Source organism: Pseudomonas sp. GYB4201, assembly GCF_056312595.1.
Genome location: NZ_JBWGIG010000038.1, coordinates 1 through 54123, shown reverse-complemented (window position 1 = coordinate 54123; position 54123 = coordinate 1). Strand labels below are relative to the sequence as shown.

Here is a 54123-nt window from a genome sequence, read left to right as displayed (position 1 = left end):
GGCGCAGACCGCGTTGGCATGGACGATCTGGCTGCCGAAATGAAAGGCGGCGACCTGAACTATGACGTAGTCATCGCATCGCCTGATGCCATGCGCGTTGTAGGTCAACTGGGTCAGATCCTGGGTCCACGTGGCCTGATGCCTAACCCGAAAGTCGGTACCGTGACTCCAGACGTAGCCACCGCGGTTAAAAACGCCAAGGCTGGTCAGGTTCGCTACCGCACCGACAAAAACGGCATCATCCACACCTCCGTTGGCAAGGTTGGCTTCGAAGCCACCAAGCTGAAGGAAAACGTTGAAGCCCTGATCGCTGATCTGAAGCGTATCAAGCCAGCTTCCTCGAAAGGTATCTACGTCAAGCGCGTTACCCTGAGCACCACCATGGGCCCAGGTCTGGTCATCGACCAGGGTTCCCTGACCGCTTAAGACGTAAAGCAGGGGTGAGCGATCACCCCTGTTGAAAAAATTGGGGTCCCTGCTTTGCGGGGGCTATCCAAGACCGTAGGCGACGCAAGTCTTAAACCACAAGCCTACGCAGATGGTGCTCCCGGTTCCTTTTTGGAACTAGACACCAAAACGACATCCGGCCCAGGCCAGATGAAACGGTAACAAGCAGGAGTTAAACCCGTGGCAATTAAACTCGAAGACAAGAAGGCCATCGTCGCTGAAGTCAACGAGGCTGCCAAAGGTGCCCTGTCCGCTGTCGTGGCTGATGCCCGTGGTGTGACTGTAGGCGCTATGACCGGACTCCGTAAAGAGGCCCGCGAAGCTGGCGTATACGTACGTGTCGTACGTAACACCCTGCTCAAGCGCGCTGTTGAAGGCACCGATTACTCGATCCTCAACGACGTGTTCAAAGGCCCGACCTTGATCGCTTTCTCCAAAGAACATCCGGGCGCTGCTGCTCGTATCTTCAAAGAGTTCGCTAAAGGTCAGGACAAGTTCGAGATCAAGGCAGCTGCGTTCGAGGGCAAGTTCCTCGCAGCTAATCAGATCGACGTGCTGGCAACGCTGCCGACCCGTGACGAAGCCATTTCCCAGCTGATGAGCGTGATTCAAGGCGCTACCAGCAAACTGGCTCGTACTCTGGCGGCACTGCGCGACCAGAAAGAAGCCGCTGCAGCCTAAGGGCCGCTCGCTTCTCGCGTTTTTTGTTTATTTCGATGGTCGCGTAGGCCGTCCCCCAATTCAGGAAAAGAGTCATGTCCGTTACTCAAGAGCAAATCCTCGAAGCCGTTGGCGCAATGTCCGTAATGGAAGTTGTTGAGCTGATCAAAGCTTTCGAAGAAAAATTCGGTGTTACCGCTGCTGCTGCTTCGGCTGGTCCAGCTGCTGCTGCCGCTGTTGTTGAAGAGCAAACCGAGTTCAACGTTGTTCTGGTTGAAGCTGGCGAGAAGAAGGTCAACGTGATCAAGGCAGTTCGTGAACTGACCGGTCTGGGCCTGAAAGAAGCCAAAGAGAAAGTTGACACCGCTCCTCAGGTCGTTGCTGAAGGCGTTTCGAAAGAAGCCGCTGAAGACGCCAAGAAGAAGCTGGAAGAAGCAGGCGCCAAAGTCGAAGTCAAGTAATTTCGACCTTGCGTCTCCAGCCCGAGCGTCAAGCGAACGGCTGATGGCTGGTGGCTCATGCCACCGGCCTTTTTCCGTTATTGGCTGCTGATCAGGTCAGCGCCTCTAACGTGCTTCAACCACCGATGACGGTGGCGCAAACCAAGGGGTTTGCACGATTTTCTGGCCGCTCCCGTCGGGGGAGGCCAAACAAGCAGGTGACCAAGCTGGGGAACGCTGATGGCTTACTCATACACTGAGAAAAAACGTATCCGCAAGGACTTTAGCAAGTTGCCGGACGTCATGGACGTACCGTACCTCTTGGCTATCCAGCTGGATTCGTATCGCGAATTCTTGCAGGCGGGCGCGACCAAGGACCAGTTCCGTGACGTCGGTCTGCATGCGGCCTTCAAATCCGTTTTCCCGATCATCAGCTACTCCGGCAACGCTGCTCTGGAGTACGTTGGTTATCGCCTGGGCGAACCGGCCTTTGATGTCAAAGAATGCGTATTGCGTGGCGTAACGTACGCCGTACCTTTGCGGGTAAAAGTACGCCTGATCATTTTCGACAAAGAATCGTCGAACAAAGCGATCAAGGACATCAAGGAGCAGGAAGTCTACATGGGGGAAATCCCCCTGATGACCGAAAACGGTACCTTCGTAATCAACGGTACCGAGCGCGTTATCGTCTCCCAGTTGCACCGTTCGCCAGGTGTGTTCTTCGACCACGACCGTGGCAAGACTCACAGCTCCGGCAAACTGTTGTACTCGGCCCGCATCATTCCTTACCGCGGCTCGTGGCTGGACTTCGAATTCGACCCGAAAGACTGTGTATTCGTCCGGATCGACCGTCGTCGCAAGCTGCCTGCGTCGGTACTGCTGCGCGCACTGGGCTACAGCACCGAGGAAGTCCTCGATGCCTTCTACACCACCAACGTATTCCACGTGCAGGGCGAAAAGCTCAGCCTGGAACTGGTGCCTCAGCGCCTGCGTGGTGAAATCGCTGTCCTGGACATCCTCGATGGTACCGGCAAGGTCATCGTCGAACAGGGCCGTCGTATCACTGCCCGTCACATCAACCAGTTGGAAAAGGCCGGCATCAAAGAGCTGGAAGTTCCGCTGGACTACGTGCTGGGTCGCACTACCGCCAAGGCCATCGTTCACCCGGCAACCGGTGAAATCCTTTGCGAGTGCAACACTGAACTGAGCACCGAGCTGCTGGTGAAGATCGCCAAGGCCCAGGTCGTCCGTATCGAGACGTTGTACACCAACGACATCGACTGCGGTCCGTTCATCTCCGACACGCTGAAGATCGACTCCACCGCCAACCAACTGGAAGCGCTGGTCGAGATCTACCGCATGATGCGTCCTGGCGAGCCGCCAACCAAGGATGCTGCCGAGACCCTGTTCAACAACCTGTTCTTCAGCCCAGAGCGCTACGACCTGTCTGCTGTAGGTCGCATGAAGTTCAACCGTCGTATCGGTCGTACCGAGATCGAAGGTTCGGGCGTGCTGAGCAAGGAAGACATCGTTGCCGTACTGAAGACCCTGGTCGACATCCGTAACGGCAAGGGCATCGTCGACGACATCGACCACCTGGGTAACCGTCGTGTTCGCTGCGTAGGCGAAATGGCCGAGAACCAGTTCCGTGTTGGCCTGGTGCGCGTTGAGCGTGCGGTCAAGGAACGCCTGTCGATGGCCGAAAGCGAAGGCCTGATGCCTCAGGACCTGATCAACGCCAAGCCGGTAGCGGCCGCGGTGAAAGAGTTCTTCGGTTCCAGCCAGCTGTCGCAGTTCATGGACCAGAACAACCCGCTGTCGGAAATTACCCACAAGCGTCGTGTCTCCGCACTCGGCCCAGGTGGTCTGACCCGTGAGCGCGCAGGCTTCGAAGTCCGTGACGTACACCCGACTCACTACGGTCGCGTGTGCCCGATCGAGACCCCTGAAGGTCCGAACATCGGCCTGATCAACTCCCTGGCTGCATACGCTCGCACCAACCAGTACGGCTTCCTGGAAAGCCCGTACCGCGTTGTTAAAGAGGGTGTGGTCACCGACGAGATCGTGTTCCTGTCCGCCATCGAAGAAGCCGATCACGTGATCGCGCAGGCTTCGGCGACCATGAACGAGAACAAGGTCCTGATCGACGAACTGGTAGCCGTACGTCACCTGAACGAATTCACCGTGAAGGCGCCTGAAGACGTTACCCTGATGGACGTTTCGCCCAAGCAGGTAGTCTCGGTCGCAGCCTCGCTGATTCCGTTCCTGGAGCACGACGACGCCAACCGTGCGTTGATGGGTTCCAACATGCAGCGTCAGGCTGTACCGACCCTGCGCGCCGACAAGCCGCTGGTAGGTACCGGCATGGAGCGCAACGTTGCCCGTGACTCCGGCGTTTGCGTCGTGGCCCGTCGTGGCGGCGTGATCGACTCCGTCGATGCCAGCCGTATCGTTGTTCGCGTGGCAGACGATGAAGTCGAGCCAGGCGAAGCCGGTGTAGACATCTACAACCTGACCAAATACACCCGTTCGAACCAGAACACCTGCATCAACCAGCGTCCGCTGGTGAGCAAGGGTGACCGCGTTCAGCGCAGCGACATCATGGCCGACGGCCCGTCCACCGACATGGGTGAACTGGCACTGGGTCAGAACATGCGCATCGCGTTCATGGCCTGGAACGGTTTCAACTTCGAAGACTCCATCTGTCTGTCGGAGCGTGTGGTTCAGGAAGACCGCTTCACCACGATCCACATCCAGGAACTGACCTGTGTGGCCCGTGACACCAAGCTTGGCCCAGAGGAAATCACCGCTGACATCCCGAACGTGGGTGAAGCAGCGCTGAACAAGCTGGACGAAGCCGGTATCGTCTACGTGGGTGCCGAAGTCGGCGCCGGCGACATCCTGGTCGGCAAGGTCACTCCGAAAGGCGAGACCCAACTGACTCCGGAAGAAAAACTGCTGCGCGCCATCTTCGGTGAGAAAGCCAGCGACGTTAAGGACACCTCCCTGCGCGTGCCTACCGGCACCAAGGGTACTGTCATCGACGTACAGGTCTTCACCCGTGACGGCGTTGAGCGTGACGCTCGTGCGCTGTCGATCGAGAAGAGCCAGCTGGACGAGATCCGCAAGGACCTCAACGAAGAGTTCCGTATCGTCGAAGGCGCAACCTTCGAGCGTCTGCGTCAGGCCCTGGTTGGCCAGATCGTCGATGGTGGTGCCGGCCTGAAGAAAGGTCTGGAAATCACCAACGAAGTCCTGGACGGTCTGGAGCACGGCCAGTGGTTCAAACTGCGCATGGCCGAAGACGCCCTCAACGAGCAGCTGGAGCGTGCCCAGCAGTACATCGTTGATCGCCGTCGCCTGCTGGACGACAAGTTCGAAGACAAGAAGCGCAAACTGCAGCAAGGCGATGACCTGGCTCCAGGCGTGCTGAAAATCGTCAAGGTTTACCTGGCAATCCGTCGCCGCATCCAGCCGGGCGACAAGATGGCCGGTCGTCACGGTAACAAAGGTGTGGTCTCCGTGATCATGCCGGTTGAAGACATGCCGCACGATGCCAACGGCACGCCTGTGGACGTGGTCCTCAACCCGCTGGGCGTACCTTCGCGTATGAACGTCGGTCAGATCCTGGAAACCCACCTGGGCCTCGCGGCCAAGGGCCTGGGCGAAAAGATCAACCGCATGCTCGAAGAGCAGCGTAAAGTCATCGAACTGCGCAAGTTCCTCACCGAGATCTACAACGAGATCGGTGGCCGCCAAGAGAACCTGGAAAGCTTCAGCGACCAGGAAATCCTGGACCTGGCGAAGAACCTGCGTGGCGGCGTGCCTATGGCCACCCCGGTATTCGACGGTGCCAAGGAAAGCGAAATCAAGGCCATGCTGAAACTGGCAGACCTGCCAGAAAGCGGCCAGATGCAGCTGTTCGACGGCCGTACCGGCAACAAGTTCGAGCGTCACGTTACTGTTGGCTACATGTACATGCTGAAACTGAACCACTTGGTGGACGACAAGATGCACGCGCGTTCCACTGGTTCCTACAGCCTGGTTACCCAGCAGCCGCTGGGTGGTAAGGCTCAGTTCGGTGGTCAGCGTTTCGGGGAGATGGAGGTCTGGGCACTGGAAGCTTACGGTGCTGCCTACACCCTGCAAGAAATGCTCACAGTGAAGTCGGACGATGTGAACGGTCGTACCAAGATGTACAAGAACATCGTGGACGGCGATCACCGTATGGAGCCGGGCATGCCCGAGTCCTTCAACGTGTTGATCAAAGAGATTCGTTCCCTCGGTATCGATATCGATCTGGAAACCGAATAACACGCGACGCGAATCGGGAGCAGGCCCCTAAAGCCTGCTCCCTGCTCCGCCAGGAGGAAAGGCCTTGAAAGACCTACTGAATTTGCTGAAAAACCAGGGTCAAGTCGAAGAGTTTGACGCAATCCGTATCGGGTTGGCGTCGCCTGAGATGATCCGTTCGTGGTCGTTCGGTGAAGTTAAAAAGCCGGAAACCATCAACTACCGTACGTTCAAACCTGAGCGTGACGGCCTGTTCTGCGCCAAGATCTTTGGCCCAGTCAAGGACTACGAGTGCCTGTGCGGTAAGTACAAGCGCCTGAAACACCGTGGTGTGATCTGCGAGAAGTGCGGCGTTGAAGTCGCGCTGGCCAAGGTTCGTCGTGAGCGCATGGCGCACATCGAACTGGCCTCGCCAGTTGCCCACATCTGGTTCCTGAAGTCGCTGCCGTCGCGTATCGGCCTGCTGATGGACATGACCCTGCGTGATATCGAACGCGTGCTCTACTTCGAGAGCTACGTCGTTATCGACCCGGGCATGACTACCCTGGAGAAGGGTCAGCTGCTGAACGACGAGCAATACTTCGAAGCCCTCGAAGAGTTCGGTGACGACTTCGACGCCCGCATGGGTGCCGAGGCTGTCCGCGAGCTGCTGCACGCCATTGACCTGGAACACGAGATCGGCCGCCTGCGCGAAGAGATTCCGCAGACCAACTCGGAAACCAAGATCAAGAAGCTGTCCAAGCGCCTGAAGTTGATGGAAGCCTTCCAGGGTTCCGGCAACCTGCCTGAGTGGATGGTGTTGACCGTTCTGCCGGTTCTGCCGCCAGACCTGCGTCCACTGGTTCCACTGGATGGCGGTCGCTTCGCGACTTCCGACCTCAACGACCTGTATCGTCGAGTGATCAACCGTAACAACCGTCTGAAGCGCCTGCTGGACCTGTCGGCTCCTGACATCATCGTGCGCAACGAAAAGCGCATGCTGCAGGAAGCGGTCGATGCCCTGCTGGACAACGGTCGTCGCGGTCGCGCCATCACCGGTTCGAACAAGCGTCCTCTGAAATCCCTGGCTGACATGATCAAGGGTAAGCAGGGTCGTTTCCGTCAGAACTTGCTCGGTAAGCGCGTTGACTACTCGGGTCGTTCGGTAATTACCGTAGGCCCGACCCTGCGCCTGCACCAGTGCGGTCTTCCAAAGAAGATGGCCCTGGAGCTGTTCAAGCCGTTCATCTTCGGCAAGCTGGAAATGCGTGGTCTGGCGACCACCATCAAGGCCGCCAAGAAGATGGTCGAGCGCGAGCTGCCAGAGGTGTGGGACGTGCTCGCCGAAGTGATTCGCGAACACCCCGTGCTGCTCAACCGTGCACCGACCCTTCACCGTCTGGGTATCCAGGCGTTTGAACCAGTACTGATCGAAGGTAAGGCTATCCAGCTGCACCCTCTGGTCTGTGCCGCGTACAACGCCGACTTCGACGGCGACCAGATGGCGGTCCACGTACCGCTGACCCTGGAAGCCCAGCTCGAAGCCCGTGCGCTGATGATGTCGACCAACAACATCCTGTCGCCAGCCAACGGTGAGCCAATCATCGTTCCTTCGCAGGACGTTGTACTGGGTCTGTACTACATGACCCGTGAAGCGATCAACGCCAAGGGCGAAGGCCGCGTGTTTGCCGACCTGCAGGAAGTCGACCGCGTATTCCGCGCCGGCGAAGCAGCTCTGCACGCAAAAATCAAAGTGCGCATCAACGAGACTGTAAACGATCGTGATGGCGGCAGCGTCAAGAACACCCGTATCGTCGACACCACCGTCGGCCGTGCGCTGCTGTTCCAGGTCGTTCCACCAGGCCTGTCGTTCGACGTCGTCAACACGCCGATGAAGAAGAAGGCGATCTCCAAGCTGATCAACCAGTGCTACCGCGTGGTTGGTCTGAAAGAGACCGTTATCTTCGCTGACCAGTTGATGTACACCGGTTTCGCCTACTCGACGATTTCGGGTGTTTCCATCGGTGTTAACGACTTCGTTATCCCGGATGAGAAAGCTCGCATCATCGGTACCGCGACCGACGAAGTGAAAGAGATCGAAAGCCAATACGCTTCCGGCCTGGTAACCCAGGGCGAGAAGTACAACAAGGTGATCGACCTCTGGTCCAAGGCCAACGACGAAGTTTCCAAGGCGATGATGTCCAACCTCTCGAAAGAGAAGGTCATCGACCGTCACGGCAACGAAGTTGACCAGGAATCCTTCAACTCGATGTACATGATGGCTGACTCCGGTGCCCGGGGTTCGGCAGCTCAGATTCGTCAGCTGGCTGGTATGCGTGGCCTGATGGCCAAGCCGGACGGCTCGATCATCGAGACGCCAATTACCGCGAACTTCCGTGAAGGTCTGAGCGTACTCCAGTACTTCATCTCGACTCACGGTGCTCGTAAGGGTCTGGCGGATACCGCGTTGAAAACCGCTAACTCCGGTTACCTGACTCGTCGTCTGGTAGACGTGGCGCAAGACTTGGTGGTTACCGAGATCGACTGCGGCACCGAGCAGGGTCTGCTGATGACCCCGCACATTGAAGGCGGCGACGTTGTAGAGCCGCTGGGTGAACGTGTACTGGGTCGTGTTATCGCCCGTGACGTGTTCAAGCCAGGCACCGACGAAGTCATCGTCCCTGCCGGCACCCTGGTAGACGAGAAGTGGGTAGAGTTCATCGAACTCAACAGCATCGACGAAGTGATCGTTCGCTCGCCGATCAGCTGTGAAACCCGCTACGGCATCTGCGCCAAGTGCTACGGTCGTGACCTGGCTCGTGGTCACCAGGTGAACATCGGTGAAGCGGTCGGCGTTATCGCTGCCCAGTCCATCGGTGAGCCGGGTACCCAGCTGACCATGCGTACGTTCCACATCGGTGGTGCTGCAAGCCGTACTTCGGCTGCCGACAGCGTCCAGGTGAAGAACGGTGGTGTGGTTCGTCTGCACAACCTGAAACACGTAGAGCGTGCCGACGGCAACCTGGTTGCTGTGTCGCGTTCCGGTGAGCTGGCTATCGCCGACGACTTCGGTCGTGAGCGCGAGCGCTACAAGCTGCCGTACGGTGCCGTGATCTCGGTGAAGGAAGGCGACAAGGTCGACGCTGGTGCCATCGTGGCCAAGTGGGACCCGCACACTCACCCGATCGTTACCGAAATGAAAGGTACCGTGACCTTCGTGGGCATGGAAGAAGGTATTACGATCAAGCGCCAGACCGACGAACTGACCGGTCTGACCAACATCGAAGTACTGGACGTCAAAGACCGTCCTGCAGCTGGTAAAGAAATTCGACCAGCGGTCAAGATGGTGGGTGTCGATGGTAAGGATCTGCTGCTGCCAGGTACCGACGTACCGGCCCAGTACTTCCTGCCGGCCAACGCCCTCGTTGGTGTTGCGGATGGTGTGCAAGTGGGTGTGGGTGACGTTATCGCCCGTATTCCACAAGAAACCTCCAAGACCCGTGACATCACCGGTGGTCTGCCACGCGTTGCCGACCTGTTCGAAGCGCGTCGTCCGAAAGAAGCCTCGATTCTGGCTGAAGTCAGCGGCACCATCGCGTTCGGTAAAGAGACCAAGGGCAAGCGCCGCCTGGTCATTACCCCGAACGACGGCAGCGATCCGTACGAAGAGCTGATTCCGAAGTGGCGTCACCTGAACGTCTTCGAAGGCGAACAAGTGAACCGCGGCGAAGTTATCTCCGACGGTCCTAGCGATCCGCACGACATCCTGCGTCTGCTGGGTGTGAGCGCGCTCGCCAAGTACATCGTCAACGAGATCCAGGACGTTTACCGTCTGCAAGGCGTGAAGATCAACGACAAGCACATCGAGACCATCCTGCGTCAGATGCTGCGCAAGGTCGAGATCGCCGAGTCGGGTTACTCCAGCTTCATCAAGGGCGACCAGATGGAACTGACTCAGGTACTGGGCGAGAACGAGCGCCTGGCATCGGAAGACAAGTTCATCTCCAAGTACACCCGTGTGCTGCTGGGTATCACCAAGGCCTCGCTGTCCACCGAATCGTTCATCTCGGCGGCTTCCTTCCAGGAAACCACCCGCGTACTGACCGAAGCGGCGGTAACCGGCAAGCGCGACTACCTGCGCGGCCTGAAAGAAAACGTGGTCGTGGGTCGTCTGATCCCGGCCGGTACCGGTCTGGCATACCACAGCGAGCGCAAGCGTCGCCGTGATGCTGACAAACCGTTGCGTGTAAGCGCGAGCGAAGTCGAAGCGGCACTGACTGAAGCGCTGAACTCCAGCGGTAACTGAAAAGAGCAGGGCCCCGGCGTCTGCGACTGACGAACCTGGACACACAATGTCCAGGCTCGGCTGGTCGGGGAGGGCGGGGCCTTGCCTTGACTGGGGGCAAGATCCTCTTTAGACTCTTGTACCCCTAAATCTGGCGGGACGTATGTCCTGCCATTTTGCTTTTCTTGCAAGACAATAGCGTCGCAAGACAACAGTGGAGCTAGTAGATGGCAACTATCAACCAGCTGGTACGTCAGCCGCGTAAGCGTATCGTCGAGAAATCCGACGTACCTGCGCTGCAGAACTGCCCGCAACGTCGTGGCGTGTGCACCCGTGTGTACACCACCACGCCGAAAAAACCTAACTCGGCACTGCGTAAAGTATGCCGTGTGCGCCTGACCAACGGTTTCGAGGTTTCCTCGTACATCGGTGGTGAAGGCCACAACCTGCAAGAGCACAGCGTGGTACTGATCCGCGGCGGTCGTGTAAAAGACTTGCCAGGTGTTCGTTACCACACCGTTCGCGGCTCCCTGGATACTTCCGGCGTCAAAGGTCGTAACCAAGGTCGTTCGAAGTACGGTACCAAGCGTCCGAAGTAATGGCCGCTTGCAGCACATTGCAATTATCTATTTTTCTGAGTCGATAAGAGTAAGGTCGGGTCCCGCACCTCAGGGTGGGATGTCCCGAGCTAACCTGAAGACCGTTTGAGGGCTTATCCATGCCAAGAAGACGCGTAGCAGCCAAGCGCGAAGTGCTTGACGATCCAAAATACGGCAGCCAGATCCTGGCCAAGTTCATGAACCACGTGATGGAAAGCGGCAAGAAAGCCGTTGCCGAGCGTATCGTTTATGGCGCGCTGGAAAAGGTTAAAGAACGCAAGAACAGCGACCCACTGGAAATCTTCGAGAAAGCTCTCGACGCCATCGCTCCGCTGGTCGAAGTAAAGTCGCGCCGTGTAGGCGGTGCTACTTACCAGGTTCCGGTCGAAGTTCGCCCTTCCCGTCGTAACGCCCTGGCAATGCGCTGGCTGGTAGACTTCGCGCGCAAGCGCGGTGAGAAGTCCATGGCTCTGCGCTTGGCCGGCGAACTGCTGGACGCTGCCGAAGGCAAAGGTGCTGCAGTTAAGAAGCGTGAAGACGTTCACCGTATGGCTGAAGCCAACAAAGCGTTCTCGCACTACCGCTTCTAAATCCAGCGTCAATTATTTTGCGAGGGCTTTATGGCTCGTACAACTGATATCAAACGCTACCGTAACATCGGTATCGTTGCTCACGTGGACGCGGGTAAAACCACGACCACCGAGCGCGTCCTGTTCTACACAGGCGTAAACCACAAAATGGGCGAGGTGCATGATGGCGCCGCGACCATGGACTGGATGGTGCAAGAGCAGGAGCGGGGTATTACCATTACTTCCGCTGCTACTACCGCCTTCTGGGCTGGTTCGGTCAAGCAGTTCGAGAAGCACCGCTTCAACATCATCGATACCCCCGGCCACGTTGACTTCACCATTGAAGTAGAACGTTCGCTGCGCGTACTCGACGGTGCTGTCGTTGTGTTCTGCGGTACCTCGGGCGTTGAGCCACAGTCGGAAACCGTATGGCGTCAAGCCAACAAATACGGCGTTCCACGTCTGGTTTACGTCAACAAGATGGACCGTCAAGGCGCTAACTTCCTGCGCGTTGTAGGTCAGATCAAGCAGCGCCTGGGTCACACCCCGGTGCCAATCCAGCTGGCAATCGGCGCGGAAGACGAGTTCCAGGGTCAGATCGATCTGATGACCATGGAAGCTGTCTACTGGGATGACGCTGACAAGGGCATGGCCCCTCGTCGCGAAGCTATCCCTGCCGACATGCAGGAACTGGCTGAAGAGTGGCGCAGCAACATGGTTGAGGCTGCCGCCGAAGCCAGCGAAGAGCTGATGAACAAGTACCTGGAAGGCGAAGAGCTGTCGATCGAAGAGATCAAGACTGCCCTGCGTCAGCGTACTATCGCCGGCGAAATCGTTCTGGCCGTTTGCGGTTCCTCGTTCAAGAACAAGGGCGTGCCCCTGGTTCTGGACGCCGTTATCGACTACCTGCCAGCACCTGTCGACATTCCTGCCATCAAGGGTTCCGACCCGGATGACGAGACTGTTGCCATGGAGCGTCATGCAGACGACAGCGAGCCGTTCTCGGCTCTGGCGTTCAAGATCGCTACCGACCCATTCGTGGGTACCCTGACCTTCGCTCGCGTTTACTCGGGCGTGTTGAGCTCCGGCGACGGCGTGATCAACTCGGTCAAGGGCAAGAAAGAGCGCGTGGGTCGTATGGTGCAAATGCACGCAAACACCCGCGAAGAGATCAAGGAAGTACGCGCTGGCGACATCGCGGCCCTGATCGGCATGAAGGACGTCACCACTGGTGACACCCTGTGCTCCGCTGACAAGCCAATCATCCTGGTTCGCATGGACTTCCCGGAGCCGGTTATTTCGGTTGCCGTTGAGCCAAAGACCAAGGATGACCAGGAAAAAATGGGTATCGCACTGGGCAAACTCGCTCAGGAAGACCCTTCTTTCCGCGTCAAGACCGACGAAGAGACTGGTCAAACGATCATCTCGGGTATGGGCGAGTTGCACCTGGACATCCTGGTTGACCGGATGCGCCGTGAGTTCAACGTTGAAGCCAACATCGGTAAACCACAGGTTTCTTACCGTGAGAAGATCACTAAGAACTGTGAGATCGAAGGCAAGTTCGTTCGCCAGTCCGGCGGCCGTGGCCAGTTCGGCCATTGCTGGATCCGTTTTGCTCCGGCAGACGAAGGTCAGGAAGGTCTGGTATTCGTGAACGAAGTAGTGGGCGGTGTGGTTCCTAAGGAATACATCCCTGCTATCCAGAAGGGCATTGAAGAGCAGATGAAGAACGGTGTTGTTGCCGGCTATCCGCTCATCGGCCTGAAGGCGACCGTTTTCGATGGCTCTTACCACGACGTCGACTCCAACGAGATGGCGTTCAAGGTGGCAGCCTCCATGGCGACCAAGCAACTGGCTACCAAAGGTGGCGGTGTTGTTCTTGAGCCGATCATGAAGGTCGAAGTTGTAACACCTGAGGACTACATGGGCGACGTGATGGGTGACCTGAACCGTCGTCGCGGTCTGATCCAGGGTATGGAAGACACGGTTTCCGGCAAAGTTATCCGCGCCGAAGTTCCGCTGGGTGAGATGTTCGGTTATGCGACCGACGTCCGTTCCATGTCTCAGGGTCGCGCGAGCTACTCTATGGAATTCTCCAAATACTCCGAAGCTCCGTCGAACATCGTCGAAGCTATCGTTAAAAAACAAGGCTGATTCAGCCCCTTTAGGCTAGGAGTTCACTGTCGTGGCTAAAGAAAAATTTGATCGTTCCCTACCTCACGTAAACGTTGGCACCATCGGCCACGTTGACCACGGTAAAACCACCCTGACCGCTGCTCTGACTCGCGTCTGCTCCGAAGTTTTCGGTTCGGCCGTTGTTGAGTTCGACAAGATCGACTCGGCTCCAGAAGAAAAAGCTCGTGGTATCACCATCAACACCGCGCACGTCGAGTACAACTCGAACATTCGTCACTACGCTCACGTTGACTGCCCAGGTCACGCTGACTACGTGAAGAACATGATCACCGGTGCTGCCCAGATGGACGGCGCGATCCTGGTTTGCTCGGCCGCCGATGGTCCGATGCCACAAACCCGTGAGCACATCCTGCTGTCCCGTCAGGTAGGCGTTCCGTACATCGTGGTCTTCCTGAACAAGGCTGACCTGGTAGACGACGCTGAGCTGCTGGAACTGGTTGAGATGGAAGTTCGCGACCTGCTGTCCACCTACGACTTCCCAGGCGACGACACCCCGATCATCATCGGTTCGGCTCGTATGGCGCTGGAAGGCAAAGACGACAACGAAATGGGCACCACCGCTGTCAAGAAGCTGGTTGAGACTCTGGACAGCTACATCCCAGAGCCTGAGCGCGCTATCGACAAGCCGTTCCTGATGCCAATCGAAGACGTATTCTCGATCTCGGGTCGTGGTACCGTTGTTACCGGTCGTATCGAGCGTGGTATCGTCCGCGTTCAAGACGCCCTGGAAATCGTTGGTCTGCGTGACACCACCACCACCACCTGCACCGGTGTTGAGATGTTCCGCAAGCTGCTGGACGAAGGTCGTGCTGGCGAGAACTGCGGCGTTCTGCTGCGTGGTACCAAGCGTGACGACGTTGAGCGTGGCCAGGTTCTGGTCAAGCCAGGTTCGGTCAAGCCGCACACCAAGTTCACCGCAGAAGTCTACGTTCTGTCGAAAGAAGAAGGCGGCCGTCACACTCCGTTCTTCAAAGGCTACCGTCCTCAGTTCTACTTCCGTACCACTGACGTAACCGGTAACTGCGAACTGCCAGAAGGCGTTGAAATGGTAATGCCAGGTGATAACATTCAGATGACTGTTACCCTGATCAAGACCATCGCAATGGAAGACGGCCTGCGTTTCGCCATCCGTGAAGGCGGTCGTACCGTCGGCGCTGGCGTCGTAGCCAAGATCATCGAGTAATCGATGAGCTAGGAAAAACCCCCGCTCAGCGGGGGTTTTTTTTATTCGGTTGACACCCAATGGGCCCGTCTATAGAATCACGCCTCCTTTTATCGGGCGTAGTGCGTCCGGTGGGAATAGCAGCCTGGAGTCTGAAATCCAATGCAAAATCAGCAAATCCGTATCAGGTTGAAGGCTTTTGACCATCGCCTGATCGACCAATCCACCCAGGAAATCGTGGAAACCGCGAAACGTACTGGTGCTCAAGTGCGTGGTCCAATTCCACTGCCTACTCGCAAAGAGCGGTTCACCGTTCTGGTCTCCCCGCACGTCAACAAAGACGCGCGTGACCAGTACGAGATCCGTACTCATAAGCGCGTTCTGGACATCGTCCAACCAACGGATAAAACCGTTGATGCGCTGATGAAGCTTGATCTTGCGGCAGGTGTGGAAGTGCAGATCAGCCTCGGCTAAGACTCGGGTCTTAGTCGTGTAACGCTCTGAAATGGGCGGCCATAGCGGGTGAAAGCCCCGTACACTCATGAGGTTTACAACATGACTATTGGTGTAGTCGGTCGTAAATGCGGTATGACCCGTATTTTCACCGAAGAAGGTGTCTCCATTCCGGTCACGGTCATTGAGATCGAGCCGAATCGCGTCACCCAGTTCAAAACTGAAGAAACCGATGGCTATCGTGCAGTGCAAGTCACTGTAGGTGAGCGTCGTGCTTCGCGTGTGACTGCTGCTCAAGCAGGTCACTTCGCTAAAGCGAACGTTGCCGCTGGTCGCGGTGTCTGGGAATTCCGCCTTGAAGAAGGCGAGTACCAGGCTGGCGACTTGATCAATGCTGAAATCTTCGCTGCAGGCCAACTGGTAGACGTTACCGGTCAGTCCAAGGGTAAAGGCTTTGCCGGTACCATCAAGCGTTGGAACTTCCGCGGTCAAGACAACACCCACGGTAACTCCGTTTCCCACCGCGTCCCTGGCTCTATCGGCCAGTGCCAGACTCCTGGTCGTGTATTCAAGGGCAAAAAAATGTCCGGTCATATGGGCGCTGAGCGCGTGACCGTGCAGTCCCTGGAAGTTGTGCGCGTCGACGCTGAACGCAATCTGCTGCTCGTCAAGGGCGCTGTTCCTGGCGCTACCGGCGGCAACCTGGTTGTGCGTCCGGCAGCCAAGGCTCGCGGTTAAGGGGAAGCTGAAATGCAATTAAATGTAAATGACGCTCAAGCGATCGAAGTTTCCGAACTGACTTTCGGCGGCGAGTTCAACGAGACGCTGGTTCACCAAGCAGTCGTGGCCTACATGGCTGGCGGCCGTCAAGGTAGCAAGCAGCAGAAAACCCGTTCCGACGTTTCCGGTGGCGGCAAGCGCCCATGGCGTCAGAAAGGTACTGGCCGTGCTCGTGCCGGTACCATCCGTAGCCCAATCTGGCGCGGCGGCGGTACCACCTTTGCAGCGCGTCCTCAGGACCACTCGCAAAAGCTGAACAAGAAGATGTACCGCGCTGCCCTGCGCTCCATCCTTGCTGAGCTGGTACGTACCGATCGTCTGGTCGTGGTTCAGGACTTCGCTGTTGAAGCTCCAAAAACCAAAGACCTGCTGAACAAGCTGAATGGCATGGGTCTGACTGACGTCCTGATCGTGTCTGACGCTGTTGATCAGAACCTGTACCTGGCTGCTCGCAACCTGCCTCACGTCGACGTACGTGACGTGCAAGGTTCCGATCCAGTTAGTCTGATCGCATACGACAAGGTGTTGATCACCGTGTCGGCCGTGAAGAAATTCGAGGAGCTGCTGGGATGAACCAGGAACGCGTATTTAAAGTTCTGCTTGGCCCGCACGTTTCCGAGAAGGCTACGGTTCTGGCAGACAAAAAAGGTCAGTTCGTTTTCAAGGTTGCTACTGATGCAACCAAGCTGGAAATCAAGAAGGCCGTCGAAAGCCTGTTCAGCGTGAAAGTAGAGCGCGTGACTACCCTGAATGTTCTGGGTAAAACCAAGCGCACTGCTCGCGGTCTGGGCAAGCGTAATGACTGGAAGAAGGCAGTTATCTCCCTTCAGCCAGGCCAAGATCTCGATTTCAGCAGCAGTGCTGAGTAAGGAAGGGGTGCATCATGGCAATCGTTAAATGCAAACCGACTTCCCCTGGCCGCCGTTTTGTGGTCAAGGTGGTCAACCAGGAGCTGCACAAAGGCGCTCCTCACGCACCGCTGCTCGAGAAAAAATCGAAGTCTGGTGGTCGTAACAACAATGGCCGCATCACTACTCGTCACGTAGGTGGTGGTCACAAGCAGCATTACCGTCTGGTCGACTTCCGTCGCAACGACAAGGATGGCATCGCTGCCACCGTCGAGCGTATCGAATACGATCCAAACCGTACTGCTCACATCGCGCTGCTGCTGTACGCAGACGGCGAGCGCCGCTACATCATCGCCCCTAAAGGCGTGAGTGCTGGCGACCAGCTGATCGCAGGCGCTCTGGCTCCAATCAAGCCAGGCAACTCCCTGCAACTGCGCAACATCCCAGTAGGTAGCACCGTTCACGGCATCGAACTGAAGCCGGGCAAAGGTGCTCAAATCGCTCGTTCCGCTGGTGCTTCGGCTCAGCTGATCGCTCGCGAAGGTGTCTACGTGACCCTGCGTCTGCGCTCTGGTGAAATGCGTAAAGTACTGGCTGAGTGCCGTGCGACCCTGGGCGAAGTCTCGAACTCCGAGCACAGCCTGCGTTCGCTGGGTAAAGCTGGTGCCAAACGCTGGCGTGGCGTTCGCCCAACCGTTCGTGGTGTTGCCATGAACCCGGTTGACCACCCGCATGGTGGTGGTGAAGGTCGTACCTCCGGTGGTCGTCATCCGGTATCGCCATGGGGCTTCCCGACTAAGGGTGCTAAGACTCGTGGTAATAAGCGTACCGACAAAATGATCGTCCGTCGTCGCAAGTAAATAGAGGGATACGACAGTGCCACGTTCTCTGAAAAAAGGTCCTTTTATTGATCTTCACCTACTGAAGAAGATCGAAGTGGCGGCGGAAAAGAACGATCGCAAACCAGTTAAGACCTGGTCGCGTCGTTCGATGATCCTGCCACAAATGGTCGGTCTGACCATCGCAGTACACAACGGTCGTCAGCACGTCCCAGTTCTCGTGAACGAAGACATGGTCGGCCACAAACTGGGCGAGTTCGCCGGTACCCGCACCTATCGCGGGCACGTGGCTGACAAGAAAGCCAAGCGTTAAGGGGTAAGGAAATGGAAGTAGCCGCTAAGTTGTCGGGCGCTCGAATCTCCGCCCAGAAAGCCCGCTTGGTCGCCGACCAGATCCGCGGGAAGAAGGTGGGCGAAGCGCTCAACCTGCTGGCTTTTAGCAGTAAAAAAGCCGCGGAAATCATGAAGAAAGTGCTGGAGTCGGCCGTAGCCAACGCCGAGCACAACGAAGGCGCAGACGTTGATGACCTGAAGGTCTCCACCGTTTTCGTTAACGAAGGGCGTTCGCTGAAGCGCATCATGCCTCGTGCCAAAGGCCGGGCTGATCGCATCGTCAAGCGGTCTTGCCATATCACTGTCAAGGTTGCTGACAAGTAACGGAGTCGATCAGATGGGTCAGAAAGTACATCCCATTGGCATTCGCCTGGGAATCGTCAAGGAGCACACCTCCGTCTGGTACGCAGACGGTCGGACTTATGCGGACTACTTGTTCGCAGATCTGAAGGTGCGTGAGTATCTCCAAGACAAACTAAAAAGCGCGTCCGTAAGCCGTATCGATATCCATCGTCCGGCTCAAACTGCACGCATCACCATCCACACCGCTCGTCCTGGTATCGTTATCGGGAAGAAAGGTGAAGATGTTGAGAAACTGCGTCAGGACCTGACCAAGCAGATGGGTGTGCCTGTGCACATCAATATCGAAGAAATCCGCAAGCCGGAACTCGACGGTATGCTGGTTGCCCAGAGCGTAGCTCAGCAGCTGGAGCGTCGCGTAATGTTCCGTCGCGCTATGAAGCGCGCCGTACAGAACGCCATGCGCATTGGTGCCAAAGGCATCAAAATCCAAGTGAGCGGTCGTCTCGGCGGTGCTGAAATCGCACGTACTGAATGGTATCGCGAAGGTCGTGTGCCACTGCACACCCTGCGTGCCGATATCGACTATGCCACCTACGAAGCTCACACCACTTACGGTGTGATCGGTGTGAAGGTTTGGATCTTCAAAGGCGAAGTAATTGGTGGTCGCCAAGAAGAACTGAAACCACAAGCACCAGCGCCTCGTAAAAAAGCTGCTAAGTAAGGGGTACGCCAAATGTTGCAACCTAAGCGTACGAAGTTCCGCAAGCAGATGACTGGCCACAACCGTGGTCTGGCACTGCGCGGTAGCAAAGTCAGCTTCGGCGAGTTCGCCTTGAAAGCTGTTGCCCGCGGTCGTCTCACCGCCCGTCAGATCGAGTCGGCACGTCGTGCCCTGACCCGTCACGTAAAACGTGGCGGCAAGATCTGGATCCGTGTATTCCCGGACAAGCCGATCTCCAAGAAGCCTCTCGAAGTGCGGATGGGTAAAGGTAAAGGTTCCGTCGAGTACTGGGTTGCCCAGATTCAGCCAGGCAAAGTCCTGTATGAAATCGAGGGTGTTTCTGAAGAGCTGGCGCGTGAGGCATTCGCCTTGGCAGCTGCAAAGCTGCCTCTCGCCACCTCCTTTGTTAAGCGGACGGTGATGTGATGAAAGCGAATGAACTTCGTGAGAAATCAGCACAGCAACTGAACGAGCAACTGCTCGGCTTGCTGCGCGACCAGTTCAATCTGCGCATGCAGAAAGCAACTGGCCAGTTGGGGCAGTCTCACCTGCTCTCGCAAGTGAAGCGTGACATCGCTCGCGTGAAAACTGTGCTCAACCAGCAGGCAGGTAAGTAATCATGGCTGAAGCCGAAAAAACCGTCCGTACGCTGACTGGCCGTGTCGTCAGCGACAAGATGGACAAGACCATCACCGTATTGATCGAGCGTCGCGTAAAGCACCCGATCTACGGCAAATACGTTAAGCGTTCGACTAAGCTGCACGCGCACGACGAAACCAACCAATGCCACATCGGCGACAAAGTTTCGATTCGTGAAACTCGTCCGCTGGCCAAGACTAAGTCCTGGGCACTGGTTGAAGTTCTCGAACGCGCTGTGGAAGTCTAAGGGCTAGGGGTCGGAGAAATTATATGATTCAGACTCAATCCATGCTCGATGTGGCCGATAACAGCGGCGCTCGTCGCGTTATGTGCATCAAGGTGCTGGGTGGCTCGCATCGTCGTTACGCTGGTATCGGTGACATCATCAAAGTTACCGTCAAGGAAGCAATTCCTCGCGGTAAGGTGAAGAAAGGCCAAGTGATGACTGCTGTCGTAGTCCGCACTCGCCACGGTGTTCGTCGCGCTGACGGCTCCATTATCCGCTTTGATGGCAACGCTGCTGTTCTGCTGAACAACAAGCAAGAGCCGATCGGCACCCGTATCTTTGGGCCAGTGACCCGTGAGCTTCGTTCCGAGAAGTTCATGAAGATCGTCTCGCTCGCCCCAGAAGTGCTGTAAGGAGATCCGACATGCAAAAGATTCGTCGTGACGACGAGATCATCGTGATCGCCGGCAAAGACAAAGGCAAGCGCGGTAAGGTGCTGAAGGTTCTCGCTGACGACCGTCTGGTCGTTGGTGGGATCAACCTGGTGAAGCGTCATACCAAGCCTAACCCGATGTCGGGCGTACAGGGCGGTATCGTCGAGAAAGAAGCGCCTCTGCACGCTTCCAACGTCGCCATTTTCAACGGCGAAACCAACAAGGCTGACCGCGTTGGTTTCAAAGTAGAAGAAGGCAAAAAAATTCGTGTCTTCAAGTCGACCCAAAAAGCGGTTGATGCTTGAACACTGCTAGGTAGAAGACCATGGCACGACTGAAAGAGATTTACCGGAAGGAAATCGCTCCGAAGCTTAAAGAAGAACTTAAGCTGTCGAACGTGATGGAAGTTCCGCGCGTTACCAAAATCACCCTGAACATGGGTCTGGGCGAAGCGATCGGCGACAAGAAAGTCATCGAGCACGCTGTTGCCGACATGGAAAAAATCACCGGCCAGAAGGCTGTCGTCACTTACGCTCGTAAGTCGATTGCAGGCTTCAAGGTCCGTGAGGGCTGGCCGATTGGCGTCAAGGTTACCCTGCGTCGCGATCGTATGTACGAATTCCTGGACCGCCTGCTGGCGATCTCCCTGCCTCGGGTACGCGACTTCCGCGGCCTGAATGCCAAGTCCTTCGATGGTCGTGGCAACTACAGCATGGGCGTGAAAGAGCAGATCATTTTCCCGGAAATCGATTACGACAAGATCGATGCTCTGCGCGGTCTGGACATTACCCTGACCACCACTGCTCGTTCGGATGAAGAAGGCCGCGCTCTGCTGCGTGCTTTCAACTTCCCGTTCCGCAACTGATTGGAGTAGGAAAATGGCCAAGAAGAGCATGAAGAACCGTGAGCTGAAGCGTCAGCTGACGGTAGCAAAATACGCCAAGAAGCGTGCTGAGCTGAAAGCTATCATCGTGAATCTGAACGCAAGTGACGAAGAGCGTTGGAATGCTTCCGTAGCTCTGCAGAAGCAGCCACGTGACGCAAGCGCCTCGCGCATGCGTAACCGCTGCCGCATCACTGGTCGTCCACACGGCGTTTACCGCAAGTTCGGCCTGGGCCGTAACAAGCTGCGTGAAGCAGCAATGCGCGGTGACGTACCAGGTCTGGTTAAAGCCTCCTGGTAAGCCGTACTCCCAAAGTCCTGGCGCGAGGCTGAGCAATCAGCCGACCGCCGGTGACCTTGAGATCGAATCAAGCCCCTCACGGGGCTTGATTCATTTCTGGGGTATGTCTAGAATGACCGGCTCGCCTGAGCCTGGGTTTTCGAACCGCAGTCTGCTCGGCGACGTAGTAGCCGCAAGGCTAAAATTTTTTGTAACAGGAGCGTCTAGCCCATGAGTATGCAGGACCCGTTAGCGGACATGCTAACTCGAATCCGTAATGCCCAGATGGCTGAAAAGTCCGTCGTAAGCATGCCGTCTTCTTCGTTGAAGGTAGCTGTAGCCAAAGTTCTGAAGGACGAAGGTTATATCGCGGGTTATCAGGTAAGCAGCGAAGCAAAACCGTCGCTTTCCATCGAGCTGAAGTACTTCGAAGGCCGTCCAGTCATCGAAGAAGTCAAACGCGTAAGTCGTCCAGGTCTGCGTCAGTACAAGTCCGTCGATGAGCTGCCAAAAGTTCGTGGCGGTCTCGGCGTGTCCATCGTCTCCACCAACAAAGGTGTGATGACGGATCGTGCTGCGCGCGCTGCCGGTGTCGGCGGCGAAGTTCTTTGCACAGTGTTCTAAGGGGGGATAAGCATGTCTCGCGTCGCTAAGAACCCCGTAAAGCTGCCGGCTGGTGTCGAAGTCAAATTCGTCGGCCAACAGCTTTCGGTGAAGGGTGCCAAGGGCACTCTGGAACTGAATGTTCACTCGTCCGTTGAAGTCGTTGAAGAAGCTGGTGAGCTGCGTTTCGCTGCTCGCAACGGCGACCAACAGACTCGTGCAATGGCCGGTACCACTCGTGCTCTGGTAAACAACATGGTCCAAGGCGTAAGCCAAGGCTTCGAGCGCAAGCTCCAGCTGGTCGGTGTTGGTTACAAGGCACAAGCTAAAGGCACAGTGCTGAACCTGGCTCTCGGCTTCTCGCACCCAGTGGACTACGAACTGCCGGAAGGCATCACCGCTGAGACTCCTAGCCAGACCGATATCCTGATCAAGGGCATCGACAAGCAGCTGGTGGGTCAAGTGGCCGCTGAAATCCGCGATTTCCGTCCACCAGAGCCTTACAAAGGTAAGGGTGTGCGTTACGCGGACGAAGTCGTCCGTCGTAAAGAAGCCAAGAAGAAGTAGGGCATAGCAAATGACCGACAAAAAAGTTACTCGACTGCGTCGCGCTCGCAAAGCACGCCTGAAAATGCACGAACTCGAAGTCGTGCGTCTCTGCGTGTTCCGCTCTTCGCAGCACATCTATGCCCAGGTCATCTCGGCCGACGGCAGCAAAGTCCTGGCAAGCGCCTCGACTTTGGACAAAGAACTGCGTGATGGCGCCACTGGCAACATCGACGCGGCCACTAAGGTTGGCCAGCTGGTCGCTTCGCGTGCGAAAGCCGCAGGCGTCTCGCAGGTGGCTTTCGACCGCTCTGGCTTCAAGTACCACGGCCGCGTGAAAGCGCTGGCTGATGCTGCTCGTGAAGCTGGGCTGGAGTTCTAAGTTATGTCAAATAACGACCAAAAGCGCGACGAAGGCTACATTGAGAAGCTGGTTCAAGTTAACCGCGTAGCCAAAACCGTTAAAGGCGGCCGTATCTTCACCTTCACCGCGTTGACCGTGGTTGGTGATGGCAAGGGCCGTGTAGGCTTCGGCCGTGGCAAGTCGCGTGAAGTGCCTGCTGCGATCCAGAAGGCTATGGAAGCTGCTCGTCGCAACATGATTCAAGTGGACCTGAACGGCACCACTCTGCAGTACGCCCTGAAATCCGCCCACGGCGCTTCGAAGGTCTACATGCAGCCTGCTTCGGAAGGTACCGGTATCATCGCCGGCGGCGCCATGCGTGCCGTGCTGGAAGTTGCTGGTGTTCAGAACGTCCTGGCCAAGTGCTACGGTTCGACCAACCCAGTGAACGTGGTACACGCCACCTTCAAGGGTCTGAAAACCATGCAATCCCCGTCGTCCATTGCTGCCAAGCGCGGCAAGAGCGTTGAGGAGATCGTCTGATCATGGCTACCGTTAAAGTTACGCTGATCAAAAGCATGACCGGCCGCATCCCTAACCACAAACTGTGCGTTAAGGGTCTGGGTCTGCGTCGCATCGGTCACACTGTAGAAGTCCAGGATACTCCCGAGAACCGCGGGATGATCAACAAGGCTTACTACATGCTGCGCGTTGAGGGCTAATCGATGAAACTCAATGATCTGAGTCCAGCGCCGGGTTCCCGTCGCGAGAAGCATCGTCCGGGCCGTGGTATCGGTAGCGGTTTGGGTAAGACTGGTGGCCGTGGCCACAAAGGTCAGACCTCGCGCTCCGGTGGCACCATTGCTCCAGGCTTTGAAGGCGGTCAACAGCCGCTGCACCGTCGTCTGCCGAAGTTCGGCTTCGTTTCCCTGAAAGCCATGGACCGCGCAGAAGTGCGTCTGTCCGAGCTGGCCAAAGTGGAAGGCGACGTGGTAACCGTTCAGTCCCTGAAGGATGCCAACGTGATTAACCAGAACGTTCAGCGTGTGAAAATCATGCTGTCGGGCGAAGTTACTCGCGCAGTCACCATCAAGGGCATCGCAGCCACCAAAGGTGCGCGTGCGGCTATCGAAGCAGCTGGCGGCAAGTTCGAGGAATAAATGGCTAAGCAAGGTGCTCTCTCAGCGCTAGGCAAAGGCGGGTTGTCCGAACTCTGGGCTCGTCTGCGTTTCCTGTTCCTGGCGATTATCGTCTACCGAATCGGCGCGCACATCCCAGTTCCAGGTATCAACCCGGACCGTCTGGCGGACCTGTTTCGACAGAATGAGGGGACCATTCTTAGCTTGTTCAACATGTTTTCCGGCGGCGCGCTGGAGCGTATGAGCATCTTTGCACTGGGGATCATGCCGTACATCTCGGCATCGATCATCATGCAACTGATGACCGTCGTCAGCCCGCAGCTGGAGCAGTTGAAGAAGGAAGGTGAAGCTGGCCGTCGCAAGATCAGCCAGTACACCCGCTACGGCACCGTCATCCTGGCTTTGGTTCAAGCAACTGGCATGGCCATTGGCTTGGCCAACCAGGGTGTTTCGTTCTCTGCAGGCATTAGCTTCTATTTCGTCGCAGTCGCCACCTTCGTGGCAGGTGCGATGTTCATGATGTGGCTGGGCGAGCAGATTACCGAGCGCGGTGTTGGCAACGGTATCTCGATGTTGATTTTTTCGGGTATCGTCGCCGGTCTTCCGAGAGCAGTCGGGCAGTCTTTCGAGTCTGCGCGTCAGGGTGATATCAACATTTTCGCCTTGGTAGCTGTCGGTGTGCTGGCAGTAGCGATTATCGGTTTCGTGGTGTTCATCGAGCGTGGTCAGCGTCGTATTGCTGTTCACTACGCCAAGCGTCAGCAGGGCCGCAAGGTCTTCGCTGCGCAGACGAGCCACTTGCCGCTGAAAGTGAACATGGCGGGTGTGATTCCTGCTATTTTCGCGAGCAGCATTTTGCTGTTCCCGGCTTCGCTGGGTGCCTGGTTCGGTCAGTCTGCTGGTATGGGCTGGCTGCAGGATCTCTCGCAGTCGATCGCTCCTGGTCAGCCGTTGAATATTCTGCTGTTTAGTGCAGGGATTATTTTCTTCTGCTTCTTCTATACGGCGTTGATGTTCAATCCGAAAGACGTAGCGGAAAACCTGAAGAAGTCCGGTGCCTTTATTCCGGGCATCCGTCCTGGCGAGCAGTCGGCGCGCTACATTGATGGCGTTCTGACCCGTTTGACCATGTTCGGTGCTCTCTACATGACGGCCGTCTGTCTGCTTCCCCAGTTCCTGGTGGTTGCGGCAAACGTACCGTTCTACCTTGGCGGGACCTCGTTGCTGATCGTGGTAGTGGTTGTGATGGACTTCATGTCCCAAGTACAATCGCACCTCGTTTCACACCAGTACGAATCCCTGATGAAGAAAGCCAACCTGAAGGGCTACGGCGGCAGCGGTTTGCTGCGCTGAAGACCCATAAGGTTCGAGGAGTTGGTGATGAAAGTTCGTGCATCGGTGAAAAAGCTGTGCCGCAACTGCAAAATTATTCGCCGCGAAGGTGTCGTTCGAGTAATTTGCAGCGCGGAACCACGTCACAAACAGCGCCAAGGCTGAGTGTGATCTGTGCTACAAGCCCAGCAGCTAGTGCGCTGCTGGGTTGATTATTTGTTATTACAGCGATATTATCTCGCGCCCTATTTCTTGGCTTCCGGGGCGTAGGTAGCTGTCAATTGGAGTCCCACTGAATGGCCCGTATTGCAGGCGTCAACATTCCAGATAACAAGCACACTGTTATCTCGCTGACCTACATCTATGGTGTTGGTCGCACAACTGCACAGAAGATCTGTGCAGACACTGGGGTCAACCCAGCCGCAAAGATCAAGGATCTGAGCGACGAGCAGATTGAACAGCTGCGTGGCGAAGTGGCGAAGTTCACCACTGAAGGTGATCTGCGCCGCGAAATCAACATGAAAATCAAGCGCTTGATGGATCTGGGCTGCTACCGTGGCCTGCGTCATCGTCGTGGTCTTCCAGTACGCGGTCAGCGTACCAAGACCAACGCGCGTACCCGTAAAGGTCCGCGTAAGCCGATCCGCAAGTAATCGCACCAGCGAATCGACAGGAATTTAGTCATGGCAAAACCTGCTGCTCGTCCTCGTAAAAAAGTAAAAAAGACAGTGGTTGATGGCATCGCCCACATCCACGCGTCTTTCAACAACACCATCGTGACCATTACCGATCGTCAAGGTAACGCCCTGTCCTGGGCTACCTCCGGCGGTTCGGGTTTCCGCGGTTCCCGCAAGTCCACCCCGTTCGCTGCTCAAGTAGCTGCTGAGCGTGCTGGTCAAGCTGCGCTGGAATATGGCCTGAAAAACCTCGACGTAAACGTCAAAGGTCCAGGTCCAGGTCGTGAATCCGCTGTCCGTGCTTTGAACGGCTGCGGCTACAAGATCGCCAGCATCACCGACGTGACGCCAATCCCGCATAACGGGTGCCGTCCGCCGAAGAAGCGCCGCGTGTAATTCAGGAGACGATAGATAATGGCTCGTTACATTGGTCCAAAATGCAAACTGGCTCGTCGTGAAGGCACTGACCTGTTCCTGAAAAGTGGCGTTCGCGCTCTGGAATCGAAGTGCAATATCGAAGCAGCCCCAGGTATCCACGGCCAGCGCCGCGGTCGCCAGTCCGACTACGGCACCCAACTGCGTGAAAAGCAGAAGGTCCGTCGTATTTACGGCGTTCTCGAGCGTCAGTTCAGCGGTTACTACAAAGAAGCAGCCGGCAAGAAAGGCGCTACTGGTGAGAACCTGCTGCAACTGCTCGAATGCCGTCTGGACAACGTCGTTTACCGTATGGGCTTCGGTGCTACCCGTGCCGAGTCCCGCCAGCTGGTTTCGCACAAAGCGATCAGCGTTAATGGCAAGACTGTAAACGTCCCGTCCTACCAGGTTCGTCAGGGTGACGTGGTCGCGGTTCGCGAGAAATCGAAGAACCAGCTGCGCATCGTTCAGGCCCTTGAGCTGTGCGCCCAGCGTGGCCGCGTTGAGTGGGTAGACGTTGACACTGAGAAGAAATCGGGCGTTTTCAAGAACGTTCCTGCTCGCAGTGATCTGTCCGCCGACATCAACGAAAGCCTGATTGTCGAGCTCTACTCCAAGTAAGGGCTAGAAAATAGGTGCATCCATGCAGATTTCGGTAAATGAGTTCCTGACGCCCCGCCACATTGATGTGCAGGTCGTCAGTCCAACCCGCGCTAAAATTACGCTCGAGCCTCTCGAGCGTGGTTTCGGCCATACCCTGGGCAACGCGCTGCGCCGCATCCTGTTGTCCTCAATGCCCGGCTGTGCAGTAGTCGAGGCCGAGATTGACGGTGTGCTCCACGAGTACAGCGCCATCGAAGGTGTACAGGAAGACGTAATCGAAATCCTGTTGAACCTGAAAGGTCTGGCTATCAAGCTGCACGGTCGTGACGAAGTTACGCTGACCTTGTCGAAGAAGGGTTCGGGGGTGGTTACCGCTGCCGATATTCAGCTGGATCATGATGTCGAGATCGTTAACCCCGATCACGTAATCGCCAACCTGGCGTCTAACGGCGCCTTGAACATGAAGCTCGTTGTAGCTCGTGGTCGTGGTTATGAACCGGCCGATTCGCGTCAGAGCGATGAAGACGAAAGCCGCAGCATTGGTCGCTTGCAGCTGGACTCCTCGTTCAGCCCGGTTCGCCGTATCGCATACGTGGTGGAAAACGCCCGTGTCGAACAGCGTACCAACCTGGACAAGCTGGTAATTGATCTGGAAACCAACGGTACCCTGGATCCTGAAGAGGCTATCCGTCGCGCCGCAACCATCCTGCAACAGCAGCTGGCTGCGTTCGTGGACCTCAAAGGTGACAGCGAACCTGTTGTAATCGAGCAAGAAGATGAGATCGACCCGATCCTGCTTCGCCCGGTTGACGATCTGGAACTGACTGTACGTTCGGCTAACTGCCTTAAGGCGGAAAACATTTACTACATCGGCGACCTGATTCAGCGTACCGAAGTAGAACTGTTGAAGACTCCGAACCTGGGCAAGAAATCCTTGACTGAAATCAAGGACGTTCTGGCCTCCCGCGGTCTGTCCCTCGGCATGCGCCTCGACAACTGGCCGCCTGCAAGTCTTAAGAAGGACGACAAGGCGACTGCCTGATCGTCGTAATCACCGAACGTAAGTTTGGTAAGGAATGAACCATGCGTCATCGTAAAAGTGGACGTCACCTGAGCCGTACCAGCTCTCACCGCAAGGCTATGTTCCAGAACATGGCGGTGTCGCTGTTCGAGCACGAGCTGATCAAGACTACCCTGCCGAAAGCCAAGGAACTGCGCCGCGTTGCCGAGCCGCTGATCACCCTGGCCAAGGTAGACAGCGTTGCTAACCGCCGTCTGGCTTTCGACCGTACTCGTTCGAAAGAAATGGTTGGCAAACTGTTCAACGACCTGGGCAAGCGCTACGCCACCCGTGAAGGCGGCTACCTGCGCATCCTGAAGTGCGGTTTCCGCGCTGGCGACAACGCTCCTATGGCGTACGTCGAGCTGGTCGATCGTCCTGTCGGCGGCGCTGTAGAAGCTGCTGAGTAAGACGAACAAGCTGTTCAAGAAAACCGGGCCTAGTGCCCGGTTTTTTTGTGCCCGTCTATTACTCGCTCGCGAGACATTGCGAAAATCTATCGAGCACAAAAGATCTATAAATTAGATGTTGTAACCCCTCTAAATGATACTGACCACCGAAGCCGATTAGCCCGGTCATATCAGGTCTGACAGAGGAAGACACAGCATGAGCCAGAGCAAGACTCTCACCACCGCCAGCGGCGCCCCCGTAGCCGACAACCAGAATTCGCGTTCCGCCGGTCCCCGTGGGCCTCTGCTGCTGGACGACTTCCACCTGATCGAGAAACTCGCGCACTTCAACCGCGAGAACATCCCAGAGCGCCGCGTGCACGCCAAGGGTTCGGGCGCCTACGGCACTTTCACCGTGACCCGCGACATCAGCGACCTGACCTGCGCCAAGCTGTTCTCGGACGTGGGCAAGCAAACCCCGACCTTCCTGCGCTTCTCTACGGTGGGTGGCGAGCGTGGTTCGGCCGACACCGAGCGCGACCCACGCGGCTTCGCCCTCAAGTTCTACACCGAGGAAGGCAACTGGGACATCGTTGGCAACAACACCCCAGTGTTCTTCATCCGCGACCCGCTGAAGTTTCCCGACTTTATCCACACCCAGAAGCGCCTGCCGCAAAGCAACCTGAAAAGCGCCCAGGCCATGTGGGATTTCTGGTCGCACTCGCCGGAAGCGCTGCACCAGGTCACCATTCTGTTCTCCGACCGCGGCATCCCGGACGGCTACCGCTTCATGCACGGCTTCGGCAGCCACACCTACAGCCTGATCAACGCCCAAGGCGAGCGCCACTGGGTCAAGTGGCACTACAAGAGCGTCCAGGGCATCAAGAACCTGGCCCCGGCCGACGCTGCGCGTATCGCTGGCACCGACCCGGACTACGCCCAGCGCGACCTGTTCGAAGCCATCGAGCGCGGTGACTACCCGCAATGGCGCGTGTGCATCCAGGTGATGACCGAGGCCCAGGCCAACGCGCATCGGGAGAACCCCTTCGACGTGACCAAGACCTGGTCGCAGAAGGAGTTCCCGCTGATCGAGGTGGGCCTGCTGGAGCTCAACCGCAACCCGCAGAACTACTTTGCCGAAGTCGAGCAGGCGGCGTTCGGGCCGAGCAACATGGTGCCGGGCGTGGGGTTGTCGCCGGACCGCATGCTGCAAGGCCGCGTGTTTGCCTACGCCGATGCGCACCGCTACCGCGTAGGCACCAACCACCAGCAGTTGCCGGTGAACGCGCCACGCAGCCCGGTAAACTCCTACCAGCGTGACGGCTCCATGGCGTTTGGCAGCAACGGTGGCGCAGCACCGAACTACGAGCCCAACAGCTACAGCGATGCGCCCAAACAGGCGCCGCAATACGCCGAACCGTCGCTGGCCTTGAGCGGTGCAGCAGACCGCTACGATCACCGCACTGACGGCGACTACTTCAGCCAGGCCGGCGCGCTGTTCCGTTTGATGAACGAAGCGCAGCAAGCCTTGCTGATCGACAACATCGCTAACGCAATGAGTGGCGTTTCCGGCGACGTGATCGAGCGCCAGCTGCCGTACTTCTACCAGGCCGACCAGGCCTACGGCGAGGGTGTGGCCCGCGCGTTGGAAGCAAAACGCGGCTAAGTCGAAATGCTAAGGAGAACCGCCCTCATTTGGGCGGTTTTTCGCTGCCAATCATCTGGTTTTCTCTGCTTTTTTGCGATTTTTCAGCTTTCTCTCCGTGACGTTCGCTCGGCCTTGGTTCAAACTATCCACTTTCAAGCAAGGAGATGTAGGGCGATGCAAGGGCACCCGGACGTAATCGATTATCTGAACACGCTGCTGACCGGCGAGCTTGCTGCGCGTGATCAGTATTTCATCCACTCGCGGATGTACGAGGACTGGGGTTTCAGCAAGCTTTACGAGCGCATCAACCACGAGATGGAAGAAGAGGCGGGCCATGCCGACGCCTTGATGCGCCGCATCCTGATGCTCGAGGGCACGCCACGCATGCGCCCCGACGACCTGGATATCGGCACCGACGTACCGAGCATGTTCGAAGCTGACCTGCGCCTGGAGTACAAGGTGCGCGCTGCGCTGTGCAAGGGCATCGCCCTGTGCGAGCAGCACAAGGACTACGTCACCCGCGACATCCTGCGCCTGCAGCTGTCCGACACCGAGGAAGATCACACCTACTGGCTGGAGAAGCAGTTGGGCCTGATCAAGTCCATCGGCCTGCAGAACTACCTGCAGTCGCAGTTCTAAGCGACGCGGCATGAAAAAGCCCCGCCATCTCAAGATGGCGGGGCTTTTTCGTTTTGTGGACGGCTTTGACGCGGCCTGCGGCCGCTGCTACGGGGAGCTGGGCCGGCCATTCGGTTCCACCGGCGAAAAGGGCACCGCGTTGAATCAATAATACGCGGTGGTCCTTTCGCGATGTAGCAGCGGCCGCAGGCCGCGTCAGCGGGCTTACGCGCGGTCACGCTCAAGCAGTGGCTTGAGGTAGTGGCCAGTGTAGGACTGCTTCATCTCCGCCACCTGCTCCGGGGTGCCACAGCCGATGATCATGCCGCCCTTGGAGCCGCCTTCCGGCCCCAGGTCGACGATCCAGTCGGCGGTCTTGATCACGTCCAGGTTGTGCTCGATCACCACCACGGTGTTGCCGTGGTCGCGCAGGCGGTGCAGCACGTCCAGCAGCTGCTGGATGTCGGCGAAGTGCAGGCCGGTGGTGGGTTCGTCGAGGATGTACAGGGTCTTGCCGGTGTCACGCTTGGACAGCTCGCGGGACAGCTTGACCCGTTGCGCCTCGCCGCCCGACAAGGTCGTCGCCGACTGGCCCAGCTTGATGTAGGAAAGCCCCACGTCCATCAGCGTCTGCAGCTTGCGCGCCAGGGCCGGCACGGCATCGAAGAACTCGCGGGCTTCCTCGATGGTCATTTCCAGCACCTCGTGGATGCTCTTCCCCTTGTACTTGATCTCAAGGGTCTCACGGTTGTAGCGCTTGCTCTTGCACACGTCGCACGGCACGTAGATGTCGGGCAGGAAGTGCATCTCCACCTTGATCAGGCCATCGCCCTGGCAGGCCTCACAGCGGCCACCCTTGACGTTGAACGAGAAGCGCCCCGGGCCGTAGCCGCGCGAGCGCGATTCCGGGACGCCGGCGAACAGCTCGCGGATCGGCGTGAACAGCCCGGTGTAGGTGGCCGGGTTGGAGCGTGGCGTACGGCCGATGGGGCTCTGGTCGATGTCCACCACCTTGTCCAGGTGCTGCAGGCCGTCGCAGCTGTCGTGGGCCGCGGCTTCCAGGGTGGTGGCGCCGTTCAGGGCGGTAGCGCTGAGCGGGAACAGGGTGTTGTTGATCAGCGTCGACTTGCCCGAGCCGGACACGCCGGTAACGCAGGTCAGCAGGCCAATGGGGATTTCCAGGTCGACGTTGCGCAGGTTGTTGCCGCGCGCACCCTTGAGGGTCAGTTGCAGCTTCTTGTTGCGCGGCGTGCGCTCGGCCGGCACGGCGATCTTCACGCGGCCCGACAGGTATTTGCCGGTCAGCGAGTCGGGGTGGTCCATGACCTCCTGGGCGGTGCCTTCGGCGACGATGTTGCCGCCGTGCACGCCGGCGCCCGGGCCGATGTCCACCACGTAGTCGGCCAGGCGGATGGCGTCCTCGTCGTGCTCGACAACGATCACCGTGTTGCCGATGTCGCGCAGGTGCTTGAGGGTGCCCAGCAGGCGGTCGTTGTCGCGTTGGTGCAGGCCGATGGAAGGCTCGTCGAGGATGTACATCACCCCCACCAGGCCGGCGCCGATCTGGCTGGCCAGGCGGATGCGCTGGGCCTCGCCGCCGGACAGGGTGTCGGCGCTGCGGTCCAGGGTCAGGTAGTCCAGCCCCACGTTGACCAGGAACTGCAGGCGCTCGCGGATCTCCTTGAGGATCTTGTCGGCGATCTCGCCGCGGCGGCCGGTCAGGCTCAGGCCTTCGAAGTAGTCGGTGGCGTCGCCGATCGGCAGGCCGGTGACGGCCGGCAGGGTCTTCTCGCCCACCCACACGTGGCGCGCTTCACGGCGCAGGCGCGTGCCGCGGCAGTCCGGGCAGGGCTGGGTGCTGAGGAACTTGGCCAGCTCTTCGCGCACGGTGGCCGACTCGGTCTCGCGGTAGCGGCGTTCCAGGTTCGGCACGATGCCTTCGAACGGGTGCGAGCGCTTGACGATGTCGCCGCGGTCGTTGAGGTACTTGAAGTCGACGTTCTGCGTGCCACTGCCGTGCAGCAGGATCTTCTGCTTGTCGGCGGGCAGGTCGTTAAACGGTTTTTCCAGGCTGAACTTGTAGTGCGAGGCCAGCGAGCCCAGCATCTGGAAGTAGTAGACGTTGCGCCGGTCCCAGCCGCGTATCGCGCCCTCGGCCAGGGTCAACTCGCCGTTCACCAGGCGCTTGGCGTCGAAGAACTGCTTCACGCCCAGGCCGTCGCAGGTCGGGCAGGCGCCGGCCGGGTTGTTGAAGGAGAACAGCTTGGGTTCCAGCTCGCTGATGGCGTGGCCGCAGATGGGGCAGGCGAAGCGCGCCGAGAAGATCATCTCCTCGAACGGTTCCTCGTCCATGGACGCCACCAGGGCGATGCCGTCGGCCAGCTTCAGCGCGGTCTCGAACGACTCCGCCAGGCGCTGCTGCAGGTCTTCGCGGACCTTGAAGCGGTCCACCACCACCTCGATGGTGTGCTTTTTCTGCTTGTCCAGCTTGGGCAGTTCGTCCAGTTCGTGCAGGCGGCCGTTGATGCGTGCGCGGACGAAGCCTTGGGCGCGCAGCTCCTCGAAGATGGCCAGGTGCTCGCCCTTGCGCTCGCGAATCACCGGCGCCAGCAGCATCAGCTTGCTGCCTTCGGGCTGGGCCAGCACCAGGTCGACCATCTGGCTGACAGTCTGGGCTTCCAGGGGGATGTCGTGGTCCGGGCAACGCGGCGTGCCCACGCGTGCATACAGCAGGCGCAGGTAGTCGTAGATCTCGGTGATGGTGCCGACCGTGGAGCGCGGGTTGTGGGAGGTCGACTTCTGCTCGATGGAGATGGCCGGCGACAGGCCTTCGATGGTGTCGACGTCAGGCTTTTCCATCATCGACAGGAACTGCCGCGCGTAGGCCGACAGCGACTCCACGTAGCGGCGCTGGCCCTCGGCGTACAGCGTGTCGAACGCCAGCGATGACTTGCCGGAGCCGGACAGCCCGGTGATGACGATCAGCTTGTCCCGTGGCAGGGTCAGGTCGATGTTCTTCAGGTTGTGGGTTCGAGCCCCACGAATCAGGATCTTGTCCAAGAGTGGCCTCGCACGGCGGGCGTAAACACAGGAGTATAAAGCCAAATACTGGATGGATGCACACTATCGGATGACATCCCTGATGCCATACATGACAACTGCGCGGCAAAGCGTCGCCATATACCCCCTCTATCGTTGGGACTGGTAGAATCGCCGCCGGTTCACACGAGGTTTTTCCATGCACGATCTCCACAGCGAACGCATGAGCGGTAGCGAGACCCGCGCGGCTGGCGGCCTGGCCCTGGTGTTCGCATTCCGCATGCTGGGCATGTTCATGGTGTTGCCAGTACTGGCCACCTACGGCATGGACCTGGCCGGCGCCACCCCGGCCCTGATCGGCTTCGCCATCGGCGCCTACGGCTTGACCCAGGCTTTCCTGCAAATTCCATTCGGCATCATTTCCGACCGCATCGGCCGTCGCCCGGTGATCTACATTGGCCTGGTGATCTTTGCCCTGGGCAGCCTGCTGGCGGCCCATGCCGACTCCATCTGGGGCGTCATCGCCGGGCGGGTGCTGCAAGGCGCCGGGGCGATTTCCGCGGCGGTCATGGCCCTGCTGTCGGACCTGACCCGCGAGCAGCACCGCACCAAGGCCATGGCCACCATCGGCATGAGCATCGGCGTGTCGTTCGCCGTGGCCATGGTGGTGGGCCCGCTGGTGACGCGCGCGTTCGGCTTGTCCGGGCTGTTCATCGTCACCGCGGTGATGGCCCTGGTGGGTATCGCCCTGATCGCCTTCGTGGTGCCCAGCGCCTCCAGCCACTTCACCCACCGTGAGTCGGGCGTGGCCCGGCAGGCGCTGCTGCCGACCCTCAAGCACCCGGACCTGCTGCGCCTGGACGTGGGGATCTTCGTGCTGCACGCCATCCTGATGGCGAGCTTCGTGGCCTTGCCGCTGGCCCTGGTGGAGCGCGCCGGGCTGCCGAAAGAGCAGCACTGGTGGGTTTACCTGACGGCCTTGCTGGTATCTTTTTTCGGGATGATTCCGTTCATCATCTACGGCGAAAAAAAGCGCAAGATGAAGCGCGTGCTGATTGGTGCGGTCGCCACCCTGATGCTCACCGAGCTGTTCTTCTGGGCCTTCGGCAACACGCTGACGGAACTGGTGGTCGGCACCGTGGTGTTCTTCACTGCCTTCAACCTGCTGGAAGCTTCGCTGCCGTCGCTGATCAGCAAGGTGTCGCCGGCCGGTGGCAAGGGCACGGCCATGGGCGTGTACTCCACCAGCCAGTTCCTGGGCGCGGCCCTGGGTGGCATCCTCGGCGGCTGGCTGTTCCAGCACGGCGGCTTGAATGTGGTATTCATCGGCTGCGCCGGGCTGTTGGCGATTTGGTTGGCCATAGCTGTTACTATGCGTGAACCACCGTACGTGACGAGCCTGCGCTTGCCCCTGTCGCCAGAGGCGATACGCGAAGCGGGCCTCACCGAGCGCCTCAAGGCAGTACCGGGTGTAACAGATGCAGTGGTGGTGGCAGAAGAAGCCGCCATCTATATCAAACTGGATACAGAAATTTTGGATCGTGCTTCCCTGGAGCGCCTGGTCAACCCAGGCCCAGAGACGTGCCAAGCCTAGGAGAATGTTATGGCCCGTGGGGTTAACAAAGTCATTTTGGTCGGTACTTGCGGTCAGGATCCTGAAGTCCGCTACCTGCCCAACGGCAACGCTGTCACCAACCTGAGCCTGGCTACCAGCGAGCAGTGGACCGACAAGCAGAGCGGCCAGAAGGTCGAGCGCACCGAATGGCACCGCGTGTCGATGTTCGGCAAGGTTGCCGAGATCGCCGGCGAATACCTGCGCAAGGGTTCGCAGGTTTACATCGAAGGCAAGCTGCAGACCCGCGAGTGGGAAAAAGACGGCATCAAGCGCTACACCACTGAAATCATCGTCGACATGCAGGGCACCATGCAGCTGCTGGGCGGCCGTCCACAACAGGGCGACCAGGGCCAGGGCGGCAACAACTACCAGCAGTCGGCCCCGCGCCAGCAGGCTCCACGTCCTCAGCAGGCCGCGCCACAACAGTCGCGCCCAGCGCCGCAACAGGCTGCCCCGCAACCTGCTGCTGACTTCGACAGCTTCGACGACGATATTCCGTTCTGATTGCTGCCATCAAAAAAGCCCCCGCCTAGCGGGGGTTTTTTTTGACTCAAAAGCCCGTAGCAGCTGCCGAAGGCTGCGTCCCGCAACGCCGGGTTGGGCCTGAAGTCAATGCCCGTACAGGCCAACCACGTTGCGCCCCGCCAACGCATGGCCCGCCAGGCGCGCCATCAGCTCTTCACGTGTCAGCCCTTCAGGCAGCGCGCCAGGCTTGAGGTCGGTGGCAATCACCGTCAGCACGTAATGATGCGGCTGATCCCCCGGGGCTGGGCAGAAGCCTCGGAAATCGGCGGTCCCGGCAATGTTCTTGCCCACGGTGATGCCCGGCACGCTGACCAGCGCCTCGCCTTCCTTGATCCCGCCACGCTGGGCTGGAATGTTGTAGGTTACCCAGTGGCTGACGCCCAGGCCGTTATGCCCGTCCACGTCAAGAATCAGCACCGCCATCGATTGAGTGCCAGCGGGCAGCTCGCTCCATGACACCTGCGGGTTGTGGCGCTTGCCCGAACCGCACTCGGCCGGGGTATCGGCGGCGCTGACATTGACCTTGCCGCCTTCGGCAAAGGCGTCGGTGCTGACCTTCATGGTGGTGGCGCTGGCCAGTTGGGTGCCGGCCAGCAGCAGGGCGGCGGTGCAGGTGGTAAGCAGGTGGCGCAGTTTCATCAGCAAATCCATTCATCCGGCGCAGCAGGCTTCAGACAGGCGAGCCGCTGCGTGCAACCATCATAAAGGCAGCTTCGGATCCCTTGATGAAACTAAGGCTAATGTCCAATACCCTGCAACGGTTGCCGATTGATCCCCGCAGCACAAATCCGCAAAATGCAATAACATAAGCCTCTTGACCGATCGCCGCGTGGCCCTGGCCCCCGGCAATCCCTGGCTCACAGACTTAACGGACCGGACCTGCTGACTCTATGCGAATGCGCCTTATGCTGTTGGGCGGCGGTAATGCCCTTGGGCAAGCGCTGATTCGTCTCGGGGCGGAGGAAGACATCGGCTTCCTTGCTCCGCGCCCACCTGAAAACGGTTGGGATGCGGCGAGCCTGACCCAGCTGCTCGATGACACCCGCCCCGATGCGCTGATCAACCTTGCCTACTATTTCGACTGGTTCCAGGCCGAGAGCGTCAGCGAAGCCCGGCTGGCCCAGCAGGAGCGCTCGGTAGAGCGCCTGGCGCAGTTGTGCCAGCATCACCAGATCATCCTCGTGCAGCCTTCCAGCTACCGGGTGTTCGACGGCTCGCGCGCCACGGCGTACAGCGAGAAGGACGAGCCCGTGCCCCTGGGGCTGCGCGGCCAGGCCCTGTGGCGCATCGAGCAGAGCGTGCGGGCTACCTGCCCTCAGCATGTGCTGCTGCGTTTCGGCTGGTTGCTGGATGACAGCGTGGACGGCGTGCTGGGGCGTTTCCTCACCCGTGCCGAACAGCCCCAGGAAATTCACCTGGCCGATGACCGCCGTGGCAACCCGACGCCGGTGGACGACGCCGCGCGGGTGATTATCTCGGTGCTCAAGCAACTCGATTGCGCGGCGCCACTGTGGGGCACGTATCACTACGCCGGCAACGAGGCCACCACGCCGCTGGCGCTGGGGCAGGCGATCATCAGCGAAGCGGCGAGCCTGCACCCGCTGGCCATCGAAGCGCCCACGGCCCAGGCGCACGCCGCCCGCCCTGACGCCGCCGATGAGCCGCAGCATGCGGTGCTGGCCTGCAAGAAAATCCTTCACACCTTCGGGATCAAGCCGCGCGCCTGGCGCTCGGGCCTCCCAAGCCTATTGGATAGATATTACCGACATGGTTGATGCACCTGTACTGATCACCGGGGGCGCCGGCTTCATCGGCTCGAACCTTGTGGACGCGCTGTTGGAGAAAGGCCATGCGGTGCGGATTCTCGACGACCTTTCCATGGGCAAGCGCAGCAACCTGCCACTGGATAACCCACGGGTAGAGCTCATCGAAGGCGACGTCGCCGATGCCGCCCTGGTGGCCCGCGCCGCCCAGGGTTGCCAGGCGGTGGTGCACCTGGCCGCGGTGGCTTCGGTGCAGGCCTCGGTGGACGACCCGGTGCGCACGCACCAGGCCAACTTCATCGGCACCTTGAACGTCTGCGAGGCCATGCGCGTCGCGGGTATCAAGCGCGTGGTGTTTGCCTCCAGCGCGGCCGTGTACGGCAACAACGGTGAAGGCGAGGCCATCGGCGAGGACACCCCCAAGGCGCCGTTGACCCCCTACGCCTCGGACAAGCTGGCCAGCGAGCACTACCTGGACTTCTACCGCCGCCAGCACGGCCTGGAACCGGTGATCTTCCGCTTCTTCAACGTCTTCGGGCCGCGCCAGGATCCGTCCTCGCCGTACTCCGGGGTCATCAGCATCTTCTGCGAGCGCGCCCAGCAAAACCTGCCCATCAACCTGTATGGCGATGGCGAGCAGACGCGCGACTTCATCTACGTGGGGGATCTGGTGGCGGTGCTGCTGCAGGCGCTGGAAGCGCCGAGCGTCGAGGAAGGGGCGATCAACGTGGGCCTGAACCAGGCCATGAGCCTCAACCAGTTGCTGGCTGAGCTGAAGACCGTGCTGGGCAGCCTGCCTGCGGTCAGCTACGGCGATGCACGCCCTGGCGATATCAAGCATTCCAGGGCGAACAACTCGCGCCTGCTGCAGCGCTTCACCCTGCCGGCAATCACCCCGATGGCCACCGGCCTGCGCAACCTGCTGGGCCTGTGACCCCGTAGCCGCCGCCGCAGGCTGCGCTGGCCCTGCTAGCCGCTGGAGATCTCCAGCGAGGCAACGGGCCAGCGCAGCCTGGCGGCAGCGGCTACGCGATCGTGGTGTAGCCGTTCACATCAGAACTTGTAACCCACGCCCACCATGTAGACCCACGGGTCCACGTCCACGTTGACCTTGGTGCGGCCCACGCCCAGCGCTGTCGGGCCGTCGACGCTGGCCTGGGTGTCGATGTCCACGTACCACACCGCGGCGTTGAGCATGATGTGGTCGGTCAGCATGTAGTCCGCGCCCACCTGGGCTGCCCAGCCCCACGAATTCTTCAGGTTCAGGTTGCTGAAACCTTCGGCCTTGCGGTCGCTGGTCAGGTCTTCGCCGTAGAACCAGGTGTAGTTCAGGCCCACGCCCGCATAAGGCTGGAATTTGGAGCTGGGCTCCATGGGGTAGTACTGCAGCGACAGGGTGGGTGGCAGCTGCTTGATGTCAGCCAGCTTGCCGTCCAGGCCGGCCACGCCGGTGGCGGCGCTCACGCCCTTGACCCCGACCTTGTGCTGGAACGGCGTGGCCGCCAGCAGTTCCACGCCCACGTGGTCGGTGAGCATGTAGGCGAAGGTCAGGCCCAGTTGGGTGTCGTTGCCCAGGGTCGCCTTGGTGCCGGAGACCTTGGCGCCGTCGAGCTTGAGGTTGCCGCTGTCCTCGTTGGGCGCGGTCTCGATCGCGCCCGCGCGGACGATGAAGTCCCCGGCCTGGTGAGCGTGGGCAAGCGGGGTGAACAGGGCGGCGCTGATCAGCGAGGCCCCTAGCAGTTTGGTGTTCATCGGGTCTCCATCGGACGAGGGGAAAAAGCCTTGGCCGATGGTAGGAAAGCTCTGGATCAAGGGTTTTGACCCAGCTCAATAAAACCGTAACTTTTACCTGGCGCGTTATTCCGGCAGCTCGTAGATGTAAATCTTGTCGGCTTCCATCTGGTAGCCGGCGTCGGCCAGTTCGCTGTCTGAGCGCTTCACGCGCATCGTGCCCTCTACCCAGAACGCCTGGTACAGGTCGTCGAGCTTGACCCCGACCTGGCTGGTCACGTGGACGATCTGGTTCGAAGGCGGCGGCGGCACGTGGATGCAGGCGCCGTAGTACGGCACCAGCAGGAAGTCGGTGGTGCGCCCGTCATCGCTGACCTCCAGCGGCACAATGAACCCCGGCATCTTCACGTTTTGGCCGTCCAGTGCCTTCACAACCGGGGCGTCGGGCTGTTGCTGCTTGACCGCTGGCGCCGACTCCATGTCCGAGCCCATCTTCGACAGGTCGTGCAGGGGCGTCATCTGTGGGGCGATTTTCGGCGCGTCGGGCGGAATCATCTCCGCCCAGGTCAGCTCGCGCGGCGCCGTGGCCGCCCACAGGCCGGGGGCGGCGATCATCAATACAAACAGCAAGGCAGCTTTCATCGGGCACGGCTCACAGGTGGATGGACAGGCCGTCGGCCAGTGACTGCCGGTAGGCACGCCAGGCCGGTACGGCGCCCATGACCAGGGCTGCGGCGAGGATAATACCCAGCAGCGACCATTCATAGGCCGTGGGGGCCGACAACGGCAAGTACAGCCCATAATTGGCCTGCACGTAGCCCTGCGCCGCAGCGATGCCGGCATACAGCAGCGCCACCCCGGCGACGATGCCGCACAGCGCCAGGGAGAAGGCTTCCAGTATCAGCAGGCTGGCGATATGCCAGGGACGCGCGCCCACCGAGCGCAGGATGGCCATCTCGCGTCGGCGCTCGTTGAGGCTGGTGAGGATAGCCGTGAGCATGCCGATCAGCCCGGTCAGCACCACGAACAGCGAGACCACGAACAAGGCTTTCTCGGCGGTGCCCATCAACCCCCACAGCTCTTGCAGGGCCACGCCGGGCAGGATTGCCAGCAGTGGCTCGCCAACAAAATCGTTGATCTCGCGTTGCAGGGCGAAGGTCGAGATCTTGTTGTTCAGGCCCAGCATCACCGCGGTGATGGCGGTAGGCGTGAGGTCCATGTTGCGCGCCTGGTCGGCGCTGATGCGCCCGGCGCCACGGGCCGGCACGCCGTTGTGCCAGTCGATGTGGATGGCTTCCATGCCGCCCAGGCTGATGTGCAGCGTGCGGTCTACCGGCGTGCCCGTGCGCTTGAGGATGCCGACCACGGTGAACGGCTTGTCGTCGTGCTTGACCAGGCTGATGGCGGCGGTGCCGTGGGCCAGCACCAGAGTGTCACCGAGCTTGTAGTGCAGCGCGTCGGCTACCTCTGCGCCGAGCACCACCTCGAACGGGTCGCTGGCGAAGAAGCGCCCGGCGGCCATCTCCAGCGGCTGGTGATGGCCGTACTGGTAATGCTCGAAGTACGACTGGTCGGTGCCCAGCACCCGGTAGCCACGGTGCGAGTCGCCCAGGGACATGGGGATGGCCCATTTCACCCGCGGGTCGTGGGCGTAGTGCTGGAAGCTGTCCCAGCGGATGTTGTTGGTGGCGTTGCCGATGCGGAACACCGAATACAGCAGCAGGTTCACCGAGCCCGAGCGGGCGCCGACGATCAGGTCGGTGCCGCTGATGGTGCTGGCGAAGCTGGTGCGGGCTTCGGTGCGCACGCGTTCCACGGCCAGCAGCAGGCACACCGACAGGGCAATGGCGAACGCGGTGAGGAAGGCGGTGAAGCGCCGGTTGGCCAGGCTGGCCACGGCTAGACGGAACAGGTACATCAGACTTCCCCAGGGGCGGCGGGGCGCACGGCCCGGTTGAGTTCGGCCAGCGACAGGCTGCGGTCGAACAGCGGCGCCAGGCTCTGGTCGTGGCTGACGAACAGCAGGCTCGAGCCAGCCTCGCGGCATTCGGCGAACAGCAGGCGAATGAATGCTTCACGGGCGTCGTAGTCCAGCGCCGAGGTGGGTTCGTCGGCGATCACCAGTTCCGGCTGGCCGATCAGCGCGCGGGCCGCGGCCACGCGTTGTTGCTGGCCGATGGACAAGGTGTCGGCGCGGCGTTGCAACAGCGCCGGGTCGGTGAGGCCCAGGTGCGCCAGCAGGGTGGCCGCTGCCTGGTCGATGCTGCCGTGACGCTGCCTGGCCCGCTCGGCGCGCTGGCGCGAGAAGTGGCAGGGCAGCTCGACGTTTTCGCGCACCGACAGGAACGGCAGCAGGTTGAACTGCTGGAAGATGTAGCCGGTGTGGTCGACGCGGAAACGGTCGCGGCGGCCCTGGCTCATGTCACCCAGTTCATGGCCCAGCACCTGCACGCTGCCACTGACGGGCTTCTGCACGCCGCCCAGCAGGCCCAGCAGGGTGGTCTTGCCACTGCCGCTGGGGCCTTTGAGGAACAGCGTCTCGCCGGGTTCCAGGCGGAACGCGGGTATGTCCAGCAGCGCCGGCTGGCGCGGCCAGGCAAAGTGCAGGTCGCGCAGTTCGATAAGGGCTGTGCTGGCCATCAGAAACCCAGGGTGCTGTTGTCCGGGGTGGCCTCCAGGCCTTTCTGGCCGGCCGGGCCGATCATCTGCACCACCACTTTGTGGGTGGCGGGGAAGGTCTTGAACACCTGCGACAGGTCCAGGCCCTTGAGCTTGTCCGGCGCGGTGCAGGTGAATTCGTAGCTGGCGTGGATCTCGCTGTGGTGGTGCTCGGCGCCGGCGGCGTGCTCGTCGTGATCGTGGTCGTCATCGTCGCCATCCTCGGCGGGCATCACGTCGCCGAACAGCGGGCTCTGCAGGTGCTGGCTGGCCACGCTGCAACCGGCGGCGGCCGGCAGGTTGAACAGCGCCAGGGGCTGTTCCAGCAGGGCGCGGGCCTTGGCCACGGCGGCCTTGTCGGCGTCAGTGGTGGCCAGGTGTTCGAAGCCGACGATGTTCATGGCCGGGGTCTGCAGTTCCAGCGCCAGGGTCTGGTCGTCCAGCGCCGCGTTGACGCGGGCCGTGCCGTGTTCATGCGTGCCCAGGCTGCCGTGTTTTACCGGGGTGTCGTCGGCGTGGGCAATGGCCAGTGGTAGCAGCGCGAAGGGCAGGGCGAGCAGAAGTCGGCGCATGAAAATGTCCTGAGGAAAGATGAATAATTGTAACGTTATAACAACTTTAAAGTGCCAGCACCATAAATGCCCAGATGAAATTTGTCACCGCGCGTAGCCGCTGCCGCCAGGCTGCGCTGGCCCTCAGCCACACTCCAGATCCCTGATGTTCACACCGGCCAGCGCAGCCTTCGGCAGCGGCTACGGTGTTCAGGGTTTGCGCAGATATGGGAACATGGCCCTTCGCAGACGAGGACTCAACATGCTACGAATTCGCGGAAGCATCGGCGCCTGGCCGGTGGACCTGACCATCGAGATGGACGCCGCCGACTGGCAGCACCTGGGCGCGCAGTTGAACGTGCAGGCGCAGGCTCCGGCAACTCCGGCGGCCAAGCCGGCCGGGCAGGACGACGCCCTGTGGCAGGCCACGCTGCAACTGGTGCAACAGGCAGGGCAGGTCAGCGGCCCGGAACTGCTGGGGCAGCTGGAAGGCCTGGCGGGCAGCGTGGCAGCGGGCAAGCGCCTGTTGGTACGCCTGCGCCATTGCCGGGAAGTGCGAGTGGAAAGCGGCGCCGACGCGCCGCTGTATTGCTGGGTCGAATGACTCAGTAGAGGGCGGCGAACAGCTTGCGGCGGTAGGTGGTGACCAGCGGGTGATCATTGCCCAGCAGCTCGAACACCTGCAGCAGGGTCTTGTGCGCCACGCCTTCGTTGAAGCTGCGGTTGCGCACGAACAGTTTCAGCAGGGCGTCCAGCGCTGCTTCGTACTGCTGGCGCGACAGCTGCTGGATCGCCAACTGGAACACCGCCTCGTCGTCGCCCGGGTTCTGTGCGACGCGGGTCTTGAGGTCGGCGACGTCGGGCAGGTCGGCGGCCTGGCGCAGGAAGGTCAGCTGCGCCTTGGCGCCGGCCAGGGCGGGCTTGTGCTCGTCGCCCTTGACCGCGTCCAGCACGGCCTGGGCTTCACCCAGTTCGTTGCGTTCGGCCAGGCAGCGGGCGTACAGGATCAGTGCCAGGGCGTTGCTGTTGTCCTCGCCCAGCAGCACCCGCAGGATCTCCTCGGCCTTGGCGAACTGGCCTTCGTTGAACAGCGCCTGGGCCGCTTCCAGCGGGTCGGCGGCGGCAGCTTCGGGCATGTGCACATGCGGCTCCAGCATGGCGCGGATCTCGGCTTCCGGGCGCGCTTCGGCGAAACCATCCACCGGCTTGCCTTCCTTGAACAGCACCACGGTAGGCAGGCTGCGAATGCCGAAGTGGGCGACGATGTCCTGCTCCACGTCGCAATTGACCTTGGCCAGCAACAGCTCGCCCTGGTAACTCTCGGCGATCTTTTCCAGCAGCGGCATCAGCACCTTGCAGGGGGCGCACCACTCGGCCCAGAAGTCCACCAGCACGGGCTGCTCGAACGACTTGTCGATCACGTCCTGTTGGAAGGTGGCAGTGGTGACATCGAAAATATACGGCGTGGACTGGCTCATCGTGCATCTCGAAAAAAGCGGTAATACCCGCACTATAAAGGCTGGCGCTGCTGGCCGGAAGCGCCTCAGCCGCGCTGCGCGTGATAGAGGCTGACGTGGCGAAACTCGTGGGGCTCGGCCAGGTCCGGCAAGGTGCAGGCGTGCAACTGGCCCAGTGGGCGGTAGACCGGGTGGCTGAAGTCGCGCACCCGTGAGTCGGCCACCAGCGCCTGGCGCCCGCGGCTGAGGAAATGGTCGAGCAGGGGCAGGTTGGCGCGATCGTAGAGCACGTCGGCCACCAGGATCAGGTCGAAGCGGTCGGCCTCGGCGAAGAAGTCCGCCGAGTAGCCCAGCGTCACGCCGTTGAGCGCGGCGTTGGCGCGGCAGGCGTCCAGGGCCAGTGGGTCGAGGTCGCAGGCCACCACCTCGGCGGCACCGGCCTTGGCTGCGGCAATGGCCACCACGCCGGAACCGGCGCCGAAATCCAGCACGCGCTTGCCGGCTACCCAGTGCGGCTGCTCGGCCAGGAAGCGCGCCATGGCCAGGCCGCTGGCCCAGCAGAAGCTCCAATACGGCGGCTCGTGGAGGATGCGCCGGGTTTCCTCGGGGCTGAAGGCGCGGTCCATGTTGTCGCCGTCGATCAGCCACAGGCGGATATCGGTGTCGGGCAGCGCGGTGCTGACCAGTTGTGCATCGCCCAGCAGCTCGCTCAAGGCCTGTTGCAGGTGGATCATGGCGCTTGCAGCAGCTGCAGGTTACCCAGGGCCTGGGTGGCAGGCTGCGCCACCGGTACCGCCGGCAAGTGCAGGATCAGCACCCCGGACTGGCTGGCGCGGCCGCGCAGCTCCACCCGCAGGTTGGCGGGGAAGGCCTCGGGGTTGAAGCGCAGTTGGAAGCCCAGGGGTTTGCCCGTGCCGCTCCACTTGCCGCTGGCCAGCAATTGCTGCGGGCGGCCGCGCTCGTCCACTGCCAGCAAAGCCAGCTCCACCTCGGCGCCGGCCGGGGCGCCGAGCACGGTGCCGGTCAGCTCACGCTGGTAGGCGGGCAGTGGGCCCAGTGGCTGCTGGGCGCCGATGGCGGCTTTCGGGGCGGGCGCGACGGGCGCCACCGGCTTGGGCTTGTCGCTGCCGCAGGCCGCGAGCAACGCGACCAGGCTCAGCAAAATCAGGGGGCGTAGAGGCATCGGCAGATCCATCGCAATAAATAACCTCTGTATACCGTAAAGCCTTTGGCTTGTCTTGCCAGTGGGATGCGCTACCATGGCCCTCCCATTTTTTGTTGCCTGCCACCATGCACTGTCCCTTCTGCGGTGCCAACGACACCAAGGTCATCGACTCGCGACTGGTCGCCGAGGGCGAGCAAGTGCGCCGCCGTCGCGAATGCCTGGCCTGCGGTGAGCGTTTCACCACCTTCGAAACCGCCGAACTGGTTTTGCCGCGCCTGATCAAGCAGGACGGTAGCCGCCAGCCCTTCGACGAAGAAAAACTGCGCGCCGGCATGCAGCGGGCGCTGGAAAAACGCCCGGTCAGCGTCGAGCGCCTGGAAGCGGCCCTGGCCCACATCAAGCACAAGCTGCGCGCCACCGGCGAGCGCGAGGTCAAGTCGCTGGTCGTCGGCGAGCTGGTGATGGCCGAGCTGCAGAAGCTCGATGAGGTTGCCTACATCCGCTTCGCCTCGGTGTACCGGCGCTTCCAGGACCTGGACGAGTTCCGCGAGGAAATCGACCGCCTGGCCCGCGAACCCGCCAAGGAATGACCATGCCCAGCGAGCAAGCCGTCCTCGACGCCCATTACATGGCCCGCGCCATCGAACTGGCGCGCCGCGGCCTGTACACCACGCACCCCAACCCCCGGGTGGGCTGCGTGATCGTGCGTGATGGCCAGGTAGTGGGCGAGGGCTGGCACGTGCGCGCCGGCGAGCCCCACGCCGAGGCGCATGCCCTGCGCCAGGCCGGCGAGCTGGCGCGTGGCGCCACCGCCTACGTCACCCTTGAGCCGTGCAGCCACCATGGCCGCACCCCGCCGTGCGCCGAGGCCCTGGTGAATGCCGGGCTGGCGCGAGTGGTGGCGGCCATGCAGGACCCCAACCCGGAAGTCGCCGGCCGTGGCCTGAAGCGCCTGGCTGATGTCGGCATCGAGGTGCTCAGCGGTGTGCTGGAGGCTGAATCCCGGGCCCTGAACCCTGGCTTCCTCAAGCGCATGGAGCACGGCGTGCCCTTCGTGCGGGTCAAGCTGGCCATGAGCCTGGACGGGCGCACGGCCATGGCCAGCGGCGAGAGCCAATGGATTACCGGCCCGGCGGCCCGCTCGGCGGTGCAGCGCCTGCGTGCGCGTTCGAGCATCGTGCTGACCGGCGCCGACAGCGTGCTGGCCGATGGCGCGCGCATGACCGTGCGCGCCGAGCAATTGGGCCTGGACGCCGAGACCACGGCGCTGGCGCTCAGCCGCCCACCGCTGCGCGTGCTGATCGACGGCCGCCTGCGGGTCCCGCTGGACGCGCCGTTCTTCCAGGCCGGCCCGGCGCTGGTGGTCAGCTGTGCCGAAGGCGCGGACGCCAGCGTGTATCAGCAGCACGGCCATGAGCTGTTGCTGGTGGGCGCCGTCGACGGCCACGTCGACCTGGCGCAGTTGCTGACGCTGCTGGCCGCCCGCGGCGCCAGCGAAATTCTCGTGGAAGCCGGCCCCACCCTGGCTGGCGCCTTCGCCCGCCAGGGCCTGGTGGACGAGTTCCAGTTGTTCGTCGCCGGCCAGTTCCTCGGCTCCAGCGCGCGGCCGTTGCTGGACTGGCCGCTGGCGCGCATGAGCGAGGCGCCCCGGCTGAAAATCATTGAAATGCGCGCAGTGGGGGATGACTGGCGAGTCATCGCAATACCTGCCCCGGCGGCAAGCGTATAATTTGCGCCTCGCGCCCAGCGCAGGCCCGGTTCCGTAGGAGGATCCATGTTCACCGGCATTATCGAATCCATCGGCAGCATCCGTTCGTTGACCCCCAAGGGCGGTGACGTGCGCGTTTACGTAGAAACCGGCAAGCTGGACCTTGCCGACGTCAAGCTGGGCGACAGCATCGCGGTCAACGGCGTGTGCCTGACTGCCGTGGAGCTGCCGGGCGACGGCTTCTGGGCCGACGTCAGCCGCGAGACCCTGGACTGCACCGCCTTCCACGAACTCAAGGCTGGCAGCCGGGTGAACCTGGAAAAGGCCCTGACCCCAAGCTCGCGCCTGGGCGGCCACCTGGTCAGCGGCCACGTCGACGGTGTCGGCGAAATCGTTTCCCGCGAGGAAAACGCCCGTGCCATCCAGTTCCGCGTGCGCGCACCGAAGGAGCTGGCCAAGTACATCGCCCACAAGGGCTCGATCACCGTCGACGGCACCAGCCTGACCGTGAACGCCGTGGACGGCGCCGAGTTCGAGCTGACCATCGTCCCGCACACCCTGGCCGAAACCATCATGGCCGACTACCGTGCCGGCCGTAAGGTCAACCTGGAAGTGGACCTGCTGGCCCGTTACCTGGAGCGCCTGCTGCTGGGTGACAAGGCCGCCGAGCCGTCTGCCGGTGGCATCACCGAGAGCTTCCTGGCCGCCAACGGCTACCTCAAGTCCTGATATAGGGGGTGCCGCGTGGCGCTCAACACAATCGAAGAACTGGTGGAAGACATCCGCCAGGGCAAGATGGTCATCCTCATGGATGACGAAGACCGCGAGAACGAAGGCGACCTGATCATGGCCGCCGAATGCTGCCAGGCCGAGCACATCAACTTCATGGCCAAGCACGCCCGCGGCCTGATCTGCATGCCCATGACCCGCGAGCGCTGCGAGTTGCTGAAGCTGCCGCTGATGGCGCCACGCAACGGTTCGGGCTTCGGCACCAAGTTCACCGTGTCCATCGAGGCCGCCGAAGGCGTGACCACCGGCATCTCTGCCGCCGACCGCGCGCGCACCGTGCAGGCTGCCGCTGCCAAGGACGCCAAGGCCGAGGACATCGTCAGCCCTGGCCACATCTTCCCGCTGATGGCCCAGGCCGGTGGCACCCTGGCCCGTGCCGGGCACACGGAAGCTGCCTGCGACCTGGCGCGCATGGCGGGGTTTGAGCCCAGCGGCGTGATCTGCGAAGTGATGAACGACGATGGCACCATGTCCCGCCGTGCGGAACTGGAAACCTTCGCTGCCGAACACAACATCAAGATCGGCACCATCGCCGACCTGATCCACTACCGCATGATCCACGAACGTACCGTTCAGCGGATTGCCGAGCAACCGCTGGACAGCGAACTGGGCCAGTTCAACCTGGTGACCTACCGCGACGCGGTGGAAGGCGACGTGCACATGGCGCTGACCCTGGGCACCATCTGCGCCGAGGAACCGACCCTGGTACGGGTGCACAACATGGACCCGCTGCGCGACCTGCTGATGGTCAAGCAGCCCGGCCGCTGGAGCCTGCGGGCCGCCATGAGCGCGGTTTCCGAGGCGGGCAGCGGCGTGGTGCTGTTGCTTGGCAACCCGGTGGACGGTGACGTGCTGCTGGCACATATCCGCGAGACGGCGGAGAGCGCGCCGGTGAAAAAACCGACCACCTACAGCATCGTCGGTGCCGGTTCGCAGATCCTTCGCGACCTGGGCGTGCGCAAAATGCGCCTGATGAGTTCGCCAATGAAGTTCAATGCGATATCCGGATTCGACCTGGAAGTAGTAGAATACGTGCCCTCCGAATAAACACGGTTCCAGGGTCGCCAGATTGCCAGGCCAGCGCTATGGTTTTCAGTGACCCCGCACGTTCTTGTTCGTGGCCCATTACCCCCATGGGGCGCCGCTGGCGCCCCTGCTCTTTAAGACGAGACACACCCGAATGACCCTGAAGACCATCGAAGGTACCTTCATCGCCCCCAAAGGTCGCTATGCCCTGGTGGTTGGCCGATTCAACAGCTTCGTCGTCGAAAGCCTGGTCAGCGGCGCCGTCGACGCCCTGGTTCGCCACGGTATCAGCGAAAGCGACATCACCATCATCCGCGCCCCTGGCGCCTTCGAAATCCCGCTGGTAGCGCAGAAAGTCGCCCAGCAGGGCGAGTACGACGCGATCATCGCGCTGGGCGCGGTCATTCGTGGCGGCACTCCGCACTTCGAATACGTGGCCGGTGAATGCACCAAGGGCCTGTCCCAGGTTTCCATGGAATTCGGTGTGCCGGTCGCCTTTGGCGTGCTGACCGTCGACTCCATCGAACAGGCCATCGAGCGTTCCGGCACCAAGGCTGGCAACAAGGGCGCCGAAGCTGCCCTGTCCGCCCTGGAAATGGTCAGCCTGCTGTCGCAGTTGGAGGCCAAGTGATTTCCGACGAAAGCGATCGTTTCAACCCGCGCGATCCAAAACCTGCGGATGCTGGCAAACCTTCCAAGAGCATGAAGCGTCGCGAAGCCCGCAAGCTGGCCACCCAAGCCCTGTACCAATGGCACATGGCTAGCCACTCGCTGAACGAGATCGAAGCGCAGTTCCGGGTCGACAACGACTTCACTGACGTCGACGGTGCCTACTTCCGCGAGATCCTCCACGGCGTGCCGGCCAGCAAGACCGAGATCGATGCCGTGCTCAAGCCGTGCATGGACCTGGCGCTGGAAGAGCTGGACCCTGTGGAACTGGCCGTGCTGCGCCTGTCCACCTGGGAGCTGCTCAAGCGCGTCGACGTGCCGTACCGCGTGGTGATCAACGAGGGTATCGAGCTGGCCAAGGTGTTCGGTTCCACCGACGGCCACAAGTTCGTCAACGGCGTGCTCGACAAGGTCGCGCCGAACGTGCGTGCCGCCGAAGTGAAGGCATTCAAGCGCTGATCCACGCGCTTGCATACCATGGGCGAGTTTGAGCTGATACGACACTACTTCGCCGCCGCGCCCTGTGCGCAGGCCGGCGACGGGGTGGCGCTCGGCATCGGTGATGACTGCGCCCTGCTGGCCCTGCCAGCCGGCCAGCAGTTGGCCGTGTCGACCGATACCCTGGTGGCCGGGGTGCATTTCCCTGATGCCGCCGACCCCTTCCTCCTTGGCCAGCGCGCGCTGGCGGTGGCGGCCAGTGACCTGGCGGCCATGGGCGCCGACCCCATAGGCTTTACCCTTGCCCTGACCTTGCCGTCGGTGGCCGAAGGCTGGCTGCAGGCGTTTGCCGAAGGCCTGAACCGCATGGCCACGCAATGCCGCCTGAGCCTGATCGGCGGCGACACCACCCGCGGGCCGCTGAGCCTGACCATGACCGTGTTCGGCGGCGTGCCGGCCGGCCAGGCGCTGCTGCGCTCGGGCGCACGTGCTGGCGACCTGCTGTGCGTGGGCGGCGTGCTGGGTGATGCCGCTGGCGCCTTGCCACTGGTGCTGGGGCAGGCGCAGGCCGACGCGGCCATCGCCGAGCCGCTGCTGGCGCATTACTGGTCGCCACCACCGCAGTTTGGCCTGGGCCAGGCGTTGCGCGGCAAGGCTACGGCTGCCATGGATATTTCCGACGGCCTTCTGGCCGATTGCGGGCATATCGCGTCGGCTTCCGGCGTGGCCCTGGCGCTTGAACTGGACGCCTTGCCGCTGTCGAATGCACTGGTTGGCCTGCTGGGCCGGGACGCGGCGCAAACCGCTGCCCTTACCGGTGGCGACGACTACGTGCTGGTGTTCAGCCTGCCTGCGGCGCACCTGCCCGGCCTTCGTGCCGAAGGCTGGCCGATCCACGTGCTGGGCCAGGTCCGCGAAGGCCAGGGCGTCAGCCTGCACGATGGCAAGGGCTGCGACATCACCCCGGCTGTTCGGGGTTATCAACATTTTCGGGAGACACCGTGACAGACCACCCCAACCAGGTACCGGCAGAGAACGTGCCGCCGTCCGTCTGGCGCAACCCCTGGCACTTCCTGGCATTCGGCTTCGGCTCCGGCACCCTGCCCAAGGCGCCGGGCACCTGGGGCTCGCTGGTCGCCATCCCATTCATCCCGTTGTGGCAGATGCTGCCCGACTGGGGTTACTGGCTGATGCTGGGCGTGACCATGCTGTTCGGCTTCTGGCTGTGCGGCAAGGTCGCCAACGACCTGGGCGTGCACGACCACGAAGGCATCGTCTGGGATGAAATGGTCGGCATGTGGATAACCCTGTGGCTGGTGCCCGATGGCTGGGAATGGATACTGGTCGGGTTCCTGATGTTCCGTTTCTTCGACATACTCAAGCCATGGCCGATCCGCTGGATCGACCGGCATGTGCATGGCGGCGTCGGCATCATGCTCGATGACGTGCTGGCCGGCGTGTTCGCCTGGCTGGCGATGCAGGTGGTGGTATGGGGGTGGCACTTCGTTTAAGGCTGGGTAGGGCACGACGACAGGAGGCGGCTCATGATCGCAAGGATGCTGATGGTGTTCGGCCTGCTGGCCCTCTGCACGGCGGCAGTCGCCGAGCCGCTGCCGGCGCACATCCAGGTGGCCAGCGAGGAGTGGAGCGACTACACCAACGCCGACGGTAGCGGCCTGGCCTGGGACATCCTGCGCAAGGTGTTCGAGCCGGCTGGCGTCAAGCTGGAAACCCGCAGCACGCCCTACATGCGCTCGGTCGGCCTGGTGCAGCGCGGTGAAGCCGATGCCTGGGTCGGCTCCTATCACGACGAAATTGCCAACACCCTCTACCCCCGCTGGCATTACGACACCGATCACATCTACGCCCTGGGCCTGGCTGACAAGCCGGCGCCAACCCTGAACAGCATTGGTCACTTCCGCCTGGCCTGGGTGCGTGGCTACGGCTTCGAGCGCTACCTGCCCGGTATCCACCAGTTCAATGAAGTGCAGCGCCGCACCGGCATCCTGCCGATGCTGCTCCACGACCGTGCCGACTACTACATCGACGCCCAGACCGAAATCCTCGGCGTGCTCAAGCAGGCCGACCAGCCGGGGCGCTTCAAGCTCACCCACATCGCCGAGCTGCCGCTGTTCCTCGGCTTTGCCGACACCCCCAACGGGCGGGCGCTGCTGGCGCTGTTCGACCGGCGCATGGACCAGCTGGTGCCCAGCGGCGAACTGCGCCCGCTGTTCGACCGCTGGCAGCAGCCTTATCCCTTTACGCCATAAGCGATCAAACTTCCTGATCTTTATGCTGCGAAATTCAGCCTAAGCGTCGTCAGTAAGCTGCTGTTACAATGCAGACCTTGGTCAATATTCATGTCAGATATTTGATAGGAGCACCCGGTGCCCGTCGTTTTCGTCGCCGCTTCCAAGCTGCCAACGCCTTTTGCGCAATTCACCATGCACGGTTTCCTCGATGAGGCCACCGGCCGCGAGCACGTCGTGCTGAGCCTGGGCGATGTCGCCGATGGCGAACCCGTGCTGGGCCGCCTGCACTCCGAGTGCCTGACCGGCGATGCCCTGTTCAGCCAGCGTTGCGACTGCGGTTCGCAGCTCGAAGCCGCCCTGCAAGCCATCGCCCGTGAAGGCCGTGGCGTGCTGCTGTACCTGCGTCAGGAGGGCCGCGGCATTGGCCTGCTGAACAAGATCCGTGCCTATGAGCTGCAGGATGGCGGCGCCGACACCGTCGAAGCCAACGAGCGCCTGGGCTTTGCCGCCGACCAGCGCGACTACGCCATGTGCCAGCCGATGCTGGAGCACCTGGGCGTGAAATCGCTGCGCCTGATGACCAACAACCCGCGCAAGGTCAAGGCGCTGACCAACATGAACATCGTGGTCGCCGAGCGCGTGCCGCTGCACACTGGCCACAACCCGCACAACAAGCACTACCTGGCCACCAAGGCCGGCAAGCTGGGGCACATGATGGGCAATGAACACCAAAGCGAGGCCGATCGGGCGTGACCCGTTCGCAGGTGCGCCGCCGTTTGGCGGTAGCCTGGTGGCAGCAACTGGCGCTGACCCTGCTGCCCTTGTTCGTCATGAGCTGGGCCTTCGGCCAGAGTGACGACCTCATGCCCGTGCTGGCGATGCCCATGTTCATCGCCGGCATCGCCTCGATGTTCCTCAGCCTGCCACGCTTCGGCGCCTACAAGCGCAGGCTGATCGCCACCCAGCAAGCCCTCGACACCGCCCAGGAACCCGCGGCCTGGATCGCCCTGGCCGCCACCCGGCGCATGGCGTTCCTGTTCGCCGGCCTGCCCGCCTGGATCGCCGCCCTGGCGGTGCTGTTCGGGCTGGAAGCGGTGCCACTGTGCCTGTTGGCGCTGTCCAGCGTGCTGCTGCTCTGCCTCTACCGCATTCCGCGCCAGCTGGGCTGATGCGCCAACTGCTCGCCTGCCTGCTGCTGGTGCTATGTGCCCAGGCCGGCGCGGCGCAGCGGGTGGTCAGCCTGGCGCCTTCCTTGACTGAAATTGCCGTGGAAGTCGGTGGCCAAGGCCGCCTGGTCGGCTTGCTGGATGCCGGACCGCGGCCCGCCGGGCTTGAACACCTGCAGTCGGTGGGGCATTACGGGCAGTTGGACGTGGAGCAGCTGCTGGCGCTCAAGCCCGACCTGATCCTGCTGTGGCCAGGCAGCGTCGGCTCCGCCCAGCGCGAGCAGCTGCGGCGCCTGGGCATTCAGCTGATGACCGCCGAACCCCATTCCCTTGAAGACCTGGCCGCCGAGCTCGCACAGATTGCCGTGCCCCTGGGCCAGGCCGAACGCGGCCGCCAGTTGGCCGATGCCTTCCGCCTGCGCGTGGCGGCGTTGCGCGAACGCTACCGGCGCAGCGTGCCGTTGCGGGTGTTCTATCAGGTGTGGGATGCGCCGCTGTACACCGTGGGCGGCGGGCAGGTCATCAGTGATGGCTTGAGTGTCTGTGGCGGGCGCAATGTGTTCGACGATCTGGCGTTGCCGGCGCCCCAGGTGAGCCTGGAGGCGGTGCTGCAGCGGGACCCGCAGGTAATCGTGGTGCCCAATCAAACCCAGGCCGATGCCTGGCGCAAGTGGCCGATCAAGGGCAGGGTGGTGGTGGGAGATCCGGGAGTGGAGCGCCCGAGCGGGCAGATGGTGGAGGCGCTGGCGCGCCTCTGCGAACGCATGAACCCACCGTAGCAGCTGCCGCCAGGCGGCGTCCGGGCCCACAATCGCAGGTGGGGCCGGACG

67 protein-coding genes (1 of these 67 only partly in view) are annotated in these 54123 nt (G+C 60.8%); 57 read left to right on the top strand and 10 right to left on the bottom strand.

The features are described from left to right. From rplA to AC0Z2B_RS26410, 40 genes are all read left to right on the top strand, one after another. Positions 1-426, top strand: partial view of a 50S ribosomal protein L1 gene (gene rplA / locus AC0Z2B_RS26605; RefSeq protein WP_416427127.1) — the 3' portion only. Its footprint begins 270 nt before the window's first position; 426 of the gene's 696 nt are visible here — the last part of the coding sequence; its start codon lies beyond the left edge, outside the window; its stop codon occupies positions 424-426. A gap of 201 nt (positions 427-627) precedes the next feature. Next, positions 628-1128 (top strand): 50S ribosomal protein L10, encoded by a 501-nt coding sequence (rplJ, locus tag AC0Z2B_RS26600; RefSeq protein ID WP_416427126.1) that lies wholly within the window; start codon positions 628-630, stop codon positions 1126-1128. Between the two features lie 74 nt (positions 1129-1202). After that, entirely contained in the window at positions 1203-1568 is a 366-nt protein-coding gene (gene rplL, locus AC0Z2B_RS26595; protein ID WP_027982001.1) for a 50S ribosomal protein L7/L12, read from the top strand. 219 nt (positions 1569-1787) lie between these two features. Next, positions 1788-5861 carry a DNA-directed RNA polymerase subunit beta gene (gene rpoB, locus AC0Z2B_RS26590; RefSeq protein WP_416427124.1) on the top strand — a complete coding sequence of 1358 codons (4074 nt, stop codon included), beginning with the start codon at positions 1788-1790 and terminating at the stop codon, positions 5859-5861. 64 nt (positions 5862-5925) lie between these two features. Then, positions 5926-10125 (top strand): DNA-directed RNA polymerase subunit beta', encoded by a 4200-nt coding sequence (gene rpoC, locus AC0Z2B_RS26585; protein WP_476300613.1) that lies wholly within the window; start codon positions 5926-5928, stop codon positions 10123-10125. A gap of 206 nt (positions 10126-10331) precedes the next feature. After that, positions 10332-10703 (top strand): 30S ribosomal protein S12, encoded by a 372-nt coding sequence (rpsL, locus tag AC0Z2B_RS26580; protein ID WP_003186084.1) that lies wholly within the window; start codon positions 10332-10334, stop codon positions 10701-10703. 119 nt (positions 10704-10822) lie between these two features. Next, positions 10823-11293: a 30S ribosomal protein S7 gene (rpsG, locus tag AC0Z2B_RS26575; RefSeq protein ID WP_002555493.1), complete on the top strand. Its 471-nt coding sequence runs from the start codon at positions 10823-10825 to the stop codon at positions 11291-11293. Positions 11294-11323: 30 nt separating this feature from the next. Continuing rightward, positions 11324-13426 carry an elongation factor G gene (gene fusA, locus AC0Z2B_RS26570; protein WP_416427123.1) on the top strand — a complete coding sequence of 701 codons (2103 nt, stop codon included), beginning with the start codon at positions 11324-11326 and terminating at the stop codon, positions 13424-13426. Between the two features lie 31 nt (positions 13427-13457). Next, positions 13458-14651: an elongation factor Tu gene (gene tuf / locus AC0Z2B_RS26565; protein WP_010220303.1), complete on the top strand. Its 1194-nt coding sequence runs from the start codon at positions 13458-13460 to the stop codon at positions 14649-14651. A gap of 141 nt (positions 14652-14792) precedes the next feature. Next, positions 14793-15104, top strand: coding sequence for a 30S ribosomal protein S10 (gene rpsJ, locus AC0Z2B_RS26560; RefSeq protein WP_003186070.1), 312 nt, complete (start codon positions 14793-14795; stop codon positions 15102-15104). 81 nt (positions 15105-15185) lie between these two features. Beyond that, positions 15186-15821, top strand: coding sequence for a 50S ribosomal protein L3 (rplC, locus tag AC0Z2B_RS26555; RefSeq protein ID WP_007924205.1), 636 nt, complete (start codon positions 15186-15188; stop codon positions 15819-15821). A 12-nt stretch (positions 15822-15833) separates the two neighbouring features. Further along, the gene (gene rplD, locus AC0Z2B_RS26550) at positions 15834-16436 is read left to right on the top strand and encodes a 50S ribosomal protein L4 (protein WP_008374167.1); all 603 of its coding nucleotides are present in this window, start codon (positions 15834-15836) and stop codon (positions 16434-16436) included. Further along, on the top strand, positions 16433-16732 hold the full coding sequence (rplW, locus tag AC0Z2B_RS26545; RefSeq protein ID WP_008374165.1) for a 50S ribosomal protein L23: 300 nt from the start codon (positions 16433-16435) through the stop codon (positions 16730-16732). Before rplD ends, rplW begins: the two co-directional genes overlap by 4 nt. A 14-nt stretch (positions 16733-16746) precedes the next feature. Next, entirely contained in the window at positions 16747-17571 is an 825-nt protein-coding gene (gene rplB / locus AC0Z2B_RS26540) for a 50S ribosomal protein L2 (protein ID WP_416427122.1), read from the top strand. Positions 17572-17587: 16 nt separating this feature from the next. Continuing rightward, positions 17588-17863, top strand: coding sequence for a 30S ribosomal protein S19 (rpsS, locus tag AC0Z2B_RS26535; protein WP_002555486.1), 276 nt, complete (start codon positions 17588-17590; stop codon positions 17861-17863). A gap of 11 nt (positions 17864-17874) precedes the next feature. Then, a complete protein-coding gene (gene rplV, locus AC0Z2B_RS26530; RefSeq protein ID WP_003103908.1) occupies positions 17875-18207 on the top strand; it encodes a 50S ribosomal protein L22 in 333 nt (110 codons plus the stop codon). 13 nt (positions 18208-18220) lie between these two features. Further along, positions 18221-18907: a 30S ribosomal protein S3 gene (rpsC, locus tag AC0Z2B_RS26525; protein WP_027982006.1), complete on the top strand. Its 687-nt coding sequence runs from the start codon at positions 18221-18223 to the stop codon at positions 18905-18907. A gap of 12 nt (positions 18908-18919) precedes the next feature. Further along, positions 18920-19333 carry a 50S ribosomal protein L16 gene (rplP, locus tag AC0Z2B_RS26520; protein ID WP_003255479.1) on the top strand — a complete coding sequence of 138 codons (414 nt, stop codon included), beginning with the start codon at positions 18920-18922 and terminating at the stop codon, positions 19331-19333. Next, a complete protein-coding gene (gene rpmC / locus AC0Z2B_RS26515; protein WP_002555481.1) occupies positions 19333-19524 on the top strand; it encodes a 50S ribosomal protein L29 in 192 nt (63 codons plus the stop codon). Before rplP ends, rpmC begins: the two co-directional genes overlap by 1 nt. Before the next feature lie 2 nt (positions 19525-19526). Then, positions 19527-19793 carry a 30S ribosomal protein S17 gene (rpsQ, locus tag AC0Z2B_RS26510; RefSeq protein ID WP_008374160.1) on the top strand — a complete coding sequence of 89 codons (267 nt, stop codon included), beginning with the start codon at positions 19527-19529 and terminating at the stop codon, positions 19791-19793. Positions 19794-19816: 23 nt separating this feature from the next. Beyond that, positions 19817-20185, top strand: coding sequence for a 50S ribosomal protein L14 (rplN, locus tag AC0Z2B_RS26505; protein ID WP_003243907.1), 369 nt, complete (start codon positions 19817-19819; stop codon positions 20183-20185). Between the two features lie 11 nt (positions 20186-20196). Beyond that, positions 20197-20511: a 50S ribosomal protein L24 gene (gene rplX / locus AC0Z2B_RS26500; RefSeq protein WP_008374158.1), complete on the top strand. Its 315-nt coding sequence runs from the start codon at positions 20197-20199 to the stop codon at positions 20509-20511. A gap of 20 nt (positions 20512-20531) precedes the next feature. Then, on the top strand, positions 20532-21071 hold the full coding sequence (gene rplE, locus AC0Z2B_RS26495; protein WP_416427121.1) for a 50S ribosomal protein L5: 540 nt from the start codon (positions 20532-20534) through the stop codon (positions 21069-21071). 13 nt (positions 21072-21084) lie between these two features. Further along, positions 21085-21390: a 30S ribosomal protein S14 gene (gene rpsN / locus AC0Z2B_RS26490; RefSeq protein WP_416427120.1), complete on the top strand. Its 306-nt coding sequence runs from the start codon at positions 21085-21087 to the stop codon at positions 21388-21390. Between the two features lie 210 nt (positions 21391-21600). Further along, a complete protein-coding gene (gene rpsH, locus AC0Z2B_RS26485; RefSeq protein WP_416427119.1) occupies positions 21601-21993 on the top strand; it encodes a 30S ribosomal protein S8 in 393 nt (130 codons plus the stop codon). Positions 21994-22005: 12 nt separating this feature from the next. Further along, on the top strand, positions 22006-22539 hold the full coding sequence (gene rplF / locus AC0Z2B_RS26480; RefSeq protein WP_043861928.1) for a 50S ribosomal protein L6: 534 nt from the start codon (positions 22006-22008) through the stop codon (positions 22537-22539). Positions 22540-22549: 10 nt separating this feature from the next. Further along, positions 22550-22900 carry a 50S ribosomal protein L18 gene (rplR, locus tag AC0Z2B_RS26475; RefSeq protein WP_008374147.1) on the top strand — a complete coding sequence of 117 codons (351 nt, stop codon included), beginning with the start codon at positions 22550-22552 and terminating at the stop codon, positions 22898-22900. A gap of 3 nt (positions 22901-22903) precedes the next feature. Continuing rightward, on the top strand, positions 22904-23404 hold the full coding sequence (rpsE, locus tag AC0Z2B_RS26470; RefSeq protein WP_416427118.1) for a 30S ribosomal protein S5: 501 nt from the start codon (positions 22904-22906) through the stop codon (positions 23402-23404). 2 nt (positions 23405-23406) lie between these two features. Beyond that, on the top strand, positions 23407-23583 hold the full coding sequence (gene rpmD / locus AC0Z2B_RS26465) for a 50S ribosomal protein L30 (RefSeq protein ID WP_003176408.1): 177 nt from the start codon (positions 23407-23409) through the stop codon (positions 23581-23583). Positions 23584-23586: 3 nt separating this feature from the next. After that, positions 23587-24021, top strand: a complete 435-nt coding sequence (gene rplO / locus AC0Z2B_RS26460; protein ID WP_010220318.1) for a 50S ribosomal protein L15 — start codon at positions 23587-23589, stop codon at positions 24019-24021. Next, positions 24022-25353: a preprotein translocase subunit SecY gene (gene secY / locus AC0Z2B_RS26455; RefSeq protein ID WP_416427117.1), complete on the top strand. Its 1332-nt coding sequence runs from the start codon at positions 24022-24024 to the stop codon at positions 25351-25353. 27 nt (positions 25354-25380) lie between these two features. After that, complete coding sequence (gene rpmJ / locus AC0Z2B_RS26450) at positions 25381-25497, top strand: 50S ribosomal protein L36 (protein WP_002555468.1); 117 nt, start codon at positions 25381-25383, stop codon at positions 25495-25497. A gap of 131 nt (positions 25498-25628) precedes the next feature. Beyond that, positions 25629-25985, top strand: coding sequence for a 30S ribosomal protein S13 (gene rpsM, locus AC0Z2B_RS26445; protein WP_008374135.1), 357 nt, complete (start codon positions 25629-25631; stop codon positions 25983-25985). 30 nt (positions 25986-26015) lie between these two features. Continuing rightward, entirely contained in the window at positions 26016-26405 is a 390-nt protein-coding gene (gene rpsK / locus AC0Z2B_RS26440) for a 30S ribosomal protein S11 (protein WP_002555466.1), read from the top strand. A gap of 18 nt (positions 26406-26423) precedes the next feature. Then, positions 26424-27044 carry a 30S ribosomal protein S4 gene (gene rpsD, locus AC0Z2B_RS26435; protein ID WP_008374133.1) on the top strand — a complete coding sequence of 207 codons (621 nt, stop codon included), beginning with the start codon at positions 26424-26426 and terminating at the stop codon, positions 27042-27044. A gap of 22 nt (positions 27045-27066) precedes the next feature. Further along, the gene (locus tag AC0Z2B_RS26430) at positions 27067-28068 is read left to right on the top strand and encodes a DNA-directed RNA polymerase subunit alpha (protein WP_007924176.1); all 1002 of its coding nucleotides are present in this window, start codon (positions 27067-27069) and stop codon (positions 28066-28068) included. 41 nt (positions 28069-28109) lie between these two features. Then, positions 28110-28496, top strand: a complete 387-nt coding sequence (gene rplQ / locus AC0Z2B_RS26425) for a 50S ribosomal protein L17 (protein WP_158154260.1) — start codon at positions 28110-28112, stop codon at positions 28494-28496. Positions 28497-28692: 196 nt separating this feature from the next. Continuing rightward, positions 28693-30141: a catalase gene (locus AC0Z2B_RS26420; RefSeq protein ID WP_476300610.1), complete on the top strand. Its 1449-nt coding sequence runs from the start codon at positions 28693-28695 to the stop codon at positions 30139-30141. A 156-nt stretch (positions 30142-30297) separates the two neighbouring features. Then, the gene (gene bfr / locus AC0Z2B_RS26415) at positions 30298-30762 is read left to right on the top strand and encodes a bacterioferritin (protein WP_416427115.1); all 465 of its coding nucleotides are present in this window, start codon (positions 30298-30300) and stop codon (positions 30760-30762) included. Positions 30763-30772: 10 nt separating this feature from the next. After that, positions 30773-30913, top strand: a complete 141-nt coding sequence (locus AC0Z2B_RS26410; RefSeq protein ID WP_476300608.1) for a hypothetical protein — start codon at positions 30773-30775, stop codon at positions 30911-30913. Positions 30914-30966: 53 nt separating this feature from the next. Here the strand turns inward: AC0Z2B_RS26410 and uvrA are convergent, their stop codons facing one another. After that, the gene (uvrA, locus tag AC0Z2B_RS26405; protein WP_473004642.1) at positions 30967-33801 is read right to left on the bottom strand and encodes an excinuclease ABC subunit UvrA; all 2835 of its coding nucleotides are present in this window, start codon (positions 33799-33801) and stop codon (positions 30967-30969) included. A gap of 178 nt (positions 33802-33979) precedes the next feature. On the opposite strand from uvrA, the gene AC0Z2B_RS26400 reads away from it, so the two are divergent. Together AC0Z2B_RS26400 and AC0Z2B_RS26395 are read left to right on the top strand one after the other, a co-directional pair. After that, positions 33980-35374 (top strand): MFS transporter, encoded by a 1395-nt coding sequence (locus AC0Z2B_RS26400; protein ID WP_416427113.1) that lies wholly within the window; start codon positions 33980-33982, stop codon positions 35372-35374. A gap of 9 nt (positions 35375-35383) precedes the next feature. Further along, positions 35384-35899, top strand: a complete 516-nt coding sequence (locus AC0Z2B_RS26395) for a single-stranded DNA-binding protein (RefSeq protein WP_416427112.1) — start codon at positions 35384-35386, stop codon at positions 35897-35899. Between the two features lie 105 nt (positions 35900-36004). Here AC0Z2B_RS26395 and AC0Z2B_RS26390 read toward each other — a convergent pair whose 3' ends face one another. Next, a complete protein-coding gene (locus AC0Z2B_RS26390) occupies positions 36005-36559 on the bottom strand; it encodes a YbhB/YbcL family Raf kinase inhibitor-like protein (RefSeq protein WP_416427111.1) in 555 nt (184 codons plus the stop codon). A gap of 251 nt (positions 36560-36810) precedes the next feature. Between AC0Z2B_RS26390 and AC0Z2B_RS26385 the strand changes: the two genes are divergently transcribed. Both AC0Z2B_RS26385 and AC0Z2B_RS26380 read left to right on the top strand, forming a co-directional pair. Then, positions 36811-37695, top strand: a complete 885-nt coding sequence (locus AC0Z2B_RS26385) for a sugar nucleotide-binding protein (RefSeq protein WP_416427110.1) — start codon at positions 36811-36813, stop codon at positions 37693-37695. Next, on the top strand, positions 37688-38617 hold the full coding sequence (locus AC0Z2B_RS26380; protein ID WP_473004637.1) for an NAD-dependent epimerase/dehydratase family protein: 930 nt from the start codon (positions 37688-37690) through the stop codon (positions 38615-38617). The genes AC0Z2B_RS26385 and AC0Z2B_RS26380 overlap by 8 nt, the downstream gene beginning before the upstream one ends. 119 nt (positions 38618-38736) lie before the next feature. On the opposite strand, the gene AC0Z2B_RS26375 is transcribed toward AC0Z2B_RS26380, so the two are convergent. The 5 genes from AC0Z2B_RS26375 to AC0Z2B_RS26355 form a co-directional block, all read right to left on the bottom strand. Beyond that, the gene (locus AC0Z2B_RS26375; protein WP_416427108.1) at positions 38737-39435 is read right to left on the bottom strand and encodes an OmpW/AlkL family protein; all 699 of its coding nucleotides are present in this window, start codon (positions 39433-39435) and stop codon (positions 38737-38739) included. Between the two features lie 105 nt (positions 39436-39540). Then, entirely contained in the window at positions 39541-40056 is a 516-nt protein-coding gene (locus AC0Z2B_RS26370; RefSeq protein ID WP_416427107.1) for a DUF3299 domain-containing protein, read from the bottom strand. A gap of 10 nt (positions 40057-40066) precedes the next feature. After that, on the bottom strand, positions 40067-41332 hold the full coding sequence (locus tag AC0Z2B_RS26365; RefSeq protein ID WP_473004636.1) for an FtsX-like permease family protein: 1266 nt from the start codon (positions 41330-41332) through the stop codon (positions 40067-40069). Next, on the bottom strand, positions 41332-42054 hold the full coding sequence (locus AC0Z2B_RS26360) for an ABC transporter ATP-binding protein (protein ID WP_476300605.1): 723 nt from the start codon (positions 42052-42054) through the stop codon (positions 41332-41334). Before AC0Z2B_RS26360 ends, AC0Z2B_RS26365 begins: the two co-directional genes overlap by 1 nt. Then, positions 42054-42644, bottom strand: coding sequence for a DUF2796 domain-containing protein (locus AC0Z2B_RS26355; RefSeq protein ID WP_476300603.1), 591 nt, complete (start codon positions 42642-42644; stop codon positions 42054-42056). Before AC0Z2B_RS26355 ends, AC0Z2B_RS26360 begins: the two co-directional genes overlap by 1 nt. Positions 42645-42885: 241 nt before the next feature. On the opposite strand from AC0Z2B_RS26355, the gene AC0Z2B_RS26350 reads away from it, so the two are divergent. Beyond that, on the top strand, positions 42886-43227 hold the full coding sequence (locus AC0Z2B_RS26350) for a hypothetical protein (protein WP_476300602.1): 342 nt from the start codon (positions 42886-42888) through the stop codon (positions 43225-43227). A gap of 1 nt (position 43228) precedes the next feature. Here the strand turns inward: AC0Z2B_RS26350 and trxA are convergent, their stop codons facing one another. From trxA to AC0Z2B_RS26335, 3 genes are all read right to left on the bottom strand, one after another. After that, on the bottom strand, positions 43229-44101 hold the full coding sequence (gene trxA / locus AC0Z2B_RS26345; protein WP_476300600.1) for a thioredoxin: 873 nt from the start codon (positions 44099-44101) through the stop codon (positions 43229-43231). A gap of 65 nt (positions 44102-44166) precedes the next feature. Beyond that, entirely contained in the window at positions 44167-44814 is a 648-nt protein-coding gene (locus AC0Z2B_RS26340) for a class I SAM-dependent methyltransferase (protein ID WP_476300598.1), read from the bottom strand. After that, on the bottom strand, positions 44811-45263 hold the full coding sequence (locus tag AC0Z2B_RS26335; RefSeq protein WP_476300596.1) for a YbaY family lipoprotein: 453 nt from the start codon (positions 45261-45263) through the stop codon (positions 44811-44813). The genes AC0Z2B_RS26340 and AC0Z2B_RS26335 overlap by 4 nt, the downstream gene beginning before the upstream one ends. A gap of 107 nt (positions 45264-45370) precedes the next feature. Between AC0Z2B_RS26335 and nrdR the strand changes: the two genes are divergently transcribed. The 12 genes from nrdR (at position 45371) to AC0Z2B_RS26275 (ending at position 54072) form a co-directional block, all read left to right on the top strand. Continuing rightward, complete coding sequence (gene nrdR, locus AC0Z2B_RS26330) at positions 45371-45835, top strand: transcriptional regulator NrdR (protein ID WP_166363187.1); 465 nt, start codon at positions 45371-45373, stop codon at positions 45833-45835. After that, the gene (gene ribD / locus AC0Z2B_RS26325; protein WP_476300594.1) at positions 45832-46974 is read left to right on the top strand and encodes a bifunctional diaminohydroxyphosphoribosylaminopyrimidine deaminase/5-amino-6-(5-phosphoribosylamino)uracil reductase RibD; all 1143 of its coding nucleotides are present in this window, start codon (positions 45832-45834) and stop codon (positions 46972-46974) included. Before nrdR ends, ribD begins: the two co-directional genes overlap by 4 nt. Positions 46975-47019: 45 nt before the next feature. After that, on the top strand, positions 47020-47682 hold the full coding sequence (locus AC0Z2B_RS26320) for a riboflavin synthase (RefSeq protein ID WP_027982036.1): 663 nt from the start codon (positions 47020-47022) through the stop codon (positions 47680-47682). Positions 47683-47697: 15 nt separating this feature from the next. Then, positions 47698-48789: a bifunctional 3,4-dihydroxy-2-butanone-4-phosphate synthase/GTP cyclohydrolase II gene (gene ribBA / locus AC0Z2B_RS26315; RefSeq protein ID WP_027982037.1), complete on the top strand. Its 1092-nt coding sequence runs from the start codon at positions 47698-47700 to the stop codon at positions 48787-48789. Between the two features lie 133 nt (positions 48790-48922). Continuing rightward, positions 48923-49399, top strand: coding sequence for a 6,7-dimethyl-8-ribityllumazine synthase (ribH, locus tag AC0Z2B_RS26310; RefSeq protein WP_008374078.1), 477 nt, complete (start codon positions 48923-48925; stop codon positions 49397-49399). After that, positions 49396-49896, top strand: a complete 501-nt coding sequence (nusB, locus tag AC0Z2B_RS26305) for a transcription antitermination factor NusB (protein WP_027982038.1) — start codon at positions 49396-49398, stop codon at positions 49894-49896. The genes ribH and nusB overlap by 4 nt, the downstream gene beginning before the upstream one ends. An 18-nt stretch (positions 49897-49914) precedes the next feature. Then, positions 49915-50880: a thiamine-phosphate kinase gene (gene thiL, locus AC0Z2B_RS26300; protein WP_476300592.1), complete on the top strand. Its 966-nt coding sequence runs from the start codon at positions 49915-49917 to the stop codon at positions 50878-50880. Next, complete coding sequence (locus AC0Z2B_RS26295) at positions 50877-51386, top strand: phosphatidylglycerophosphatase A family protein (protein ID WP_416427097.1); 510 nt, start codon at positions 50877-50879, stop codon at positions 51384-51386. The genes thiL and AC0Z2B_RS26295 overlap by 4 nt, the downstream gene beginning before the upstream one ends. Before the next feature lie 33 nt (positions 51387-51419). Next, positions 51420-52145 carry a substrate-binding periplasmic protein gene (locus AC0Z2B_RS26290; RefSeq protein ID WP_476300590.1) on the top strand — a complete coding sequence of 242 codons (726 nt, stop codon included), beginning with the start codon at positions 51420-51422 and terminating at the stop codon, positions 52143-52145. A gap of 117 nt (positions 52146-52262) precedes the next feature. Next, a complete protein-coding gene (gene ribA / locus AC0Z2B_RS26285) occupies positions 52263-52880 on the top strand; it encodes a GTP cyclohydrolase II (protein WP_416427095.1) in 618 nt (205 codons plus the stop codon). Then, on the top strand, positions 52877-53296 hold the full coding sequence (locus tag AC0Z2B_RS26280) for an MFS transporter (protein WP_476300588.1): 420 nt from the start codon (positions 52877-52879) through the stop codon (positions 53294-53296). Before ribA ends, AC0Z2B_RS26280 begins: the two co-directional genes overlap by 4 nt. Next, positions 53296-54072: a cobalamin-binding protein gene (locus tag AC0Z2B_RS26275; protein ID WP_476300586.1), complete on the top strand. Its 777-nt coding sequence runs from the start codon at positions 53296-53298 to the stop codon at positions 54070-54072. The genes AC0Z2B_RS26280 and AC0Z2B_RS26275 overlap by 1 nt, the downstream gene beginning before the upstream one ends. Positions 54073-54123: the final 51 nt, after the last annotated feature.

Coding starts and splice junctions, on each gene's coding strand:
- rplL (WP_027982001.1), top strand. CDS start 1,203: ATGTCCGTTACTCAAGAGCAAATCCTCGAAGCCGTTGGCGCAATGTCC.
- rpoB (WP_416427124.1), top strand. CDS start 1,788: ATGGCTTACTCATACACTGAGAAAAAACGTATCCGCAAGGACTTTAGC.
- rpsL (WP_003186084.1), top strand. CDS start 10,332: ATGGCAACTATCAACCAGCTGGTACGTCAGCCGCGTAAGCGTATCGTC.
- rpsG (WP_002555493.1), top strand. CDS start 10,823: ATGCCAAGAAGACGCGTAGCAGCCAAGCGCGAAGTGCTTGACGATCCA.
- fusA (WP_416427123.1), top strand. CDS start 11,324: ATGGCTCGTACAACTGATATCAAACGCTACCGTAACATCGGTATCGTT.
- rpsJ (WP_003186070.1), top strand. CDS start 14,793: ATGCAAAATCAGCAAATCCGTATCAGGTTGAAGGCTTTTGACCATCGC.
- rplC (WP_007924205.1), top strand. CDS start 15,186: ATGACTATTGGTGTAGTCGGTCGTAAATGCGGTATGACCCGTATTTTC.
- rplD (WP_008374167.1), top strand. CDS start 15,834: ATGCAATTAAATGTAAATGACGCTCAAGCGATCGAAGTTTCCGAACTG.
- rplW (WP_008374165.1), top strand. CDS start 16,433: ATGAACCAGGAACGCGTATTTAAAGTTCTGCTTGGCCCGCACGTTTCC.
- rplB (WP_416427122.1), top strand. CDS start 16,747: ATGGCAATCGTTAAATGCAAACCGACTTCCCCTGGCCGCCGTTTTGTG.
- rplV (WP_003103908.1), top strand. CDS start 17,875: ATGGAAGTAGCCGCTAAGTTGTCGGGCGCTCGAATCTCCGCCCAGAAA.
- rpsC (WP_027982006.1), top strand. CDS start 18,221: ATGGGTCAGAAAGTACATCCCATTGGCATTCGCCTGGGAATCGTCAAG.
- rplP (WP_003255479.1), top strand. CDS start 18,920: ATGTTGCAACCTAAGCGTACGAAGTTCCGCAAGCAGATGACTGGCCAC.
- rpmC (WP_002555481.1), top strand. CDS start 19,333: ATGAAAGCGAATGAACTTCGTGAGAAATCAGCACAGCAACTGAACGAG.
- rpsQ (WP_008374160.1), top strand. CDS start 19,527: ATGGCTGAAGCCGAAAAAACCGTCCGTACGCTGACTGGCCGTGTCGTC.
- rplN (WP_003243907.1), top strand. CDS start 19,817: ATGATTCAGACTCAATCCATGCTCGATGTGGCCGATAACAGCGGCGCT.
- rplX (WP_008374158.1), top strand. CDS start 20,197: ATGCAAAAGATTCGTCGTGACGACGAGATCATCGTGATCGCCGGCAAA.
- rplE (WP_416427121.1), top strand. CDS start 20,532: ATGGCACGACTGAAAGAGATTTACCGGAAGGAAATCGCTCCGAAGCTT.
- rpsN (WP_416427120.1), top strand. CDS start 21,085: ATGGCCAAGAAGAGCATGAAGAACCGTGAGCTGAAGCGTCAGCTGACG.
- rpsH (WP_416427119.1), top strand. CDS start 21,601: ATGAGTATGCAGGACCCGTTAGCGGACATGCTAACTCGAATCCGTAAT.
- rplF (WP_043861928.1), top strand. CDS start 22,006: ATGTCTCGCGTCGCTAAGAACCCCGTAAAGCTGCCGGCTGGTGTCGAA.
- rplR (WP_008374147.1), top strand. CDS start 22,550: ATGACCGACAAAAAAGTTACTCGACTGCGTCGCGCTCGCAAAGCACGC.
- rpsE (WP_416427118.1), top strand. CDS start 22,904: ATGTCAAATAACGACCAAAAGCGCGACGAAGGCTACATTGAGAAGCTG.
- rpmD (WP_003176408.1), top strand. CDS start 23,407: ATGGCTACCGTTAAAGTTACGCTGATCAAAAGCATGACCGGCCGCATC.
- rplO (WP_010220318.1), top strand. CDS start 23,587: ATGAAACTCAATGATCTGAGTCCAGCGCCGGGTTCCCGTCGCGAGAAG.
- secY (WP_416427117.1), top strand. CDS start 24,022: ATGGCTAAGCAAGGTGCTCTCTCAGCGCTAGGCAAAGGCGGGTTGTCC.
- rpmJ (WP_002555468.1), top strand. CDS start 25,381: ATGAAAGTTCGTGCATCGGTGAAAAAGCTGTGCCGCAACTGCAAAATT.
- rpsM (WP_008374135.1), top strand. CDS start 25,629: ATGGCCCGTATTGCAGGCGTCAACATTCCAGATAACAAGCACACTGTT.
- rpsK (WP_002555466.1), top strand. CDS start 26,016: ATGGCAAAACCTGCTGCTCGTCCTCGTAAAAAAGTAAAAAAGACAGTG.
- rpsD (WP_008374133.1), top strand. CDS start 26,424: ATGGCTCGTTACATTGGTCCAAAATGCAAACTGGCTCGTCGTGAAGGC.
- AC0Z2B_RS26430 (WP_007924176.1), top strand. CDS start 27,067: ATGCAGATTTCGGTAAATGAGTTCCTGACGCCCCGCCACATTGATGTG.
- rplQ (WP_158154260.1), top strand. CDS start 28,110: ATGCGTCATCGTAAAAGTGGACGTCACCTGAGCCGTACCAGCTCTCAC.
- AC0Z2B_RS26420 (WP_476300610.1), top strand. CDS start 28,693: ATGAGCCAGAGCAAGACTCTCACCACCGCCAGCGGCGCCCCCGTAGCC.
- bfr (WP_416427115.1), top strand. CDS start 30,298: ATGCAAGGGCACCCGGACGTAATCGATTATCTGAACACGCTGCTGACC.
- AC0Z2B_RS26410 (WP_476300608.1), top strand. CDS start 30,773: ATGAAAAAGCCCCGCCATCTCAAGATGGCGGGGCTTTTTCGTTTTGTG.
- AC0Z2B_RS26400 (WP_416427113.1), top strand. CDS start 33,980: ATGCACGATCTCCACAGCGAACGCATGAGCGGTAGCGAGACCCGCGCG.
- AC0Z2B_RS26395 (WP_416427112.1), top strand. CDS start 35,384: ATGGCCCGTGGGGTTAACAAAGTCATTTTGGTCGGTACTTGCGGTCAG.
- AC0Z2B_RS26390 (WP_416427111.1), bottom strand. CDS start 36,559: ATGAAACTGCGCCACCTGCTTACCACCTGCACCGCCGCCCTGCTGCTG.
- AC0Z2B_RS26385 (WP_416427110.1), top strand. CDS start 36,811: ATGCGAATGCGCCTTATGCTGTTGGGCGGCGGTAATGCCCTTGGGCAA.
- AC0Z2B_RS26380 (WP_473004637.1), top strand. CDS start 37,688: ATGGTTGATGCACCTGTACTGATCACCGGGGGCGCCGGCTTCATCGGC.
- AC0Z2B_RS26375 (WP_416427108.1), bottom strand. CDS start 39,435: ATGAACACCAAACTGCTAGGGGCCTCGCTGATCAGCGCCGCCCTGTTC.
- AC0Z2B_RS26370 (WP_416427107.1), bottom strand. CDS start 40,056: ATGAAAGCTGCCTTGCTGTTTGTATTGATGATCGCCGCCCCCGGCCTG.
- AC0Z2B_RS26365 (WP_473004636.1), bottom strand. CDS start 41,332: ATGTACCTGTTCCGTCTAGCCGTGGCCAGCCTGGCCAACCGGCGCTTC.
- AC0Z2B_RS26360 (WP_476300605.1), bottom strand. CDS start 42,054: ATGGCCAGCACAGCCCTTATCGAACTGCGCGACCTGCACTTTGCCTGG.
- AC0Z2B_RS26355 (WP_476300603.1), bottom strand. CDS start 42,644: ATGCGCCGACTTCTGCTCGCCCTGCCCTTCGCGCTGCTACCACTGGCC.
- AC0Z2B_RS26350 (WP_476300602.1), top strand. CDS start 42,886: ATGCTACGAATTCGCGGAAGCATCGGCGCCTGGCCGGTGGACCTGACC.
- trxA (WP_476300600.1), bottom strand. CDS start 44,101: ATGAGCCAGTCCACGCCGTATATTTTCGATGTCACCACTGCCACCTTC.
- AC0Z2B_RS26340 (WP_476300598.1), bottom strand. CDS start 44,814: ATGATCCACCTGCAACAGGCCTTGAGCGAGCTGCTGGGCGATGCACAA.
- AC0Z2B_RS26335 (WP_476300596.1), bottom strand. CDS start 45,263: ATGCCTCTACGCCCCCTGATTTTGCTGAGCCTGGTCGCGTTGCTCGCG.
- nrdR (WP_166363187.1), top strand. CDS start 45,371: ATGCACTGTCCCTTCTGCGGTGCCAACGACACCAAGGTCATCGACTCG.
- ribD (WP_476300594.1), top strand. CDS start 45,832: ATGACCATGCCCAGCGAGCAAGCCGTCCTCGACGCCCATTACATGGCC.
- AC0Z2B_RS26320 (WP_027982036.1), top strand. CDS start 47,020: ATGTTCACCGGCATTATCGAATCCATCGGCAGCATCCGTTCGTTGACC.
- ribH (WP_008374078.1), top strand. CDS start 48,923: ATGACCCTGAAGACCATCGAAGGTACCTTCATCGCCCCCAAAGGTCGC.
- thiL (WP_476300592.1), top strand. CDS start 49,915: ATGGGCGAGTTTGAGCTGATACGACACTACTTCGCCGCCGCGCCCTGT.
- AC0Z2B_RS26290 (WP_476300590.1), top strand. CDS start 51,420: ATGATCGCAAGGATGCTGATGGTGTTCGGCCTGCTGGCCCTCTGCACG.
- AC0Z2B_RS26275 (WP_476300586.1), top strand. CDS start 53,296: ATGCGCCAACTGCTCGCCTGCCTGCTGCTGGTGCTATGTGCCCAGGCC.